This is a genomic window from Qaidamihabitans albus (assembly GCF_016464705.1).
GTDB lineage: Bacteria > Actinomycetota > Actinomycetes > Mycobacteriales > Pseudonocardiaceae > Qaidamihabitans > Qaidamihabitans albus.
On record NZ_JAEHOB010000015.1, the window covers coordinates 1 to 56,981 of the forward strand.

Annotated in this window: 52 protein-coding genes and 1 pseudogene (1 of these 53 running past the window's edge); 27 read left to right on the plus strand and 26 right to left on the minus strand. The window is 70.4% G+C overall.

Translation table 11 applies throughout. The features are described from left to right. Positions 1-100 precede the first annotated feature (100 nt). The 4 genes from JAP66_RS24405 to JAP66_RS24420 form a co-directional block, all read right to left on the minus strand. Positions 101-448 carry a transposase gene (locus JAP66_RS24405; RefSeq protein WP_199434184.1) on the minus strand — a complete coding sequence of 116 codons (348 nt, stop codon included), beginning with the start codon at positions 446-448 and terminating at the stop codon, positions 101-103. Between the two features lie 244 nt (positions 449-692). Continuing rightward, positions 693-1,040 carry a hypothetical protein gene (locus JAP66_RS24410; protein WP_199434185.1) on the minus strand — a complete coding sequence of 116 codons (348 nt, stop codon included), beginning with the start codon at positions 1,038-1,040 and terminating at the stop codon, positions 693-695. 19 nt (positions 1,041-1,059) lie between these two features. Next, on the minus strand, positions 1,060-1,386 hold the full coding sequence (locus JAP66_RS24415; protein ID WP_199434186.1) for an SAV_915 family protein: 327 nt from the start codon (positions 1,384-1,386) through the stop codon (positions 1,060-1,062). 46 nt (positions 1,387-1,432) lie between these two features. Continuing rightward, positions 1,433-2,863, minus strand: coding sequence for a WXG100-like domain-containing protein (locus JAP66_RS24420; protein ID WP_199434187.1), 1,431 nt, complete (start codon positions 2,861-2,863; stop codon positions 1,433-1,435). A gap of 134 nt (positions 2,864-2,997) precedes the next feature. Here JAP66_RS24420 and JAP66_RS24425 point away from each other — a divergent pair, with 134 nt between their 5' ends. Beyond that, the gene (locus JAP66_RS24425; RefSeq protein WP_199434188.1) at positions 2,998-3,300 is read left to right on the plus strand and encodes a hypothetical protein; all 303 of its coding nucleotides are present in this window, start codon (positions 2,998-3,000) and stop codon (positions 3,298-3,300) included. On the opposite strand, the gene JAP66_RS24430 is transcribed toward JAP66_RS24425, so the two are convergent. Further along, a complete protein-coding gene (locus JAP66_RS24430; RefSeq protein WP_199434189.1) occupies positions 3,284-3,712 on the minus strand; it encodes a hypothetical protein in 429 nt (142 codons plus the stop codon). The two genes, JAP66_RS24425 and JAP66_RS24430, sit on opposite strands and share 17 nt — an antisense overlap. Before the next feature lie 106 nt (positions 3,713-3,818). Here JAP66_RS24430 and JAP66_RS24435 point away from each other — a divergent pair, with 106 nt between their 5' ends. Next, the gene (locus JAP66_RS24435) at positions 3,819-4,499 is read left to right on the plus strand and encodes a winged helix-turn-helix domain-containing protein (RefSeq protein WP_199434190.1); all 681 of its coding nucleotides are present in this window, start codon (positions 3,819-3,821) and stop codon (positions 4,497-4,499) included. Here the strand turns inward: JAP66_RS24435 and JAP66_RS24440 are convergent. The 4 genes from JAP66_RS24440 to JAP66_RS24455 are packed head-to-tail and all read right to left on the minus strand — an operon-like array spanning position 4,487 to position 9,918. Then, on the minus strand, positions 4,487-6,169 hold the full coding sequence (locus JAP66_RS24440; protein WP_199434191.1) for a right-handed parallel beta-helix repeat-containing protein: 1,683 nt from the start codon (positions 6,167-6,169) through the stop codon (positions 4,487-4,489). The two genes, JAP66_RS24435 and JAP66_RS24440, sit on opposite strands and share 13 nt — an antisense overlap. Further along, on the minus strand, positions 6,162-6,893 hold the full coding sequence (locus JAP66_RS24445; RefSeq protein WP_210770598.1) for a helix-turn-helix transcriptional regulator: 732 nt from the start codon (positions 6,891-6,893) through the stop codon (positions 6,162-6,164). Before JAP66_RS24445 ends, JAP66_RS24440 begins: the two co-directional genes overlap by 8 nt. After that, positions 6,893-8,188 carry a hypothetical protein gene (locus JAP66_RS24450; RefSeq protein WP_210770599.1) on the minus strand — a complete coding sequence of 432 codons (1,296 nt, stop codon included), beginning with the start codon at positions 8,186-8,188 and terminating at the stop codon, positions 6,893-6,895. Before JAP66_RS24450 ends, JAP66_RS24445 begins: the two co-directional genes overlap by 1 nt. Positions 8,189-8,199: 11 nt before the next feature. After that, positions 8,200-9,918 carry an AfsR/SARP family transcriptional regulator gene (locus tag JAP66_RS24455; protein ID WP_199434193.1) on the minus strand — a complete coding sequence of 573 codons (1,719 nt, stop codon included), beginning with the start codon at positions 9,916-9,918 and terminating at the stop codon, positions 8,200-8,202. 35 nt (positions 9,919-9,953) lie between these two features. On the opposite strand from JAP66_RS24455, the gene JAP66_RS24460 reads away from it, so the two are divergent. The 6 genes from JAP66_RS24460 to JAP66_RS24485 all read left to right on the plus strand — a co-directional run bounded on the left by JAP66_RS24460 (position 9,954) and on the right by JAP66_RS24485 (position 18,116). Further along, on the plus strand, positions 9,954-10,640 hold the full coding sequence (locus JAP66_RS24460) for a response regulator transcription factor (RefSeq protein ID WP_199434194.1): 687 nt from the start codon (positions 9,954-9,956) through the stop codon (positions 10,638-10,640). Next, a complete protein-coding gene (locus JAP66_RS24465) occupies positions 10,637-11,890 on the plus strand; it encodes a sensor histidine kinase (RefSeq protein WP_199434195.1) in 1,254 nt (417 codons plus the stop codon). Before JAP66_RS24460 ends, JAP66_RS24465 begins: the two co-directional genes overlap by 4 nt. A 92-nt stretch (positions 11,891-11,982) precedes the next feature. Then, on the plus strand, positions 11,983-13,884 hold the full coding sequence (locus tag JAP66_RS24470) for a fibronectin type III domain-containing protein (RefSeq protein ID WP_307849705.1): 1,902 nt from the start codon (positions 11,983-11,985) through the stop codon (positions 13,882-13,884). Next, positions 13,881-14,837, plus strand: coding sequence for an AAA family ATPase (locus JAP66_RS24475; RefSeq protein ID WP_199434197.1), 957 nt, complete (start codon positions 13,881-13,883; stop codon positions 14,835-14,837). Before JAP66_RS24470 ends, JAP66_RS24475 begins: the two co-directional genes overlap by 4 nt. Positions 14,838-14,841: 4 nt before the next feature. Further along, positions 14,842-15,984 (plus strand): DUF58 domain-containing protein, encoded by a 1,143-nt coding sequence (locus JAP66_RS24480; RefSeq protein WP_199434198.1) that lies wholly within the window; start codon positions 14,842-14,844, stop codon positions 15,982-15,984. Next, entirely contained in the window at positions 15,981-18,116 is a 2,136-nt protein-coding gene (locus JAP66_RS24485; RefSeq protein ID WP_199434199.1) for a transglutaminase-like domain-containing protein, read from the plus strand. The genes JAP66_RS24480 and JAP66_RS24485 overlap by 4 nt, the downstream gene beginning before the upstream one ends. 4 nt (positions 18,117-18,120) lie before the next feature. On the opposite strand, the gene JAP66_RS24490 is transcribed toward JAP66_RS24485, so the two are convergent. Further along, the gene (locus JAP66_RS24490; RefSeq protein WP_235999406.1) at positions 18,121-19,512 is read right to left on the minus strand and encodes a serine/threonine protein kinase; all 1,392 of its coding nucleotides are present in this window, start codon (positions 19,510-19,512) and stop codon (positions 18,121-18,123) included. A gap of 144 nt (positions 19,513-19,656) precedes the next feature. On the opposite strand from JAP66_RS24490, the gene eccD reads away from it, so the two are divergent. Beyond that, positions 19,657-21,051: a type VII secretion integral membrane protein EccD gene (gene eccD / locus JAP66_RS24495; RefSeq protein ID WP_199434200.1), complete on the plus strand. Its 1,395-nt coding sequence runs from the start codon at positions 19,657-19,659 to the stop codon at positions 21,049-21,051. 3 nt (positions 21,052-21,054) lie between these two features. Beyond that, positions 21,055-22,464, plus strand: a complete 1,410-nt coding sequence (eccB, locus tag JAP66_RS24500; RefSeq protein WP_199434201.1) for a type VII secretion protein EccB — start codon at positions 21,055-21,057, stop codon at positions 22,462-22,464. Positions 22,465-22,489: 25 nt separating this feature from the next. On the opposite strand, the gene mycP is transcribed toward eccB, so the two are convergent. The 4 genes from mycP to JAP66_RS24520 form a co-directional block, all read right to left on the minus strand. Then, positions 22,490-23,788, minus strand: coding sequence for a type VII secretion-associated serine protease mycosin (mycP, locus tag JAP66_RS24505; RefSeq protein WP_199434202.1), 1,299 nt, complete (start codon positions 23,786-23,788; stop codon positions 22,490-22,492). A 4-nt stretch (positions 23,789-23,792) separates the two neighbouring features. Further along, positions 23,793-24,203, minus strand: a complete 411-nt coding sequence (locus JAP66_RS24510; RefSeq protein WP_235999407.1) for a YbaB/EbfC family nucleoid-associated protein — start codon at positions 24,201-24,203, stop codon at positions 23,793-23,795. Positions 24,204-24,314: 111 nt separating this feature from the next. Continuing rightward, positions 24,315-24,611: a hypothetical protein gene (locus tag JAP66_RS24515; protein ID WP_199434203.1), complete on the minus strand. Its 297-nt coding sequence runs from the start codon at positions 24,609-24,611 to the stop codon at positions 24,315-24,317. A 35-nt stretch (positions 24,612-24,646) separates the two neighbouring features. Beyond that, complete coding sequence (locus JAP66_RS24520; RefSeq protein WP_199434204.1) at positions 24,647-25,195, minus strand: WXG100 family type VII secretion target; 549 nt, start codon at positions 25,193-25,195, stop codon at positions 24,647-24,649. A gap of 209 nt (positions 25,196-25,404) precedes the next feature. On the opposite strand from JAP66_RS24520, the gene eccCa reads away from it, so the two are divergent. Genes eccCa through JAP66_RS24535 form a run of 3 tightly spaced genes read left to right on the plus strand, consistent with a single transcriptional unit; the run spans position 25,405 to position 31,038 of the window. Beyond that, entirely contained in the window at positions 25,405-29,379 is a 3,975-nt protein-coding gene (eccCa, locus tag JAP66_RS24525; RefSeq protein ID WP_199434205.1) for a type VII secretion protein EccCa, read from the plus strand. Then, positions 29,376-29,720, plus strand: coding sequence for a hypothetical protein (locus JAP66_RS24530; protein ID WP_235999408.1), 345 nt, complete (start codon positions 29,376-29,378; stop codon positions 29,718-29,720). The genes eccCa and JAP66_RS24530 overlap by 4 nt, the downstream gene beginning before the upstream one ends. Position 29,721: 1 nt before the next feature. Beyond that, a complete protein-coding gene (locus JAP66_RS24535; protein WP_199434206.1) occupies positions 29,722-31,038 on the plus strand; it encodes a WXG100 family type VII secretion target in 1,317 nt (438 codons plus the stop codon). A 598-nt stretch (positions 31,039-31,636) separates the two neighbouring features. On the opposite strand, the gene JAP66_RS24540 is transcribed toward JAP66_RS24535, so the two are convergent. The 4 genes from JAP66_RS24540 to JAP66_RS24555 form a co-directional block, all read right to left on the minus strand. Further along, the gene (locus tag JAP66_RS24540) at positions 31,637-32,896 is read right to left on the minus strand and encodes a hypothetical protein (RefSeq protein ID WP_199434207.1); all 1,260 of its coding nucleotides are present in this window, start codon (positions 32,894-32,896) and stop codon (positions 31,637-31,639) included. A 394-nt stretch (positions 32,897-33,290) separates the two neighbouring features. After that, positions 33,291-33,560 (minus strand): hypothetical protein, encoded by a 270-nt coding sequence (locus JAP66_RS24545; protein WP_199434208.1) that lies wholly within the window; start codon positions 33,558-33,560, stop codon positions 33,291-33,293. Between the two features lie 34 nt (positions 33,561-33,594). Further along, positions 33,595-34,086, minus strand: coding sequence for a biotin carboxylase N-terminal domain-containing protein (locus JAP66_RS24550; protein WP_199434209.1), 492 nt, complete (start codon positions 34,084-34,086; stop codon positions 33,595-33,597). A 45-nt stretch (positions 34,087-34,131) separates the two neighbouring features. Beyond that, positions 34,132-35,355 carry an acyl-CoA dehydrogenase family protein gene (locus JAP66_RS24555; RefSeq protein WP_199434210.1) on the minus strand — a complete coding sequence of 408 codons (1,224 nt, stop codon included), beginning with the start codon at positions 35,353-35,355 and terminating at the stop codon, positions 34,132-34,134. Between the two features lie 180 nt (positions 35,356-35,535). Here JAP66_RS24555 and JAP66_RS24560 point away from each other — a divergent pair, with 180 nt between their 5' ends. After that, on the plus strand, positions 35,536-36,375 hold the full coding sequence (locus tag JAP66_RS24560; protein ID WP_199434211.1) for an enoyl-CoA hydratase-related protein: 840 nt from the start codon (positions 35,536-35,538) through the stop codon (positions 36,373-36,375). 69 nt (positions 36,376-36,444) lie between these two features. Further along, positions 36,445-37,239 (plus strand): TetR/AcrR family transcriptional regulator, encoded by a 795-nt coding sequence (locus JAP66_RS24565; RefSeq protein WP_199434212.1) that lies wholly within the window; start codon positions 36,445-36,447, stop codon positions 37,237-37,239. Positions 37,240-37,282: 43 nt separating this feature from the next. Here JAP66_RS24565 and JAP66_RS24570 read toward each other — a convergent pair whose 3' ends face one another. Both JAP66_RS24570 and JAP66_RS24575 read right to left on the minus strand, forming a co-directional pair. Beyond that, positions 37,283-37,765 (minus strand): MaoC family dehydratase, encoded by a 483-nt coding sequence (locus tag JAP66_RS24570; protein WP_199434213.1) that lies wholly within the window; start codon positions 37,763-37,765, stop codon positions 37,283-37,285. A gap of 110 nt (positions 37,766-37,875) precedes the next feature. After that, the gene (locus JAP66_RS24575; RefSeq protein ID WP_199434214.1) at positions 37,876-39,162 is read right to left on the minus strand and encodes an MFS transporter; all 1,287 of its coding nucleotides are present in this window, start codon (positions 39,160-39,162) and stop codon (positions 37,876-37,878) included. Between the two features lie 249 nt (positions 39,163-39,411). On the opposite strand from JAP66_RS24575, the gene JAP66_RS24580 reads away from it, so the two are divergent. Beyond that, complete coding sequence (locus JAP66_RS24580) at positions 39,412-40,434, plus strand: NADP-dependent oxidoreductase (protein ID WP_199434215.1); 1,023 nt, start codon at positions 39,412-39,414, stop codon at positions 40,432-40,434. Positions 40,435-40,557: 123 nt separating this feature from the next. Here the strand turns inward: JAP66_RS24580 and JAP66_RS24585 are convergent. The 4 genes and pseudogenes from JAP66_RS24585 to JAP66_RS24600 form a co-directional block, all read right to left on the minus strand. Continuing rightward, positions 40,558-41,064 (minus strand): annotated as a pseudogene (locus tag JAP66_RS24585) (SDR family NAD(P)-dependent oxidoreductase); the annotation flags it as partial. Positions 41,065-41,116: 52 nt separating this feature from the next. Then, positions 41,117-42,148: a phosphotransferase family protein gene (locus JAP66_RS24590; protein WP_199434216.1), complete on the minus strand. Its 1,032-nt coding sequence runs from the start codon at positions 42,146-42,148 to the stop codon at positions 41,117-41,119. Next, the gene (locus tag JAP66_RS24595; protein WP_199434217.1) at positions 42,141-42,920 is read right to left on the minus strand and encodes an SDR family oxidoreductase; all 780 of its coding nucleotides are present in this window, start codon (positions 42,918-42,920) and stop codon (positions 42,141-42,143) included. The genes JAP66_RS24590 and JAP66_RS24595 overlap by 8 nt, the downstream gene beginning before the upstream one ends. 51 nt (positions 42,921-42,971) lie before the next feature. Beyond that, positions 42,972-44,459, minus strand: a complete 1,488-nt coding sequence (locus tag JAP66_RS24600) for an AMP-binding protein (RefSeq protein WP_199434218.1) — start codon at positions 44,457-44,459, stop codon at positions 42,972-42,974. 123 nt (positions 44,460-44,582) lie between these two features. Here JAP66_RS24600 and JAP66_RS24605 point away from each other — a divergent pair, with 123 nt between their 5' ends. Together JAP66_RS24605 and JAP66_RS24610 are read left to right on the plus strand one after the other, a co-directional pair. Beyond that, a complete protein-coding gene (locus tag JAP66_RS24605) occupies positions 44,583-45,608 on the plus strand; it encodes a phosphotriesterase family protein (protein WP_199434219.1) in 1,026 nt (341 codons plus the stop codon). Continuing rightward, on the plus strand, positions 45,605-46,051 hold the full coding sequence (locus JAP66_RS24610; RefSeq protein WP_199434220.1) for a PaaI family thioesterase: 447 nt from the start codon (positions 45,605-45,607) through the stop codon (positions 46,049-46,051). Before JAP66_RS24605 ends, JAP66_RS24610 begins: the two co-directional genes overlap by 4 nt. A 524-nt stretch (positions 46,052-46,575) precedes the next feature. Here the strand turns inward: JAP66_RS24610 and JAP66_RS24615 are convergent. Further along, positions 46,576-46,968 (minus strand): transposase, encoded by a 393-nt coding sequence (locus JAP66_RS24615; RefSeq protein ID WP_307849706.1) that lies wholly within the window; start codon positions 46,966-46,968, stop codon positions 46,576-46,578. A gap of 169 nt (positions 46,969-47,137) precedes the next feature. Here JAP66_RS24615 and JAP66_RS24620 point away from each other — a divergent pair, with 169 nt between their 5' ends. After that, positions 47,138-47,524: a RidA family protein gene (locus tag JAP66_RS24620; protein ID WP_199434222.1), complete on the plus strand. Its 387-nt coding sequence runs from the start codon at positions 47,138-47,140 to the stop codon at positions 47,522-47,524. Between the two features lie 780 nt (positions 47,525-48,304). Here JAP66_RS24620 and JAP66_RS24625 read toward each other — a convergent pair. Then, positions 48,305-49,228 (minus strand): LysR family transcriptional regulator, encoded by a 924-nt coding sequence (locus JAP66_RS24625; protein WP_199434223.1) that lies wholly within the window; start codon positions 49,226-49,228, stop codon positions 48,305-48,307. Positions 49,229-49,324: 96 nt separating this feature from the next. On the opposite strand from JAP66_RS24625, the gene JAP66_RS24630 reads away from it, so the two are divergent. From JAP66_RS24630 to JAP66_RS24665, 8 genes are all read left to right on the plus strand, one after another. After that, a complete protein-coding gene (locus JAP66_RS24630) occupies positions 49,325-50,476 on the plus strand; it encodes an LLM class flavin-dependent oxidoreductase (protein WP_199434224.1) in 1,152 nt (383 codons plus the stop codon). Then, positions 50,473-51,342, plus strand: a complete 870-nt coding sequence (locus tag JAP66_RS24635) for a fumarylacetoacetate hydrolase family protein (protein WP_199434225.1) — start codon at positions 50,473-50,475, stop codon at positions 51,340-51,342. The genes JAP66_RS24630 and JAP66_RS24635 overlap by 4 nt, the downstream gene beginning before the upstream one ends. Next, positions 51,339-52,271, plus strand: a complete 933-nt coding sequence (locus tag JAP66_RS24640) for an ornithine cyclodeaminase family protein (protein WP_199434226.1) — start codon at positions 51,339-51,341, stop codon at positions 52,269-52,271. Before JAP66_RS24635 ends, JAP66_RS24640 begins: the two co-directional genes overlap by 4 nt. Then, positions 52,268-53,242, plus strand: a complete 975-nt coding sequence (gene dapA / locus JAP66_RS24645; protein ID WP_199434227.1) for a 4-hydroxy-tetrahydrodipicolinate synthase — start codon at positions 52,268-52,270, stop codon at positions 53,240-53,242. Before JAP66_RS24640 ends, dapA begins: the two co-directional genes overlap by 4 nt. A gap of 123 nt (positions 53,243-53,365) precedes the next feature. Next, entirely contained in the window at positions 53,366-54,577 is a 1,212-nt protein-coding gene (locus JAP66_RS24650; protein WP_199434228.1) for a cytochrome P450, read from the plus strand. Positions 54,578-54,584: 7 nt separating this feature from the next. Next, a complete protein-coding gene (locus JAP66_RS24655) occupies positions 54,585-54,788 on the plus strand; it encodes a ferredoxin (RefSeq protein WP_199434229.1) in 204 nt (67 codons plus the stop codon). Continuing rightward, positions 54,785-55,984 carry an NAD(P)/FAD-dependent oxidoreductase gene (locus tag JAP66_RS24660; protein WP_199434230.1) on the plus strand — a complete coding sequence of 400 codons (1,200 nt, stop codon included), beginning with the start codon at positions 54,785-54,787 and terminating at the stop codon, positions 55,982-55,984. The genes JAP66_RS24655 and JAP66_RS24660 overlap by 4 nt, the downstream gene beginning before the upstream one ends. Positions 55,985-56,450: 466 nt before the next feature. Next, positions 56,451-56,981 carry the 5' portion of a flavin reductase family protein gene (locus JAP66_RS24665; protein ID WP_199434231.1) on the plus strand. Its footprint extends 45 nt past the window's final position, so only the first 531 of its 576 coding nucleotides appear in the window; it begins with the start codon at positions 56,451-56,453; its stop codon lies off the right edge, out of view.

Genomic DNA, 56,981 nt, shown 5'->3' on the forward strand with positions numbered 1-56,981 from the left:
TGGCGTCACGCTGGCACACAGCACCACATTCGACACGAACCGACACACACAGCTACCATCGGATTTGGTCAGAGCCCGATCAACTGTGTAAGGCCGTGGTCTACTTGTTGATGTTGATGCGGTCGCTGAATTGGATGGCGAACGCGTTGAGGGTAGCTTTCCAGCCGTTGGAGCGGGTGATGCCGATGACGCCGTCTGGGCGTGTCATGGCGCGGACGTTGAGGTAGAGCGTTTTCAACGCTGCTTGTTCGGACGGGAAAGCTCCGCGGTTGCGGGTGGCTTTGCGTAGCCGGGCGTTGAGCGATTCGATCACGTTCGTCGTGTAGAGCGCCCGCCGGATCTCCACCGGATACGCCAAAAATGTTGTGAACTCCTCCCACGCGGTCCGCCACATGCGAGGGATCGCCGGATAGCGCTGGCCGATCTCACCAGCCTCCAGCTGATCCAACGCTGGTATTGGAAGATTTCGTTAGCAGGCTCGACTCGAGTTCTCCATTTCTTACGGTCCAACAGGCCGGCACAGGCGACGACAGCGCCCAGGGGCACGGCCACGAAGGCGATCCTCCTCCGGTGCAGGTTGTCGGTCTCGTACCGCCCGAGCACCGCGCCCAGGCCATGCTCCGTTGCGTCGTTGCCCTTCCATGCGTCGGCCACTGTACGAATGCGGACGGCAGGCCCGGTCTCCGGCGGGCCTACTGACCGCGTTGCGTGGGATCTGCCGGGTCCGCGCCCGTCAGGCCGCGGACGGTGCTCGTGCCGCGCGTGTTGGCGGCCAGGTAGTCGTCGACGCAACATTGCGCGTCGTCACACGTGTTGCGGTACGAGACGGGAATGGCGTCCGCGCGCGCCATCAGGCGTTCGGCAATCGGCAGGTACCTCGCCCGGAACGCCTGCGAGATGGCGTCGTTGCCCACTCCGGACAGGCCGGCGATGAGTGCCTCCCGGCGGCGACGCCACGCCGAGTCGAACGCCTCACCCGCCGCCCGAAGCCGGCTGGTTCCCCGGGTCACCCCGTCCGGATCCATGTCGTATCGCGTCATCGGTCGCCTCCTATGGGTCTCACGCGGTCGTGTGCCGCGGTCGCGGGTTCCCGGCAAGGCCGCGGTGTTCGTCCGGGATGACCGCGTCGAGCAGCACCAGGTCGAAGGGCACGGCCTGCATCAGCGGCGCGAGCATGGTGGTCGGGCAGACCACCCAGGGCTGGTCGTCGCCGCAGCAGGACTGAAGCCGGTCGAGCGCCGAGTAGACCAGCAGTGCCACGCGGTGGTCCTTCGTGCGCCGGTACTCGACGACAGCGTCCTGGGGGTTCCTGACGTGCTCGACGCACGGGAGGTAGACGACCGGCGGGAGTGTTCGGGCGGGGTCGCTTCTCGCTGTGTCCAACATGGCTTCTCCTGATTCTGTCGTGGACAGGGCGGTCCGCGATGGGCGCTCAGAAAAGGGCATTCCAGGCCTCGCGGATCTTGCTGTTGATCGCGGCATCGGCGGAGTCGGCGGCGTCCACGAGCGAGGAGGCCGTGTCGCCCAGCGAGTTGACTCCGTCGAGGAGCGCTCCTCCTGGGTCGGAGAAGCCGTTCTCGAACAGCGAGTCGACTGCGCCGGAGGCGATGACTCCCGCACCAAGCCCGATCAGGGCACCGGGGATCGCGCCGATGCCCGCGCCGCCCACAGCACCGGCCACGGCTCCCGCCGCGGCGGGAGCCGCGATACTCGCCAGCAATCCGGCGCCGTTCGACGCCGCGGCCTGCACGAGCGACTCCCTTTCATCGGGCGGTCCCGCGTGGGCGTCGTGGGCCGCACTGGCGATCGCCAGGGGCAGACCGAGCGCGCCGCCCGCCACCTTCCCGGCCTTCAGCACCTTCGGAGCGACATCGTCGAGTCCCTGGGCCGCGACGGTGGACGCGTGCCGCTCGGCGAGGAGGTTGGCTCCGGCATCGAGCGCGCCGCTGCCCGCGGCGTACAGCGCCGGCGTGGGGTCGCCGGCACCAGGCAGCGGGGCTTCGACGCGGTCCCAGCCGGGATCGTTCATGATGTTGGCCGCCGCCTGGTTGGCGATGTCGCGATTGCCGTCGACAGTGATGTCGACGATGCGCCGGGCCGCGACGTCGCGTTCGCCGGGCGGGAGTGTCGAAGTGGCGAGATAGTAGCCGGGTGCCTGCCGAGCGGTGTTCTGCTCGATCGCGTCCGTGGCCGCCCGGGCCTGCTCTCCCGCACGGCGTACCTGTTCGTCCATCGCCCTGGCGCTGTCGCCGACGCCGCGCGTTTCCTCGAGCGAGGAATCCGTCCGCCGCCGCAGTTCCTCCTGAGCCGGGTCCTGCCACGACTCGCTGACGGCCGCCACGCCACCCGAGCCGTCCGCGTGCGCGGCGTCGGCATCGCCACCGGTGCCGTTCCACTGCTGGCCGAGATCGTCGAGTATCCCCGCCGGCGTTTGGAGGTTCGGACCTTCGTTTCGGACGGTCGTCGCGAACTCGTCGTCCAGCGGCAGGATCCCGTCGGCTTCCCGTTCCTCGCCGGCACCCTCGCCCGGCGCGTCGTCGGTCTCCCGCATCTGGCCGCCGGGGATGGTTCCCGGTACGTCCTCCCCGGCGTCCGCGGCCGGTGCTTCCTGTCCGGGCTGCTCCGTGCCCCCGGACTCGGGTGCCTGGGTTCCATCATCGGCCGGTGCGGCGTCGGCGGGCTCGCTCGCCGTCGTGGCGTCCGCGGGTGCGTCCTGCTCCGGGGCGGGTTCCTCTTCCGCGGGCGCCGGGGCCTCCGGGGAGGCTTCCGGCGGTGCCTCCGCCTCCGCAGCGGGTGGCGGGGCGCCGGCGCTGTCGGTGCCGCCCCCGCCGGCGCCGGAACCGTCGTCGGAAGGTGCCGTCATCTCGTACCTCTCGGAACTGGAGAAGGAGCTTGTCGTCTCGCGTCAGTGTCGCCCGGCCCGGGTGCCGGCGGCGTGGTCTGTCCGCTTGCTGCCAGTAGCGCCGGCCGCCGGCCCGGCGCGGCCATGCTGGGCACATGCCGACTTCCGAGAACAGCACCGAGCGACAGCAACATGAACGCGGACGCGGGTGGCTGCTGTCACTGGCCTCGATCCTGCTGTGGGAGGCCGTGCTCACGCTCGTCGTCCTTGTCGCCGCCGGGCCCCCCGACCCGGACGGCCTCTACTATTCGTACGGCCCCGCGCTCGTCACCGTGGCCCTGTTCGGCACGCCGCTGACCTACCTCGTCGGCTGGCGCCGTCCCCGGCCGTTCCACCAGCTGGCGCTGTTCGCTCTGCCGGTCTTCCTGATCTGCCTGGGACTCACCCAGTACGCGTGACGGATTCCGCCGGCGCGGGGCGCAGCCAGGCGCTGACGTCGGCGCGGAACAGATGCGCGATCACGAGGACCGCCAGCACGATCCCGACCACGCCCTGGACGGCGCCCTGGACGACGGCGAGGAGACCGCTGATCACCGTGAGCACCTCGAGCACCGCCACCACGATCCTCGCCCCCGGAACCCGGCGGCCCAGTAGCACGGCGCACCCGATCAGCACGACCGCGACGGCCACCGATACGTAGGCGAGCACGTACTGCAACCCCGGCACCGAGCGGCCGTGCTCGGCATCCTCCGCGGCGAAGTACAGCAGCAGGACTCCCATGGCACCGTTGGACAGCACCTGAAACGCCAGGATGCCCAGCGAGACCTTCAGAGAGAACGGCATCCGCGGCCGCTGCGTGGTCTGTTCCATGTCACTGCCTTTCACGTTCGGGTATCCGGTTGGATGCCACGGTGCTGCACGGCGAATGAGGATTTGATGACAGGCACCGGCCGCACACTGCGCTAACCTCGCGCACGTGCGCGTACTGGTGGCCGAGGACGACGAGAACCTGCGGGTGGCGGTGGAGGCGGCTCTGCGGGGTTCAGGGCTCGCCGTCGACACGGCAGCCGACCTCCGGGAGGCCGACGAGGCGCTCGCCGTCAACGCCTACGACTGCGTGGTCTTCGACCGGATGCTGCCCGCGGGCGACGCGCTGCCCTACGTCGAGCGCCGCCGGCAGGCGGGATGGACGGTCCCGGTGCTGTTCCTCACCGCGCGCGACACGGTGCGCGACCGCATCGCGGGGCTCGCGTGGGCCGACGATTACCTGGTCAAGCCGTTCGCGGTGCCGGAGCTCGTGGTCAGGGTGCGCAGCCTGTGCCGCCGCAGCGGCCTGCCCACGCCGTCGGTGCTGCGGTGGCGGGACCTCGAACTGGATGTCGGCGCGCACGAGGCCAGGCGCGGCGGCACCGGACTGCGCCTCACGCGCAAGGAGTTCGCCGTCCTCGAACGGCTTGTCGCCGCGGCGGGCGACACGGTGGGCAGGACGGAGCTGATCGCCGCGGTGTGGGACGAGCTCGTGCCGCCCGCGTCCAACGTCCTGGACGTGCTGATCACGCAGCTGCGGCGCAAGCTCGGCCCTCCGCCGGTGCTGCACACCGTGCGCGGCGTCGGGTACCTGCTCGGCGACCCGGCCCCGCCCGCTCAGAACGGCTGAGCGCCCTCGATGGCGCCGAGTACGTCAGCGACCGTGAGGCCGCGTAGCTCAGCGGCGTCCGGTATCCGGCCGAGCCGGCGCAGCCGACCGGACTGGACCTTCCTGATCGCCTCGAACAACCGCCGTGCGTCGCGGGCGTTGCCGAAGCCCGGCTCGGTGGAGATCCGGCCGAAGTATGCGGCGAGCGCCGGCTCGGACCGAGAGTCCAGCTCGTAGTCCCCCGCGGTCACCATCCGGCCGATGATGCCGACCAGCTCGTCCGGGGTGTAGTCCTCGAACTCGACAGTCTTCGCGAACCGCGAGGCGAGGCCGGGATTGGCGGCGAGGAACTGGCGCATCTCGGCCGTGTAGCCCGCGACGATCACCGCGATCCGCTCGCGATGGTCCTCCATCAGCTTCACCAGCGTGTCGATGGCCTCCTGCCCGAAGTCGCCACCGGAGGCGGGCTGCCGGGCCAGCGTGTACGCCTCGTCGATGAACAGCACGCCGCCGAGCGCCTCCTCGAAGACCCCCGCGGTCTTCTCGGCCGTGTGGCCGATGTACTGACCGACCAGATCCCGGCGCGACACCTCCCGGAACTCCCCGGCGGGCAGCACGCCGAGCTCGCGCAGGAGTTTGCCGTAGGTGCGCGCGACGGTCGTCTTACCCGTGCCGGGCGCCCCGGCGAAGACCAGGTGGTGACTGAGCGCGCCGGTGGCCAGCCCCGCGCGCGAGCGCCACGCGTTCACCTGAATCTCGTCGACCAGCGAACGCACCTCGGCCTTCACACCGGGCAACCCCACCATGGCGTCCAGGTCCGCGAGCAGCCCGTCGAGCGGTCCGGAACCGTCCGCGGAGGCGGTGGGCTCGGCGACGATCGTCGCCGTCGCCGTGCCGGCGAGCCGGATGGCCGGCTCGGCGGTACCGGTCACGTCACACCCCTCGATCGTGCCTCCACAGTGCGGTCCCACGTCGATGCCGACGCCGAGGGCTTCGCTGACGGACAGGTGACGGAGCACGGGCTCGCCACGGTGCGCCACCGCGATCCCGGCCTGGCTCGTCCTGCAGACCCGGCAGTTCTCCACGACCGGACGTGCGTGCTGGTAGATGTAGAACCCGCGCTGGCCGCAGCCGCCGATCGTGCACGACCGGATCACGGGGTCGGCCCCGAGCCCGACGATCACACCGTCCGCGGCGATGTCGCTGATCGTGACGTTCTCGACAACCCCGGAGGTGCCCTCCAGCACCAGCCCGTGCTCCGCTCCCGTGATGGTGACGTCCGTGATGGACAGCGGGCCCGGGCCACGGACCGCCACACCCGGCCCTCGCTCGGCGCTCACCGTGCAGCCGTCGACGGTCAGCTCCGCGTTCTCCACCTGGACGCCCGCGGCGGCGCCCGCGCGCACCGTGAGCCCGCGCACGACGAGCACGCCGCCGCGAGCCCACAGCACGGGGACGTCGGCGCCGCTGCCGTCGAGCACCACCTCCGCGCCCTCGGCCGCACGCAGGGTCAGACTGCGGTCGAGCAGCTCGAGTGTCTCGGCATAGGTCCCCGCCGAGATGGACACGCACGCGCCGTCGGGCGCACCCAGCACCGCCTCGCCGAGGGTGGGGTAGGCACCGTGCCTGCCGGGGTCGACCAGGACGGTGCGCGGCGTGACCGGGGCCTTCACCGGCGCGGCCTCAGTCATCGGCAGCCCCCTCCAGCCAGCCGCGGTCGGCGGCCTTGGCTCCTGCCTGGAACCGGCTGCGAGCGCCGAGCCGGTCCATCAGGCTCGACACCATGCGCCGCACGGTCCGCACCGAGACGCCGAGTGCGGCCGCCGCCGACTCGTCCGTACAGCCCGCCGACAACAGCGACAGCAGGTCCCGGTCCCGCCTGTCCAGCCCGGCAGGCCTGGGCCGCGGGTTCCCGGTCAGCGGCACCGCCGACGGCCAAAGGCATTCGACCAGCTCGGTGATCGTTCCGACGACGCTCGGCAGCCGGAACACGGCCACGTCGGCGACATCGGCGGCACCATCGTGCCCGCCCTGCCGCTCGGCGGGCACGATGGCGAACGCCCTGTCGACGACGAGCGCCTCGACGGGCACGGTGGGCATCGTGCGGATCTCCGCGCCGTCCTGGGCGAGCTGCGCGAGACGCTGCGACGCTCCGGCCGCGATCCGCGCGTGGTCGGGGAACAGCATCCGGTACCGGACGCCGCGCCGCAGGTTGGCGTGGTCGATCCGGCGGAAGGCCGTCACCGGGTCGCCGGGCGCGCCGCACAGCGAGCTGACGACGAGCACCTCCCGTTGTGCGGCGGCCAGCTTCGCCGTCACGCGCGCGTGCCGCGACACCGGCTGGCACGAGGCGTGTCCCTGGAGGACCGCGAGCCGCGGCGGCGCCTCGCGCAGGTCGGGCAGCGGCTGGGTCATCACGGGGTTCCTCCGATCGGCAGCGACGCGGCGACCGCCGCGGCGTGTTGGTTGTCCATGCGCTCGAGGTGGATGCCGGGTGGCGGCGTCCTCAGCAGCCACCCGGTCGCCGCATCGACGGCGGCGTCGGTGGTCGCGGCCACCCGGACCACCGCGGCGTGGCCCGGCACGGTGACGGAAAAGGTGCAGGCGGTGCCGGGGACGGCGGCGAGCACGTGGTGCAGCAGGCGCACGCGGGCCACCGGTGATCGCGTTCCCAGGCCCGAAAGGCGCAGGCCAGCCTGCGCGATCGACCCGGCACGCCAGTACCGGCGGTCCTCCCGGATCGCTGCTCTGCCCGGCCCGGTGTGGGTCAGCGCGGCGAGCGTCGCGAGGACCTCGTCCTCCGTCAGCGCGGTCAGGGGCCCGCCCGCAAGGCCCGTCCTCTTCAGCCTGCGGTGCAGCTTGCGCACGGCGTTGCTCACGGCCACGAGCAGCGGGGCGTCGTCCGCGAAACCCGGGTCGCGCACGGCCCTGACGACCAGCCACGCGCGGGTCTGGTCCGCCTGCCGGGGGCCTCGGTGCACGACGAGCTGGAACCGGACCGCCGGCTGTCCCGGCTCGGCGGCGTCGCCGAGCGACGCGCCCGAGAGCGCGAACTCGACGAGCGCGGCGGCGCCGGCGTCGGCGGGCCGCAGCACGGCGACGAGCTCCTCGGCGCGGCTGACGACACCCGAGGGCGTCCCGGCCAGCGTCGCGGTGCGCACGCTCGCTCCCGGCGCCAGGGTCCCGAGCAGCAGCCGGGCCCCGTCGGCGCCGGGCAGGTCCCGCTCGCGACGGCGCAGCAGCAGCAGGACCCGCTGCGCCAGCTCGTCGGACAGCCACCTGCCGCGCACCCGCACCGCGGTGCAGCCCAGCAGTGCCACCGCCGTCGGCACCAGGACGATGACCACCGGCCACGGTCCGGCCGCCGCGAGGAACACGAGCACGAGAGCGAGCTGCCAGCAGACGATGCGCAGCACCGGCAGGCCGAGCGGTTCCCGGTGAGCGGGCCGCTCGCGCGGCCGCGAGGGCACTGCCTGTCCGGCCTGCTCGGCGTGCTGCACCGGGATCGGTGCCGTGGTGGTCTCCGGACGGTCCCGGACCGCTGTCTCGGCGGCGGCAGGCCGTGCGACCGGTTGTCGCGCCGCGGCGGCTCGCGCCGCGGCGGCGACGGTGGCGACCGGCAGGGTGGCACCTCGCGGTGCGGCCTTCCCGGCCTGCTCCGGTCTCGCCCCGCTCGCGGCGGCAAGCTCCTGCTGTTCCCCCACAGTCATCACCGGTTCCCTCACGCCACCCGCACCGCCGGTTCGGGGGAACCCACCGGCGCACACGTGCGGCACGCCGCGACGTGGGTCACGAGCCGGTGGCGGCGGTACCGCCCGGCCCCGCGCGTGTCGAGCAAGCTCACGTCCACGAGTGCCTCGAGCGCGGGCAGCGTGTCCTCCGCCGCGCGGCCGAGGATCCGCGCGGCCGCGGCGAAATCGAACTCGGCAGGCAGGGCGGCGAGCCTGGACAGCACCGACCGCTGCTCGCCGGGCAGCCGCCGCACAGTCGCCGCCAGGGCTCGCCGGTGGCCGCTCGCGCACGCGAGCACGCGGCACGGGTCGCCGCCGAGCTGGTCGGCCAGCGACCGCACCGACCACAACGGATGCGTGGCGAGCCGGTCGGCCACCTCCCGGATCACCGCGGGAATCCCGCCGAAGCACCCCACGAGCGGGTCGGCCGAGCCGCCTGTCCCCTCTCCCACGGCCGGGCCGAACATCGCCATCGCACCGGCCCACGGGAGCGGGCCGAGCGCGATCCGTGCGGCGCCGTCGACGTGCCAGTCGCGGCGCCGCGTGGTGATGAGCGTCAAGGTGCCGGAGCCCGCGGGCAACAGCGGCGCGACCTGGCCGAGCCCGTCGGCGTCATCGAGCACCAGTAGCACGCGCCGGTGCGCGAGCTCCGACCGCCACAGCGCTGCCCTCTCGTCCAGCGCGCCGGGGACGAACGACGGCGCGACGCCGACCCGGCGCAGCAGGCGGGCGAGTACCTCCGCGGGGCCGAGGCGGTGCAGGTCGACGAAGAACTGGCCGTCGGGGAACGTGTCGGCCAGCCCGTGTGCCGCGTGCACCACGAGCGCCGTCTTGCCCACCCCCGGCATTCCGTCCACGAGCACCACTCCCCTTCGGACTCCGGTGAGGACGGCAAGCTCCGCGGTGCGGCCCGCGAACAGCGCAGCGGCACGCGGCAGCTCACCCCGCGGCCTGCTGACCGCGATGGCCCCGGCGGCCTCGCCGAGCGCCTCCTCGTAAGCCGCCTGGAGTTCCCTGCCGGGACCGACGCCGAGCTCCACCGCCAGCACGTGCCTGGCACGGCGGTAGGAGCCCAGCGCTTCGGCACGCCTGCCCTGGGCGTGCAGCGCGCGCACCAGGCAGGCCCACGCCCCCTCGCGCAGGGGGTCGTCGCCGGTGAGGGCGGTCAGGGTGCGTGCCGCCTCGGCGACGCGGCCGAGCGCGAGCTGCGCGGCACCGAGCTCCTCCCGCAACCGGCCGTGCAGCTCGACGAGCCTGCCGGCCTCCTCCCCCGCGCTCGGCACGCCGTCGTAGGGGCGGCCACGCCAGAGCGCCAGCGCCGCGCCCAGCTCGTCGACCGCGGCGGCGAAGTCTCCCTCGTCCACCGCCGCATGTGCCCGGGCGGCGTGCTCGGCGACGCGGCCGGTGTCGAGCTCACCAGGCAGCACCCGCAGCCGGTAGCGGCCGGGCGCGCTCTCGATCCGCGACCGGCCGGCGTCCGCGGGCAGCAGGCGCCGCAGCTGCCACACGTAGGTCTTCAGATTGGCCTTCGCCGACGGCGGTGCGGCAGCTTCGTGCCATGTTGCGGCTGTCAGCGTGGCGGCGGTGACCCACGCGTTAGGGTGCTGCAACAACGTCGCCAGCACGGTCGCGGCCTTGCCGCGGCCGAGCCGGTGGATGTCCCCGCCACGGCCGTGCACCTCCAGCGGCCCCAGAACATGGAAAAGCATGCGACCAACGATCGCGGCACGAACATGAGGATCCGATGACAGCGACGGCACGGATGCTGGTGGTCGAGGACAACGAGGACATGCGCGTCGCCGTCGCGGCCGAACTGCGGGCGCAGGGCTTTCACGTCGAGGAGGCCGCGGACCTGGCGGAGGCGGACGCCGCGCTCGCTCGGGCGGACCACGACTGCGCGGTGTTCGACCGCATGCTCCCGGACGGCGACGCGGTCACCTACGTGGGGCGGCGCCGGCAGGACGGCTGGGCGGTGCCCGTGCTCTTCCTCACGGCGCGGGACGCCGTCGCCGACCGTGTCGCCGGCTTCGAGCACGGGGGCGACGACTACCTCGTGAAGCCGTTCGCCGTCCCCGAGATGACGGCCAGAGTGGTCGCGCTGTGCCGCCGCGTCGGTGAGCGACGCTCCCCCGTGCTGCGCCATGACGACCTCGAACTGGACTGCGCGCGACGGCAGGTCCGACGTGGCGGTGCCCTGCTCACCGTGAGCGACAAGGAGTTCGCGATCCTCGAGTACCTGATGGCCCGCCCCGAGCAGGCGGTGACCCGCAGCGAGCTCATCGACCACTGCTGGGACACCAGCACCGATCCCATGTCCAACGTGGTCGACGTGGTCGTCCGCCGGCTGCGCGCGAAGCTGCGCACGCCCGAGCTGATCCACACGGTCCGTGGTGTCGGCTACCGCTTCGGTGCTGCGCGGAGCGGCTCGTGACGACGTCCGCCGCCGCCCGGCTGCGGCGACTGCGCTGGCTGCTGACCGTCCTGTTCACGATCCTCAACGCGGCGGGCCTCGTGGTACTCGCGTGGTTGTTCATCGAGCAGGATCGCGAGGCGGGTGAGCTGCGGATGGACACGGAACTCAAACAGGTCACCGCGGCGGTGCTGCGGCTCGTCCAGCGCACGGGCGACACCGGGATCACCACGGGATACATCGGCAGCGACCAGATCGACACGAGCTGCCCCGAGTTCGCCGTGCTGCCCGCGGGCGCGGGCGAGTTCGACCCGCACTTCAGCACGCGCGAGTGTGTATCGGAGGACCGCAGGTACCTGTACGGCCTCGCGCGGGACGCGGCCGAAAGCGGCAGGTTCATCGAGGGCTACGTCCCCGGCCAGGGCGGTGACCTCGTGCGGGTCGTCGCCCAGCCGTTCCTCAACGCTGCCGGTCAGTACGCGGGCGCGGTCGTCGCCACCAGCGACCCCAGCGCGGCGCTGGCCCGCCACCGCAACGTCGTGCTGTGGGTGATCGGTGGCTGCGCCCTCCTGGTGAGTGCGGTCGCGGTGACGGGGCATCTGCTCTCCGGCCGGGCCATCAGGCCCGCGGCCGCCGCGCTGGAGCAGCAGGAGGCGCTGCTGGCCGAGACCGCCCACGACCTCCGCACGCCGGTCGCGGCGCTGCGGGCACTGGCCGAGACGGCGTGGCGCAACCCCGCGGAACGACCGGACCTCCTGCCTCGGACGGTGCGGCTCGCGGCCAGGATGGGCTCGATCATCGACGACCTGCTCGTGCGGGCGCGCCTCGCGGCAGGCGTCGAGGTGCTCGCGACGCAGCCGGTCTGGCTCGACCAGCTCGTCACGGCCGTGGTGGAGGAGACGCCCGCCGAGGGTGCGCAGGTCACCGTCACCACGACGCCGACGAAGGTCAACGCCGATCCCGGTCTGGTCCAGCGCGCTGTCGGCAACCTGCTGGGCAACGCCATCCGGTACGGCCGTCAGCCCGGCGCGCCCGCGATCGTGCACATCACCGTGGCCGGCGGGCGGGTGACGGTGGCCGACCACGGACCGGGCATCGATCCGTCGGTCGCGGAGGAGAGCTTCGACAGGTTCGCCAGCGGCAGCGGTTCGAGTGGTCTCGGCCTGTCGATCGTGCGCTGGACCGCCCAGGCACACGGCGGCTACCTGCGGGTGTACAACGCCCAGGACGGGGGCGCGATCTTCGAGCTGGCCTTCCCGCCGGCCCCCTAGCGCTGTGGCCGGCCACTGGAACCTAGGCCGTTCCGGCGGCGCTGTAGACGATCTGGACCCGCGATGTACCGGCGTATCCTATGCTTGCCCCCGTGACGGGGAGCAAACTGCGGCGTCGCCTTCCGGTGGCGCTGCTCGTGGCCGCCACCGCGGCCACGGTGGCGATCGCGGTGCCGGGCGCAGCCGAGCCCCCACGGGGACTCGATTTCGCGCAAGCGGGACATTGGGTCGCGAGCCCCGATCTCGACGTCGTCTTCCACGTCAACGGTGGCGCCAAGACCGTGGACGCCCAAGCGCGAATGATGATCGACCCGGGTGAACTGGTCTATCAGGGCGACACCAGCGCGTACGTCGTGGGCGACTCCCGAATCAGGGAGTTCGGCAAGTCCACTCTGGAGGTCGAGCGCACCATCACCCCGCCGACCGGCGAGCGGCCGGTCGGCATCGAGGCGGCGGGCGGCCCGTACCTCGTGTACCGGGAGGCCGGGACCGTGGTGCGGCTCGGCGAGCAGCCGACGACGATTCGCACGGGCCAGGGGCTCGGCAATCCGGTCGCCACGCCCGACGGCACGCTCTGGTTGCACCGGCGTGCCTCGGGGGTGCTGTGCAAGCTGGCGAAGGGTTCGGACCAGGTGTCCTGCCCCGCCGTCACCCCGCGAGGGCACAGCGGTGAGCTGACCGTCGTCGACGAACAGCCCGTGTTCGTCGACACCACGACGGACACCGTGCACGCCGTGCTCGACGAGGACCTCGGTGAGCCCGTCAACATCGGCCTCGACGTGCCCGGCACGGCGGAGATCGGCACCGCCGACGCGGGCGGGCGCATCCCGATCCTCGACCCCGGCAAGCAGGAACTGCACCTCGTCGACGCCCGCGGTGTGGCGACGGCCGCTCCGTCGGCGGCACCGCTGACGGTCGACCTGCCCGACGGCGACTACGCAAGGCCGGAGCCGAGCGGCGACTCGGTCGTCCTGCTCGATCTCGAGAGCAACTCCGTGCGCACGTACACCAACGACGGCAAGCAGCAGGGCGTCACCCCTGTCCCGGCGGAGACCGGCGAGCCGAGGCTCACGCGCGGCGAGGACGCGCGCGTATACGTCGACGGCGACAAGGGACGGCACGTGATGGTGATCGACGAGGGCGGCGGCACGAGCCAGATCCCCCTTGTCGGCGAGGAGAGGGCCGACAGCGAGAGCAGGCCGCAGCCGCCACCGCCCGAGCGGCCCGGGAACAAGCAGCGGGACAGGCAGCAGGAGAACACGCCCTCGCCGCCTCCCACCCAGCCCGACCAGCAGGTCGTGGCGGAGCAGCCGCCCACGCGACCAGAGCCACCGCCACCACCACCGCCCGAGCCACCGCCCCCCACTCGGCCGGATGCGCGCCCCTCTCCGACGCCGGAACCGCAGCCGAAGCCACTGCCCGCGAGCCCGCCCGGGGCCGCCACCAACGTCGCGGCCACCCACGAGACGGGCGGCGACACGGCGCGGATCACGTGGGGTGCCGCGAGTCCCAACGGTGCGCCCGTGACCGCGTACCACGTGTCGTGGCGGCCGGTCACGGGTGCGGGAAGCCAGACGATGCCCGGCAACGCCAGCACGGCTGTCCTTTCCGGACTGAGCAAGGGCGTCACGTACACCGTCACCGTGGTGGCGGAGAACCGTGCCGGACGGGGTCCGGCGGCCAACACGACGGTGGTCATCCCGAACCAGGCGCTCACGATCTCGCGCGGCGACCCCAGCGAGTACGACGGCTGCGGCCCGCCATGCCACAAGATCCACGTGGAAGCCACCGGGCTGGAACCCAACACCATGTACGAATTCGACGTCGACTCCAACCACCCGACCTGGGAGAACCCAGGTTCGGGCTGGGAAACCGACGAGAACGGCAACGCTGTGTTCGAAAACATCGACTTCGGTGAACCCGGCTACGAGGTCTGGGTCTACATTTCCGAGCTCAACCTCGTGTCCAACCGCTACGTGTGGCCGCGCGGATGAGCGCACGGGCGAGCGAGGTCGGCAGGCTCATCTCGGAGAACGTCCAGCAGGTCATCCGCGGCAAGCCGGAACTGGTCCGCCTCGCGGTGGCCGCGTTGCTGGCCGAGGGGCACCTGCTGATCGAGGACGTACCCGGGCTCGGCAAGACGACGCTGGCGCGGTGCCTGGCACGCAGCATCGGGGGCGAGTGGAGCCGCATCCAGTTCACTCCCGACCTGTTGCCGGGTGACATCACCGGGGTCACCGTCTACCACCAGAAGGACGAGGAGTTCACGTTCCACCGCGGGAGCGTCTTCGCAAACATCGTGGTCGCCGACGAGGTCAACCGCGGCACTCCCAAGACACAGTCGGCGCTGCTCGAGGTGATGTCCGAACGGCGGGTCACGGCCGACGGGGTCACGCACGACGTGCCGCGCCCGTTTCTCGTCGTCGCCACGCAGAACCCGATCGAGATGGAGGGCACCTACCGGCTGCCCGAAGCACAGCTCGACCGGTTCCTGATGAGACTGTCCGTGGGCTATCCGGACATCGCGTCGGAGGTTCTGGTGATCATGAGCGACTGTGCCGGGGTCACCGCCGACGACCTGCCGACCGTTGTGGACATCGAGACGCTACGTGGGGCCATCGAGGACGTGCGCCGCTCGCACATCGACCGGGCCGTCGTCGAATACGCCGCCAGGCTCACCGCGGCAACCCGCGACCACGTCGCCGTGCGGTTCGGCGCCAGTCCCCGCGGCAGCATCGCGCTGGTACGCACCGGTCAGGCGCTCGCCGCGATGGCCGGGCGCGGTTTCGTCACGCCGGATGACGTCAAGGACGTCGCCAAGCCGGTGCTCGCCCACCGGTTGATTCTGACGGCGGAGGCGGAGCTGAGTCAGCGCACCGCCGAGGAGATCGTCGACGAGGTGCTCGCCGCGACGCCCGCGCCCGCGGTCAACGCGGCCACCAGGTAGCACCATGCGTCCCACCAGGCGAGGCATGGCGGTGCTCGGGCTCTGCGTGCTTCTGGTCGGGTTCGGACAGTGGGCCGGGTATCCGCTGTTGCGGGCGCTGGGTGGTATCAGCCTGGCGGCGGTGCTGGCGGCCGTCGCACTGACCGCCCGTCCGGTGCGCGTGACCGTGACGCGTGCGGTGTATCCCGACCGGGTCGAACGCGGCAAGCCGGCACTGGCGCGGCTGCGCGTGCGCAATCCGACAGCCCACCGGCAACCGGCGTTCCTCGCCACCGACACGGCGGGCGAGGCGGAACAGACCGTGCGAGTCCGCCCTTCGGCACTGCGTGCCGAGTCCACCTACCACTACGAGCTCGCGACCCCGGTCCGCGGCGAGCTGACCGTCGGACCGTTGTTGCTGCACCGGGTCGACCCGTTCGGGCTGACGACCAACCGGCTGCCCACCGGCGACACCGCGATCCTCAAGGTGTACCCGCGCCAGTTCCCCGCACGGGCGCTCGTGGGTGCGCATCCCCGGCACCACCACGAGGGTGCCGCCACCGACGAGGCGCTCCGCGGTTCGATCGATCTCCGGGACGTGCGGGAGTACCAGCCCGGGGACGAGGTGCGGCACCTGCACTGGAAGGCGACCGCGCGCACGGGCCGGCTGATGGTGCGGGATCTGGCCGACCCTCAGCAGCCGCGGTTCACCGTGCTGCTCGACACCCGGCGTGGATCGCTGGCCTCGGACACGTTCGAGGAAGCCGTCGACGTCGCGGCCTCCCTGCTGGGCTCCTCGGCCAGGGCGGGACAGCACACGAGGCTCGTCACCTCCTCCGGGCTCGACGTGCCGACCCCGGGCGGGAGCCAGGCGTCCCGCAGCCTGCTCGACGAGCTGTGCGTGCTCCAGCAGAGTGGCGACGCGCGCGACGCCGTGGTGCCCCCTGCGCTCGCCGCGAGCCGCGGCTTCGGCGGCTGCCTCGCGGTCATCACCTCACCAGGCCCCGAACTGACGTCGATGGCGTGGCTGCGGCAGCGCTACTCGTCGATCTTCATGTTCGTGCTCGGTGGCAGCGGTCGCGAGGCGCACGCGGTGGCGGGAGCCCGGATGGTCGGCGCCGACAACGCCGCGCACGCCGTCCGCCGGTGGAACGAGGTGCTCGGGTGACTCGCCTCGCCCCGTTGCCCGCCACGCTGGTGACACTGGCGGCCGTCGTCGGCGGACTGTTGTTCGCCCCCGTGTTCGGTGTCTGGCCGCTGGTGCTCCCGCTGCTCGTCCCGGCCGCGGTCTCGCTCGCGATCGCGCTACTGGTGTCCCGGTACGAGACGCTGCTGCCATGGCGGCCGGTGCTCACACTGCTCGGAGGCCTGCTCGGCATCGTCGAGACGATGTTGCTGTCCACCACGGTCGCGGGCCTGCCGACCGGCAGCACCGCACGCGCGCTCGTGTCCGGGATCACCGGCTCGTGGCAGCTCGCGCTGCAGTCGACGTGGCCGGCACGCCCTGAGCCCGCGCTGATGCTGTTCGTGCCGCTGCTCGTGCTACTCGCGGGCGTGCTCGGCGTGGAGCTGCTGCACCGCTGGGGAGCGTTGCCCGCGCTGGCGCCGAGTTTCGCGGTGCTCGTACTCAGTCAGTTCTACAGCGCCACCTCGGGCATGGGGGCGGTGCTGGCCGCGCTCGCCTACGCGGCCGCCGCCGGGGCATTGCTCGTGACCACGAGACCTGAGCGTGTGTCCACGGGACGGCGACTGTCGTCGGGGGTGCTGCTCGCCGCGCCGGCCGCGCTGCTCGCGGTGATCGGCGCCCTGCTCGGTGCGCTGGTCCTGCCCGGTGACGACGCGAGGTACACGCTGCGGGACGAGCAGTTCGCCCCACTGTCGGCGAGCAGGCTGACCAATCCGCTGGACCTGTTGTCCCACCGGCTGACCCATCCCGGCGTCCCGGTGTTCACAGTGGACGGAGCCACCACGGCCGACCGGTGGCCGGTCGTCGTGCTGACGGGCTTCGACGGGGTGAACTGGACGCCGGGATCGGCCTATCGCAGGCTCGGCTCGGCGTTGGCTCCCAGCCCTGACGTCACGGTCGACGTCGAGCGGCGAACGGCCCGGATCAGCGGCGCCCGCCTCGACGGCCCCTGGCTGCCGAGCCAGCCGTCGCCCGCGGCGGTCGGCGGGATCCGGCCGCTCGTGGAGGAACGGCAGGGCTCGCTGCTCGCTCCCGATATGCCGCGGCCCGCTTCCTACACGTTGAGCTGGTGGGAACCTCAGGTGGACAGCGACGACCTCGTGAACGCCGCCGTCGACACCGACGTCGCCGGAGTGCTGGGTGGCGTCGGGCAGGTCCCGGAGGGCATCGCCGAGCTGGCCGACCGGGCCGTGCCCGCCAGGCCGACCTTCCGGACCGCCGTCGCACTGGCGGACTTCCTGCGCACGGAGTACCGCGTGGCAACGGGGCAGAAGCTGCCCACCGGCCATTCGTGGGCGCAGCTGCGGGAGTTCCTGCTCGACAGCAAGCGCGGCACCAGCGAGCAGTTCGCCGCCGCCTATGTCGCGCTCGCCAGGATGAAGGGCATTCCGGCGCGGCTGGTCGTGGGGTTCCGCGCGCCCGCGGACCGCGACGGCGAGCGGTACACCGTCCGCAACGGCGACGCGCTGGCCTGGCCCGAGGTCGCCGTCGACGGCGTCGGCTGGGTACCCCTCGACCCGACCGGCGGGGCGGGCGCGGCGGGGACGCCGCCTGCGCGCGGCCTCGCGGCGGCCACCGAGGAGGTACGCAGGTCGTTGCCCGAGCGCGACGAGCTCCGCGATGCCCCCGTCGCGCCTGAGGCCGCGTCAGTGAGCTCCCGCTCCGCTGGTGGCTGGCCGATCCCGTGGTGGGTGCTGCTCGCGGTCCCGGCGGCCGCGCTGCTGGCCTGGCTGATGGGGGTGCCGCTCGCCAAGGCGTTGCGCGCACGCGGGCGCAGGCGAAGGCCGGGCCGCGGAAGGGTGATCGGCGCCTGGGAGGAAGCCCGGGACGCGTTGCGCGCCTACGGGATCACCGTGTCACCGGGCATGACCGTGCGGGACCTGACGACGGTGGTCGCGGCGGCTCAGCCGGTTGGCAACGAAGCCACGGAGGGACTGCGGTCGTTGGGCGCCGCCGTGGACGTCGCGCTGTGGTCCGGTACCGGGCCGCGACCGGAGAACGGGACGCAGGCGTGGGCCGCGGTCCGCGCGGTGCGCAAGGGGCTCGCCCGGCGAGGCCTGCGAGCGCGGATCCGCGCGGCGGTGAACCCCGCTCCCCTGCGGCCACCGCGCTGAGCGGCTACTCGGTGCAGGTCGCGTTGTGGATCGGCTTCGACTGGCTCGTGTAGACACCGGCACTGTTCGCGCCCTGGACCTGGAAGCAGTAGCCCTTCACGGGATCGACCTCGATCCGGTACTCGGTCACCCGCTGCACGAAGATGGTACGCCGCCGCTGGCCCTCGGCCGCGACGACGATCGCGTAGTCGAGCGACTCGCTGCTGCTCCAGGACAGCTCGACGTAGTTGCCCTTGTCGACGGGGTGGGCGAGCTCGATGTGCACGGGCGGGACGCTGGGCTCGGACGGTGCCCGTTCCTCTCCGGCTTCGGGTGCGCCGCGCACATCTAGCTGGGCGGGCCGGTTCAGCAGCAGCACGACCACGGCGACGGCCAGCACCGCCAGTGCCCCGGTCGCGGCGAGCACGAGGCCCGTCCTTGACTTGCCGCGCGGCCGGTCCTCCGGCCCGTACTCGACGAGCAGATGACCACGCGGAGGGCCGGGTGGCATGGCCTGAGCGCGAGGCACCGCGGCAGGAACGGGAATGGGGTGCGTCGGCGCCGACCCCGCGGCCACGCCACCGAAGTCGTCGAACGCGGGCTCGGCACGCGCCGGCCCGGTCATGGCGCCGACTCTGGCTGCCACGGTCGCGGCGTCGAGAGGCCGGGCATCGGGGTTCTTCGCCAGCAGCGCCGCGACCAGCTGCCCGAGCCCGGCAGGCAGATCGGGTCGTTGCAGCGGGGCCACGTCGCCGCTGAGCGTCCGGAGCAACTTGTCGTCCGCCTGCTCCCCCGGCCGCCCTTGATGCGGTGAGGCACCGGAGAGCGCGAAGTACAGCACCGCGCCAAGCCCGTAGAGGTCGGTCCGTTCGTCGCGGGTGCCGTCACGCACCGTCTCCGGCGCGAGAAAGTCGACCGCGCCGGTGATGTCGCCGGCGAACGCGTGGCGCAGGGCGAGCCCGAAGTCGGCGAGCACCGGCTCTCCCGAAGGACGGAACAGGACGTTGCCCGGGGTGACGCCTCCATGCACGGTGCCGGCTTCGTGTGCGGCCGCGAGCGCGCTCGCCAGCCCGCTGCCCAACGCCAGTGTGTCGTCGATCGTGAGCGGCCCGAACGAGGCGACCAGCTCCGGCAGCGACTGCGCACACAGCTCCATCCGCAGCGCGCAGCGGCCGTCGGGCAGTTCCTCGACACGGTCGGCGACCAGGACATGGGCCTGGGTGCGCACGTCGGCGAGGCCGCGCAGCTCGGCGTCGAGCTCGCCACGCGTGCGCCGGTCGATGCCCCCGGGAAAGACCTTCAGGGCGAAGGCCGTACCGCTGTGCGCGTCGACGCCCGCGAACACCGTGGCGACCGGGCCGTCGCCAAGGGGAACCAGTTCGTCATTTCCGGAAAGCATCGTCATCGCGCTGGTCATTGTGGCGTCATCCCGTCGTGTCCGCTAGCTGCCGTCCCGGTTCCGCCGCCGTCCTCGCGCCGTCATCGTAAGCAGTGCTCAGTGCATGGCGGGCCCGGCGGCCGTTTGCTGCCACCGGCCCGCGGCTTCGAAGGGACACAACGGATGACCACGGCCCTCGTCAGGGTGATCATCGACGCGCCTGCCCGGCGGCTCGACCTCGCCTTGCCGGAGCGGTCGACCGTGGCCGAGCTGCTGCCGGGCCTGCTGCGGCACGCGGGCGAGAACCTGCCCGACGACGGGGTGACCGACGGCGGCTGGCTGCTGCGCCGCACCGACGGCACCGCGCTCGACCTCGGCAGGACGCTGGGCGCCTGCGGGCTCCGCGACGGCGAGGTGCTGCACCTCGTACCGCGGCGCCTGCATTGGCCGGAGCTCGAGTACGACGACCTCGCCGACACGATCGCCCAGGGCAGCGGCCGGACGGGCCACCTGTGGGGTCCGGCGCACACGCGCGCCGCGGGGCTCACGGCGGGCGGATTCGCCGCCCTGCTTGCGTTGCTGGCGGTCGTGCGGGCGGGTCCGCCATGGGGCACGGCGGCGTGGGGCACGGCGGCGTGGGTCGCGCTCGGCTTCGGGGCGTTGCTCCTGCTGGCGGGCACCGTGCTGGCGAGGGCGCTCGGCGACGCCGGCGCCGGTGCCGTCGTCGCGGCGATGGCGCTGCCGTTCTCGTTCGCCGGTGGCGCACTGCTGCTCGGCGCCGGCCCGCAGCCCGCCGGGTTCGGAGCCCCGCACCTGCTTGCGGGCTGTTCGGCGCTGCTGGTCGCCTCCGTGCTGGGCTATCTGGGCGTCGTCGACCGGGCCGAACTGTTCCTCGCCGGCATCACCGCGGGCGGTGTCGGAGCGCTCGGATCGTGGCTGGCGACTCTCGACGCACTGGACGGCGTGGACGGCGCCGCCGTGGCCGCCACCGTGGTGCTGCTGTTCTCCCCCCTGCTCGGTCCCCTGTCGATCCGGCTGGGCCGGGTTCCGATGCCGGTGCTCCCGCGTACAACTGCCGACCTCGTCCGCGACGACCCGCAGCCACCGCGCCACGCGGTCTATGCCGCGGTGCTGCGCGCCGAGCAGCTGCTGACCGGCATGATCGCCGGGTCCACCACGGTGGCCGTACTGTGCCTGTTCGTCGTCGCACGCGAGACGAGCACGTCGGTGATCGTGCTGCTGTCCGTGCTGTCGGCGGGCTTCTGCCTGCGCGCCCGCCTCTACCCCGCGCTGCGGCACAGGGCGCCCCTGCTGTGCACCGGGGTGCTCTGCGCGGGCGCACTCGCGGCGGGGCCCGTGATGACCGTCCCCGGAAACCTGCTCCCCGTCACCGCGCCCGCGTTGCTGCTCGTGAGCGGGCTCGCCGTCGCGGCAGGGCTCAGCCACAGCGGGAGACCGCCGAGTCCCTTCTTCGGGCGGTACGCGGAGCTGCTGGAGGTGGCGATCGTGCTGGTGTGCGTGCCGGTGCTGTGCGCGGTGCTCGGCCTGTACGGAATCATGCGCGGACTCGGAGGGTGACCCGTGTCGTCGAAACGCGACCTGCTGCAGGCGCACCAGTTTCTCGCCCAGCGCACCATCTCGGCGCTCGTCACCCGCGACCCCGATCCGGAACAGCCGCCGTTTCGCCGGCCCGGTGGCGCGGCGCTGGGCAGCATCCTGCTCGCGGTGCTCGCGCTGGCCGGGTTCGCGGTGTTCGGACTGGTCAACCCGGGTGGCAACGCGGCGTGGCGCGACCGGCCCTCGGTGATCGTCGCGAAGGAGACCGGGGCACGATACGTCTACCTTGGCGGAACGCTGCATCCTGTGACGAACTACGTCTCGGCGCTGCTGGCGCTGGGCGAGCATGCCGAGACAGTGTCGGTGTCGAGTGACTCGCTGCTGGGCGTGCCGCGCGGGGCCAGAATCGGGATTCCGGACGCGCCCGACGCACTGCCCGCGAGGGACAAGCTGCTCACCGGTGGCTGGAGTCTGTGCTCCCGGCCCGTGCCCGACGAGACCGGGCAGAACACGGAGGCGTCCGTCCTGCTGGTCGGCGAGGGCGCGCGCGGCGGCAGGCCGGTGGGCGGGGCCGCCGTGCACGTGGAGGTGCCGGACAGCGGCGAGCAGTACCTGCTCTCCGGCGGCTACCGGCACCGCATCGAACATCCGGGCCCGGTGAACGTCGGGCTGTCGCTGCAGTCCGAGCCCACGGTGCGGGCCAGCATGCCGCTCGTGGACCTGCTTCCGGCCGGCGAGCCGATCTCTCCGATCCGGCTCGCCGGCACGGGCACACGGTCGACCGCGGTGCCGGGCCGGAACGACCTCCGCGTGGGGCAGCTGCTCGTCGTCGAGACCTCGGGCGGCACGGAGCACTACCTCGCGGACACCGACCGGCTGCGGCCGATCTCCCCGTTGCAGTACGACTTGCAGCGCGCCGACCCGCAGACCACGAAGGCCTACCGGGACGGTGCCCCTTCCGGGGTCCCGCTGGATCCCGCCGCGCTCGCCGGCGCTCGCGTGGCACCTGCCGGTGACGCCGATCCCGCGGCGGCACCTCGCGTACGGCCGGGGTTCGCCGGTGGCGACACGCTCTGCGCGACGTACGAGCCGGGTTCCGCGACACCGGTGCTCCACGTCGATCCCCGGCTGCCGGAGACCACGGCGCGGGCGACGGCGGGCCGCACGCCCGGCGGGATGCCGCTGGCGGACGCGATCCAGGTCGAGCCCGGCCGGGCCGCGGTGGTCGAGGCGATGCCGAGTGCGGACGCCCACGCCGGCACGTTCGTGCTGGTCACCGATCAGGGCGAAGCGTTCCCGCTCGCCGGCAGGGACGTCCTGGGCACGCTCGGCTACGGCGACGTCAATCCCGTCCGGCTGCCTGCGGGCATCGTGGCCAGGGTGCCGATGGGCAGCGGGCTCGACCCGGCGGCGGTGCTGGTCGCAGGCCGGTAGCGACGAGCGATGCCGGGTCCCCGCGTCACAACCGGTCGGCGGGTGGCCCAGGAACGACGAACAGCTCGTCGGGCAGCTCGTCGCGCACGGGTTCCCCGGGAGGGAGCACGGCGCGGCGGGGCTGCCATCGTGATCGGCGCCCGCGCAGCAGGACGAGGGCCGCGGCCGCTGCCAGCACCACCGCCGTCGCGGTCACGATGGCGGCCACCCGGGACGCCGATATGCTGCCGTCCCACCACGCGGCCGCACGCAGCTGCGCCGGGTCGGCGGCGGGACGTTCGACCGACGGCACCGAGGCCGGCGGCGCGTCGACGAGGCCATCGGTCACCGCGCGATACGGGTTGACCAGGCCCGCGCCGTAGGCCTCGCTGTCCCGGCCGCCGGGAGCCGGAGTCGCCGTGGCGAGAATCCGCTCGACCACCTGCTCCGCCGACAGCTCTGGTCGCGCGGACCGCACCAGCGCGGCCGTCGCCGCGACGAACGGCGCCGCGAAGCTCGTGCCGTCCTGATACTGGTGCCCGCCCGCGCGCGCGGCCGCGAGCACTCCCCCGCCTGGTGCCACGATGTCCACCTGGGGTCCGATCTGAGAGCTCGGCAGGCGGGTTCCGGTCATGTCGACCGCGCCCACGCCGAGCACACCGTCGTAGCCCGCGGGATAGGTGGGCGGGCCAGGTGCCGGGCCTTCCTGTGCGTTGCCCACGGCGGCCACCACGACCACGTCCTTGTTCTGCGCGTGCCGGACGGCGTCGCGTACGAAGTGGTTGTCGAGGCTGCCCGCGACGGACAGGTTGATAACGTCGGCGCCGTGGTCGGCCGCGTACCAGATGCCGCGGGCGAGCACCTGGGGGTCGATGGCCTGGGCCGTACCCTCACCGGTGGCGTCGGTCTCGCTGACACGCACCGGCAGAATCGTGGCATCGGGGGCCAGGCCGGCGAAGCCGATGCGCTCGGCGGGCCGCGCGGCGATGATGCTGGCCACGGCCGTGCCGTGGGAGACGCAGTCGAAGCTGCCCGGCAGGTCGCCGACGAGGAAGAAGTCCTGTCCGCGCAGGACCTTTCCGGATTTGCGCAGCTGCGGGTGGTCACTGTCCACACCAGAGTCCACGACCGCGACGACCACACCGCTGCCCGTGGCCTGCCGCTGCACGGCCTGCGCGTCGAGTGTGCGCTGGGCCCACGACAGTTCGCTGACGACGGGACTCGCCGGGCCGGGGTTGTCGCACGCGCCGGGCGGCGGTGTCGCGACGGCGGCTCCTGGGCTGACGACCGAACCGGCGACGGCTGCCGCGATCGCGGCGGCCGTCGCGGTGCTGAACCTGCGCATGGCACTACGCGTCCGGGTCCCTGCCGTCACCGGCCATCACGGTGCCCTCGATCTTCTTGCCGAGCTGGTGCAGGAACGCGTCGGTGTGCACGTCGGTGCTGTCGCGCTTCGCCGTGGGCGGCAGGTAGTGGCGGGTGATCTCGAACAGCTCGTCGTGTGACTGTGCGACGGCGTCGCTGATTGTGTCCACAATGGCCTTCGCGAGCGCCTTGGAGTCCTTCGTGCGGTAGATCCGGGGGTCCAGGTAGAGGTCGCTGAGCTCGCCCCGGCCCACCACCGTGGCGCTGATCAGGCCATCCGGTGAGTCCGCGGTCACTTCGATGTCGGCGATCCTGGCCCTGATCTCGAGCAGATCGTCGCGCAGTTCCTCGTAGCCCGCCCTCGGTGTGGCGGCGTCGATCATCAGCCCTGCCATCATGTCTCCCTTCGCTCTCCGGCGGTTGCCGCCCAGTGCCACGGCCCCGAGCCGAGGCGGACGAATGTCCCGGTGCACTCGCGCGCACCGGGACATCCTCGGCGTGCGGCGTCACATACCCGAGCCGAGCCGCCCACACGAACGCTGCACCGCTGCCATGTTCTCGTGGTTGCAGCTCTGCACGCCCTGGTTCATCGCCTGCATCAGCTCCTGCCCCGCGGCCATCACCTGCTGGCAGGCCTTGCTGATCTCGGCGAACTGCCCACCCGCCTGGTCGAGCCAGTCGGCCTGCGTCATCCCCGAGGCCTGGCCCCAGGAGTCGATCGACTGCTGAACACCGTTGACGCAGCCGTTCATGTTGGCCGACAGGGCGTCCAGCGCGCCGAACATCGCGAGCTTACGCGTCATGGGTCACTCCCTTCCGTTTATCGTTGTGGTCCTGGTCAGAGGGCACGCAGCAGGCCGGCGAACGCGTAGGTCTCGGCCGAGGAGTCGCCCCCGCCGCCGCTCCCGCCACCATCGCCGCCGTCGTCGTCATCGTCCCCGTCGTCGCCTCCATCGGAGTCGCCGTCGCCAGAGCCGAGGTCGGACAGGTCCCCGCCACCGAAGCCGAAGCCCGAGTCACCGCCGCTGAGGCCGAGATCCGACCCGAACCCGCCGCCGAAGCCGAACCCGCCGAGTCCGCCACCGCCGAACGCGCCGTCGCCGACGCTGTTGAAGCCCGCGGCACCCTGCTGGTCCACATCGATGTAGTCGTTCATCGCGAACCTGGTGTCCTGCCCGAGTTTCTCGAGCTTCTGACACAGGTTGCGAATCGCCATGTCCCACTTCTTGTGCGCCACCAGCAGCGCCTGGGACTGCTCCATGTTCCACTGCCCGGGAATCACGGAGTTCACCTCGCCCTCCAGCCGGCCGCGGTGCCCTTCGATCTCCTGAACGACCACCGCTGCCATCTGGACCACACGGGCCAGTGTGTCTGTGTTGGCGTCCATCAGACCGCCGCCACCAACGAACACAGCCTTCTCCTTTCCGTTCGCACGGCTTGCGCCGTTCCGTGCCCGCGACACCGGCGGACATGCGCTGAGCTAACCGCGTCCGCGCCGCGAACAGGCTCGTGCGGCACGTTCCTGCCACGACGCAGCGGGCCGCGGCGACGGCGCCGAGAATCACTGGGGTCGAAACTCGCGCGAAGGGCATGGTGATGGGCGCCGTTGTTGTACGCAGACCGGTTCGCAGGCCGGCTCCGGAAACCCCCGGGGGCGAGCTCATCCTGGACTCCCCGCCCGAGATCCCGCGTCCGGGAGGCAGGCAATGGACGCAGCTGCTCATGGTGATCCCGATGATCGCCATGATGGCCGCGATGATGCTGCTGTTCTCGGGGAGCTTCGGCGGCAGCTCCAGCGTGCTGCGGCTGGTGGTCATGGGGCTCTTCGGCCTCGGAATGCTCGGCATGCTCGGGATCGCCCTGCTCAACTCGTCCGGGCCGGGCAAACGGGAGATGGGACAGCACCGAAGGGACTACCTCCGGCATCTGGGACAACACCGCATCCGGCTCACCCGCGCCATCCACCGGCAGCGGGACGCCCTGGTCTACCTGCATCCGGAACCGGCGTCGTTGCTCTCGCTCGTGGCGAGCTACCGGCTGTGGGAACGCAGGCCCTCCGACGCCGACTTCGGGGTCGCCCGGATCGGCGTCGGGCCACAACGGCCGGCGATCACGCTCGTTCCACCCGAGGCCAAGCCCCTGGAGCAGCTCGAGCCGCTGTCCGCGCTGGCGCTGCGCCGCTTCCTCACGACGTACACGGCCGTTCCCGGGCTGCCGCTGGCCATGGCCGTCAACGGGTTCAGCCGGGTCTACGTCCGGGGAGACCACGCCCGCGCGGCGGCGCTGGTCCGCGCAGTGCTGTCGCAGCTCGCGTCGTTGCAGACCCCTGACGATCTCCGCGTCGCGGCCTGCCCTGGTGCGGCCGCGCAGGCGCGGTGGGACTGGCTCAAGTGGCTGCCACACGCGCTGCACCCGGAACGGACGGACGCCGTCGGGCCGCTGCGGCTCGTCGCACCGTCGATCGTCTCGATCGAGGCGATGATCGACGATCTGCTCGGCAACCGCGGGCGGTTCGATCCCGCCGCCGACCACCGCGACACGCTGCCCCACATCGTGGTGGTCGTGGACGGTGGGTCCACCGCGGGCTCCGACAGCCTGCTGGCCGAGGGCGGGCGCGAGGGGGTCACGGTGATCGACGTCGGCGCGACGCCGCCGCGCGCGCTCGATCCCGCCACGATCGTGCTGCGCGTGGCTGAGGACGGCGCGCTGACTAGCGAGACCATCGAGGGCGCGGCCGAGCTCGGCTGGGCCGACGCTCTCGACATACCCGCGGCGGAAGGCATCGCCCGTCAGCTGGCACCGCTGCGTGCAAGCGCGGACAGGCGCGGTGACGCGCCGATGAGCACCGACCTCGACCTCGCCGAGCTGCTCGATATCGGCGACCCGCGTGCGTTCGACCCGGCAGGCACGTGGATCCAGCGGCCGACCAAGGACCGGCTGCGGGTCCGGTTCGGCGTCCGCACCGACGGGACACCCGTGGAGCTTGACCTCAAAGAGTCCGCCTTGGATGGTATGGGCCCGCACGGCCTGCTCGTCGGGGCGACCGGTTCCGGCAAGAGCGAACTGCTGAGGACCATCGTGCTGGCGCTCGCCGTGTCGCACCCGCCGAGCTCGCTGAACTTCGCACTGGTCGACTTCAAGGGCGGCGCCACCTTCGCCACGCTGGACAAGCTGCCGCACACCAGCGCCGTCATCACCAACCTCGCCGACGAGCTCCACCTTGTGGATCGCATGACCGACGCGATCAACGGCGAACTGCTGCGCAGACAGGAACTGCTGCGCGCGGCGGGCAACTTCTCCTCGCTGCGCGACTACGAGCGGGCCAGGGCGACCGGCGCTCCGCTGCCGGAGGTACCCACCCTCCTCGTGATCTGTGACGAGTTCAGCGAGCTGCTGTCCGCCAAACCCGACTTCATCGACATGTTCGTCCAGATCGGCCGGGTGGGCCGGTCACTCGGCGTGCACCTCCTGCTGGCCAGCCAGCGCCTCGACGAAGGCCGCCTGCGAGGTCTGGAGACGCATCTGTCGTATCGCATCGGCCTGCGCACCTTCTCGGAGCTGGAGAGCAGGGCCGTGCTCGGTGTCGGCGACGCCTTCAGGCTGCCCCGCGCACCCGGTCATGGGTTCCTCAAATGCGACAACGACTCGCTGATCCGGTTCCGCTCCGCCTACGTCTCGGGCGCGCTGCGCGCTCCCGACGCGGGACTCGCGGGCACCGGTGACGACGCTGCTCTCGACCTGCTCGCCTACTCGACGCGGTACCTCCCGCCCGCGCTCGAGACCGAGGACACCGACGACGAGCCGCACGACGAGGAGGCGGCCGTCGGCGAGAGCCTGCTCGACGTCCTCGTCGAGCGCATGCGCGGGCGCGGCACACCGGCCCGTCAGGTCTGGCTGCCGCCGCTGGACGCGTCGCCGACACTCGACCACCTGCTGCCGAACCTCGTCCAGAGCGACGACCGTGGCTTCTCCTCGGCGCACGAGCGGCTGGCCGGCCGCCTGCGCGCGATCGTCGGTGTCGTCGACCGTCCGCTGGAGCAGCGCCGCGACCCGCTCGTGCTGGACCTGTCCGGATCAGCCGGTCACGTGCTGGTGATCGGAGGGCCGCAGTCGGGAAAGAGCACCGCGTTGCGGACGATCATCACCAGCCTCGCGCTGACCCACACACCCCGCGAGGTGCAGTTCTACTGCCTCGACTTCGGCGGCGGGACGCTCAACTCCGTTCGCGACCTCCCCCACGTCGGCGGGGTCGCGGGAAGGCAGAACGCCCCGGCGGTGCGCAGGACGATCGCCGAGGTTCGGGGCCTGATCGCGCGGCGGGAGCGCGCGTTCGCCGAGCACGATGTCGACGGGATGGCGGCCTACCGGCGGCTGCGGCGGAAACGCGACGGCGGTGACGCCTGGGGTGACGTGTTCCTCGTCATCGATGGGTGGGCCACCTTGCGAACCGAGTTCGAGGAGCTGGAGGCCGCGGTCGCCGACATCGCCGCCCGCGGCCTCTCCTACGGCGTCCACGTGGTGGTGTCGGCGGCACGGGCGTTCGACCTGCGCATGAACATCAGGGATCTGTTCGGCAGCAAGCTCGAACTGCACATCGGCGATCCGGTGGACAGCATCGTCGATCGGGCGTCGGCCATCAAGGTTCCCGAGGACGCCCCGGGGCGCGGGGTGACGATGACCAAGCACCAGCTGCTGGTCGCGCTGCCGCGCATCGACGGCGTGAGCGCTCCGGACGACCTCGCGAGTGGGCTGCGCGCGCTGGTGGGCATGGTGTCGTCGGCCTGGCACGGCCCACCGGCTCCGGCGGTGCGCCTTTTGCCCACCACCTTGCCGTACGCCGAGCTCGCCGGCGCACACGACGCGGCGGCACACCGTCTTGCCGTCGGGATCGCCGAGCACGACCTCGCGCCCGTGCGGCTGGAGTTCGCGTCGGACCCGCACCTCGTGCTCCTCGGCGACACCGAGTCGGGCAAGACGGCCTTCCTTCGTTCGCTGGCCCGCGCCATCACCGAAAGCTACGAAACCCGGCGCGCGAGGCTGATCGTGATCGACCACCGGCGTGGCCTGCTCGGCGACGTCGAGTCGGAGCACCTCATCGGCTACGGCACCGATCGGGACTCGACGTCGGTGTTGATGCGGCAGGTCGCCGAGGAGATGACGGTCCGCCTTCCCGGTAAGAAGGTCACCCGGGAACAGTTGCGTGACCGCAGCTGGTGGAAGGGACCCGAGCTGTTCGTCCTGATCGACGACTACGACCTCGTCGCAGGTCAGCTGGACAACCCGTTCCTGCCCATTGCCGATCTCCTGCCGCAGGGACGTGACATCGGTCTGCATGTGGTGCTGGCCCGCCGCACGGGTGGCGCGAGCCGGGCGTTGTTCGAGCCGTTCATCTCGCGGCTGCGCGACATCGGCTCACCGGGTCTGCTGTTGTCCGGCGACAAGGACGAGGGTCCGCTGTGGGGCGGGCTCAAGCCCGAGGTGCTCCCGCCCGGCAGGGCGTGGCTGGTGGGCAGGCGGCACGCGCCGCAGCTCGTGCAGCTGGGCTGGGTGCCCAAGAACGAACACCGATGATCGGAGAATCCATGTGCGAGACACGGCACGCGATGCACGGAGACCCGGAGGCCATGCGGCAGTTCGCCGAGCAGCTCGCCGGGCTGAGTGCGCCCGAAGCGATCGCCCCGCCACCGCCGGCGCAGGTGTGTGAGGGCGGCTCCCAGGCGTGCGCGGCGTTAGCGGCCGCCGACCTGCTCGCGACGCTGCGGCTCACGGACTTTCTCGCCGAAACCGGTGAGGCGATCGAGACGCTCCGGACGGCCGCAGCGGTGGCGGCCGAGGACTATCTCACCACCGACCAGGCAGGCGTGCGCGCAGTGACGGGCGCGGTGGCCGGCGTTGTCCTCGTGGAGGACTGACGTGGACGATGGGGACTATTACGCGCGTCTTCCCGCCATGGTCCAGTACGCCGTCGGCGACGTGGAGGCGCACACTCACCTGGCCCGTGCCGAGCGAGCCAGCCGGATGTGGCGGGCCGTCGCGGAGGAGCTGAGCACGCTCGCGCACTCGTTGCGCCGCGAGCTCGACTGCCTGCGGGCGAGCTGGAGGGACGCGACCGGCGCCGAGTTTGTCCGCCGGGCCACGGAGCGCCACGCCGCGGTCGAGGACGTGCTCGCGAGGATCCTGGAACACCGGCCGTGGCTGGCCCTCGACGACCTCGCCAGGCAGCTGTTGCTGACCCGTGCCCGGCTCGCCGGTACCGCGGAGCACGCCACGGCGGATGCCCGCGACGACGCGGCCGAGCACCTGCGGGAGCTCGACCGCTACTTCCTGGCCGCCGCGGACGCGGTGTCCGGTGCGGCGGGCGGACACGGACACTCCGCCGGGAACCACACTCTCCGAACCGGCATCGGTGAGGACGCGTGCTGCGCGGAGCCCGCCGACGCCCTGCCGACGCTCGCCGGATCCGCCAGACCGGACCTGCTGCCCTCCGTACCGCTGGGGCCGGGCGCCGCTGCGCCGTTGCCGCCGGGCACCCTCGCGATGCCGGGCCTCGTCGCGGTCCCGCCCGGCTCCCTCGCCCACGGCGCTCGGCCCCGCCACGGCCGCTCCCCCGCGACCTCGGAGTCGCGGCCCGCGCACGCGGGTGGGGGCTTCGATCCGAGCGCCCTCGTCGGCGGCGAGCTCGGTGCGGGCGCACCCGGCCCGGGCACCGCGCCGGGAGGTTCGCTGCCCGGTGCGACGGCCCCGGACGTCCCGCCACGGATCGACCAGGCCGCGAGGCCGGTGCCGCTGTCGGGACCGCCGTCCGCGCCGGAAGCGCCGCAGCCGCCGGCCAGTGCCGGCGCGAGCGGCGCGGGATCGTCGGCGGCCACCGGCTTCGGCCGGATGATCCCGCCCATGATGATGCTGCCGATGGCACCGGGCGCGGGCCGGACGGCCGCGGGCCGCTCCGGATCCGCGCGGTCGCTGGAGGACACCGAGCGCACTGCGAAGAAGCCGGCGGCGGCGCCGGGCGTGCCGGCGCGACTGCGCGGCAGATCGGCGGTGGGCGACCCGGCGGCGAGCGGCGTACGCCCCATCGCCACGTCCGGCGCACGGCCCAGCACGCCGCAGCCTGCCGAGCAGTACCCGCTCGATCGCGAGGTCTGGCAGGTCACTAACACCGGCGGCATGTCCCCCTTGCAGCCACAGGCCGTGGAAGAGCCGCCCCGGCTCCGTCGCCGACGGCAGTGACCCGCTCTCCCCCGACCCGAACACGAGGTACTCATGAGCAAGAGGACGATCGCGCCGCTGACCGCCGTGCTGGCACTCGTGCTGGCAGGCTGCTCGCAGCAGAGCGACGACCAGGGCACGCGCCACGACAGCTCGCCGCCGGCGAGCCCGTCCCCGGCTGCTACCACGACGACGTCGGTGAGCACCGACAACACGCGCTTCGTCTGCCAGACCGCGGACGCCGCGGCGTTCGATCAGCTCCTTGCCACGAGCCTCGCCGTCGCCGGCGACACGAAGGGCCCGGCGTTGCGGGCCGGTGTCGCGACGAGTTACCGGGATTTCGCGGACCGACTGTCCCAGGCCAGGACTCGTCGTCGACTTCGGCCCCGCGGAAGCACGGTGGAACGCCGCACGCGACGCCGCCGAGAAGATCTGCGGGCACCCCCTCCCCCGGCTCGACGATTGACCGGGCGGTGCGCTCGCCGCCGACGAGGGCCAAGCCCGCGCGGGCCTCACCCCTCGAATTCGACGACCTGACGCACCTCGACGTAGCCGTATCCGGCGGTCGGGATACGAGAGGCCACCCAGCCTTTCGGCGTACACCGAAAGGCTGGGTGGCTCACGTCGTCGACAGGTCCAGGACCGCCGCAGTGCCGGTCGTCACCTTGACCGAGAAGACGACGGTCTCCTCGCCCGTCCCGAAGCGCGCGGTACCGGGGCCGCTGAGCCGGATCAGGCCGCTGCCGTTGACGATCCACACGGTCCCGTCACTCACCGCGGTCGTGAACCGGCTTCCTCGGACGGTGACGTCGACCGGCGCGGACACCGCGATCTGGCAGGTACCGTCCTGGCAGGCCGCGATCTTCCGGCCGTCCCGCGCGGACGGCAGGGTCGTGGCCGGGGGTGCCGACAACGGCGCGTCGATCGACTCGCACCGTGGCGCGAGGTCGTAGGCGTCGGCCAGGGCAGGGTGCCTGCGGGCGAGGCCGGGCAGATTCGGCCCGGCAGGCACGACCGCGGCAACGGTGCGGGCCGCCTGCCGCGCCTGCGCCCGGAGCTGTTCGAGGGGAACGTCGAACGAGGACAGCATGGGCGCGTCCCGCGGTAGCCGCGCCCTGGCCCTTCGCAGACCGGACAGCAGGTTCGAACGGTAGGCGTCGGCCTCGGCGATCCGGGTCCGGGGCAGGTCCGCGAGCGGCTCGGTCAGTGACTCCACTTCGGAGGGAACGGAGGAGAGGTAGTTCGAGAGCTCCATGCTCTCGAACTGCGCGAAGCGCGGATCCTTGAGCAGGTCGTCGCCCGGTTCCGGCAGCGTCGCGATCGACTCCGTCGTCGCGCACAGGGTGTCCGCCCAGCGGACCAGGTCGCGGGTCGCGCTCGTGGAGAGCGCGGGCGGCCGCTTCAGCGGACGACAACCGGGAGCGAGGTGGTAGGACGTCCTCAACGCCCGGGAGCGCGCAACCAGCCGGGCAAGCTTCGGCTGCTGCCGGCCAACCCGCTCGACAAGGGCCGTGACTCGAGCCGCAGGGAGCTGTTCGGGAGCCTCACTGTCCGGTAGCTGGTCCTTGAGCTTGCCGAGGGCTCGCGCCAGGTCGCTCACGTAGGCGTCGGCCTGCTTGACGCCGGAAGGCTCGAGCGCGTCGAACGCGGCCAGCACACTGTTCACCTGCGTCGCGACCTGCGTGGCGTAGTACGAGGATCCGGCGTGGGAGCGAAGCTCGTCCACGACGTTCACGTTGGCGCAGACGGCGTCCGACCACGCGACGAACGCCCTGCTCGGCGGCCGGTCCTGCGGGTCGCGGCGCGGTTGCTCGGTCGCCGAGCAGCCCGCGAGGAGGACGAGGCCGGCGATGAGCGCGGCGGCCGGGCGCGTTCGCATCAGGAGTATCCTTTCCGGTCTTCCATTCGTGCCGACGCTAGCGGCGTCACCGCGCGCGATGGCGGGCCGTGACACGAACCTGCCACGCCACGCCCGGCCGTTCGGGGTACTGGCGAGTCGCCGGCGTCCCTACCGGGAACTCCGCCACCTGATACCCGTCGAGGTGGGAGGGCAGTCAATGTGGAACTCGTTGTTCACCCAGCGCCCGGCAGCGCCGGCGCGAGGCCGGCGAGATGGCTGAACTCACCGTCCAGCAGCGCGGGCCGATCCACCCGCTCGCCGACCACCATGGGGCCATCCTGCGCCCGACCCTGGCCCCCGCATCCCGTGACCAGCACACCGCGCGGGGACGACCGCCGAGCATCCGACTGCGGCACCGGCGTGCCGTCCAGCTCTACCCGGACGTGCTGCCCTCGTCGCGGCGCGCCGACGCTGCCCGCCGCGCATCTGCGAGAGCAAGACGCCGCCGGAATCCATCGCTCGCCTCGACCTGCTCGACACGAGTGAACAACCACAACCGCATCCGTGGCGCGTTACGGCCGCCGGGGTTCGGCGCCGTGTCATCGGGCGTCCCCAGCAACGCCTTGATCATGGTCTCGGTCCATCCGCGGTCCTTGAGTTCGGGCGCGGCGATGTAGGGACGGCAGCGATCTCTCCAGCTCATGACCTCCAGTGCAGCCCACATGCGGGGTCGGTGTTTACGGGCGCACCGTGATGCATACCGCGCCCGCCCCCGCCTTGAGCATCACGGGCCCGTGCTCCGCGGCGAACGACCGCGTCTCGGCGACCGTGGCCGGACCTGCGGTCCCTGGAAGCACCGGGACACCGGCCTGCTCGGCGAAGTCACGCGCCGCCGACTTCTCACCGAACAGCTCGAGCACCTCGGCACTCGGACCGATGAACGTGAGCCCCGCATCGCGGCAGCCACGGGCGAACCCGGCGTTCTCGCTCAGAAAGCCGTAGCCCCGATGGACCGCGCTGCAACCGGCGTCGCGTGCGGCGCCGATCAGCGCATCGATGTCGAGATGCGCGGCGGTGCCCACGCCGGGCAGCGCCATCGTCTCATCGGCGGCGTCGACGTGCCCTGAGGCGGCGTCATCCGCCGGGTAGACCGCCACGGCGCGCATGTCGAGCTCGCGCACGGCACGCGCGATCCGCACCGCGATCTCCCCGAGGTTGGAGATCAGCACTGATTACATGAGTTGACACTAACGTCAGCGTCGATCGCCGGCCGCTTACGCCGAGGGGCGCCACTCGGGGTCTCGACGGCGCAGCTCGGTGATAGCGATGGTCCGCTTGTGAACCTCGTCGGGCCCGTCGGCGAGCCGCAGGGTGCGCAGGTGTGCATACAGCCAGGCCAGCGGGAAGTCGTCGCTGACCCCGCCACCACCGTGGACCTGGATGGCGCGGTCGACGACCCGCAGTGCCATCTCCGGCGCGGCGATCTTGATCCCGGCGATCTCGATCCGCGCATCCTTGTTGCCGACGGTGTCCATCAGGTGAGCTGTCTTGAGCGTGAGCAGACGGGCCATCTCGATGTCGATGCGCGACTCGGCGATCCAGTCCTGGACGTTGGCGCGGTTGGCTACGGCACTCCCGAATGTGACCCGCTGTTGCGCGCGGTCGATCATCAGGTCCAGCGCCCGCTCGGCCATGCCGACCACCCGCATGCAGTGGTGGATGCGGCCCGGCCCGAGACGAGCCTGACTGATCATGAAACCGTCACCCTCACCGGCGAGCAGCGCGGTGGTCGGCACCCGCACGTCCTCGAAGAGGATCTCCGCGTGCCCCTCGCGGTCGGCGTAGCCGAAGACGGGGAGGTTGCGCACCACGGTGATGCCCGGGGTGTCGAGCGGGACGACCATCATGCTCTGCTGGCGGTGCTCCGGCGCGTCCGGATCGGTCTTGCCCATGACGATCAGGACCTTGCAGTTCTTGTGCAGGGCGTTGGAAGCCCACCACTTCCGTCCGTTGAGGACGTACGTGTCGCCGTCGCGCTCCATGCGGAGCTCGATGTTGGTGGCATCCGAGCTGGCGACGGCGGGCTCGGTCATCGCGAACGCTGACGCGATCTCGCCCGCCAGCAGCGGCTTGAGCCATTCCTCCTTGTGCTCCTCGGTGCCGAAGAGGGTCAGCACCTCCATGTTGCCAGTGTCGGGAGCGTTGCAGTTGGTCGCCTCGGGTGCCAGCTCCGGACTCCGGCCCATGATCTCGGCCAGATGTGCGTAGTCGAGATTGGACAGCCCGGGGCCCCACTCGGGGTGCGGGTGGAAGAGGTTCCACATACCCCGCTTGCGGGCCTCGGTCTTGAGTTCCTCGAGGATCGGCGGGTGAAAGTGCGGGGCGCCGGACTCCACCATCTGGGCCCGGTAGAGCGACTCGGCCGGGTAGATGTGCTCGTCCATGAACGCGAGCAGCTTCTCCCGGCAGTCCCGGCCGCGCGGGCTGGGCTCGAACATGACGCCTTCCTCTCTGCTGTGCTGCGCTGAGTCTTAGGTGTTCAGGACGCCCGCCGCGGCTGGGAATCCTCACCATAGTTGGCGCCGACGTCAGTTTCAAGTACGTCATTGAACATGAGTTCGGCCTCAAGTACGGTGGGCGACGCACCGAACTGAGTTGCCCGACACGGAGGTCACGCGATGACGCAGAATCCGACCCAGGAGACCGACGCGAGCGCGGCGCCCGTCCTGGCAGAGCGCCGCGGTGGCGTCCTCTTCCTCACCCTGAACCGGCCAGACCGCCTCAATGCCTGGACCGACGAACTCGAGGACCGCTACTTCGCCCTGCTCGACGAGGCCGAAGCCGACCCCGAGGTGCGGGCGATCGTCGTCACCGGAGCGGGACGCGGGTTCTGCGCGGGCGCCGACATGGACAACCTGGCCCTCATCGCCAACACCGACGAGGGCCCGAACGTGGCTCGGCCCCGTCCGCGGGCGCACCCGCTGACCATTCGCAAGCCGCTGATCGCGGCCATCAACGGCGCCGCCGCCGGGCTCGGCCTGGTCGAGGCGCTCTACTGCGACATCCGATTCGCCACGCCCGAAGCCAAGCTCACCACGTCGTTCGCCCGACGGGGCCTGATCGCGGAGTACGGCATCGCCTGGATTCTCCCCCGCCTCGTCGGACCGAGCCGGGCCCTGGACCTGCTGCTGTCCGGGCGCGTCGTCCAGGGCGAGGAAGCACGAGCCATGGGCCTGGTCGACCGCATCGTGGACGCGGACGGCCTACTCGACGCGGCGGTCGAGTACGCCACCGAGCTGGCCACGCTCTGCTCGCCGACGTCGATGAGCATCATCAAGCGCCAGGTGCAGCGCGCGCTCGACGCCGACTTCGCACAGGCGGTCGCCGAGGCCGACCGGCTGCTGGTGGAGTCACTCGGCCGCCCGGACGCCGCCGAAGGCCTGGCCAGCTATATGGAACGCCGCGCACCCGCCTTCGCGCCCGCCGATCTCGAGTCGGTCCCGCGTGGCGCCGAATAGCGCTGGCACGATACGGGCCCACAGCACCGGAATCAGACATGGCATCAACATCGAGTTAGACTGACCGTCATGTCTCGATCCACCGCGCGTTCCGCTTCGGCACGTCGAAGTGTCGCCGATCAGATCTCGAACCAGCCGAAACGCGAACCACCACGCACACAGCGGGGTGCGCGGACGCGCGCCAAGCTGGTCACGGCGGCACGGACGGTGTTCGAACGGGACGGCTATCTGGATGCTCGGCTGACCGACATCGCGGCCGAAGCCGGAACCGCGTCAGGCTCCTTCTACACCTACTTCACGGGCAAGGAGGAGGTGTTCGCCGCGGTTATCGAAGAGGTCCAGGATGAAATGCTGCATCCGCACGTTCGTCAGGTGGCCGAAAGCGACGACCCGGTGGCCGTGATCGAGGCGAGCAACCGTGCGTACCTGAAGTCGTATCGCCGGAACGCGCGACTGATGCACCTTCTCGACCAGGTCGCCAGCATCGACGAGAACTTCCGCGAGGTACGCCGCCAACGCGGGGCCGCGTTCGTGCAGCGCAACGCGCAGAGCATTCGCGACCTACAGGAACGAGAACTCGCCGACCCGGGGGTCGACGCCGAACTGGCCGCCGGCGCACTGTCGAGCATGGTCGCCCGAGTCGCATACGGCACCTATGTCCTCGGCGACGACTGGAAGTTCGAGGAACTCGTCACGACACTGACCCGACTCTGGGTGAACGCGCTGCGTATCCCCACCGCCGATCCACGGTATTCCATCGAGAACTCAGGTACGAAGAACTCGGCGTCGAAAAAGCGTCAGGCGACCACCAAGAAGGCGCCAGCGCCCAAGAGAAACCGGGCCACGAGCCGCAAGGCCGGTTAGGTCGGCCCGCCTCGCCGGCTGAGCCGGGCCGCGAGGGCGGGAATCAGGCGCCTTTCTCCACGACGCGCGCGAGGGATTCCGCGATCACGACCGGCTTGTCGCCGCCCTCGCATTCGAAAGCCTGGGAACTGCGCACCTGGATACCACCGCTGACCTGCTCGACGGCGACCACGGTGAGCCGCATACGCACCCGGGAACCCACCGGAACGGGCGCGGGAAACCGCACCTTGTCGTATCCGTAGTTGAGGCTGTGCGCGAACCCATCGAACGACAGTAGGCGATACGAGAACGCGGGCCCGAGCGACAGGCTGTACAGCCCGTGCGCGATGGTCGTGCCGAGCGGGCTCGCCGCCGCCCGCTCGGGGTCCACGTGGATCCACTGGTCGTCGCCGGTGACCTCGGCGAACGCGTCGACGCCCTGCTGTATCACGTCGTGCCACTCGGTCGGGCCGAGCTCTGTGCCGACGAGTTCCTGAAGGTCGGAATAAGACGTGGGGCGCACCGGCAAAGCAACGGTATCGGTCATGACAGGGTCATCCTTCCTGGGGACGCCGTCCTCGATGCGTCGACGCTCTGGACCAAAAACACCGCACACACATGCCACAGAACTCCGCAAACACATCGCATGAGAGATCCCTAACCGGAAACGGCATCGAGCTCGGGTTCGGCGCCGCCGGCCTCCCTGCGCCGAAGCACACCGGCCAGGGCCGCGACCAGCGGGACACTGAGCACCATCGCGGTAGCCAGCACGTAGAAGCCGCTCAACGAACTTCCCGTCAGGCTCTCCGCGATACCGAAGGTGTAAGGCCCGACGAATCCGCCGGTCAGCCCGATCGTGTTGACGAAAGCCAGTGCCGCGGCGGCGACCACGCCGGACACGCGCGCCATCACCACCGACCAGATGACCGGCTGGATGCCGACGACGAAGAACATCGTCGCGCTCAAGGCCAACACCTGGACCAAGACGCTCCCGGCGAACAGGAACGCGACACACGACGCAAGACTCCCGAGCACCGCGGCCACGATGAAATGAGGCTCGCGGCCCAAGCCGAACCGCTTGTGCAGCTGCGGGATGACGATGATGCCGATCAGCGGACCCAGCGAAATGAGGCCGGCGAGGAGACCGATCATCACCAGACCGTCGGCGCCCAGCGCGCTGGCGACCGCCGGGATGTAGTAGGTCGCACCGTATGTCGCGATCTGGTTGAAGAACCAGATCAAGGCGACCACCACGATCACCAGACTCCCGAACGCCAACCGCAGATCGTCACGCAGCCTCCGCTCGCCTGTGGATTGAGCGCTGCCCGCGCTGTCGGTGATCGCACGTGCTTCATCCGAAGTGAGCCATCGAGCGCTGTGCGGACCGTCCGGAAGCTTGAGCCAGACGAGAAGGCCGACGACCACCGTCACCGCGCCTTCCACGAGGAACAGCCACTGCCAGCCGTGCAGCTGTGCGACACCGTCCATTTGCATCAGCAGTCCACCCGCGACGTTGCCGAGCGCGAACGCACTGGTGGATGCGATGAGCATCAGGCCGACGATGGTCGAGCGGTCCCGCTGCGCGAACCAGACGGTGATCATGTACATCAGGCCCGGATACAGGCCGGCTTCGGCCGCTCCGAGCAGGAACCGCAGCAGATAGAAGGACCATTCGTTGCTGATGAACATCATCGCAGCCGTCAGCAGGCCCCACGTGATGCCGATGCGGGCGATCCATCTACGGGGGCCAACCCGGTGCAGGATGAGGTTGCTCGGCACCTCGAGCAGGGCGTAGCTCACGAAGAAGACACCGGCGCCGAATCCGTACGCCGCCGCGCCGATGCCGACGTCGGTCTCCAGCTGTTCCTTGGCCAGGGACACATTCGCGCGGTCCAGGAAGGCCATGAAGTAGATGCCCATCATCAGCGGCACCAGCCGCTTCAACGCCTTCGCCTTGCCGCTGCTGTAGAGAGCTGTAGTGCTCATCGCCTGGCCCTTCAGGGGACTCGAACCCCGCAACCGGAGACCCATAGTTGACGTCGAGTTCATATTCAGGCAACAGTGTGCCGCCGCTCACACCGCCCGTCAAGGCAAAGTTGAATCCGTTATCGAGTTCATCTATCGTCGATGTTCGCCGAACGGCACAAGAGGACCTCGTTCGGCCACAGCCGCATCGCCGAGGCAGGAGCGCGCATGACATCCGAGACCCGCCAAGTCCGCCTCGCGAACCGGCCGATGGGCATGCCGGACGAGGCGACCTGGTCGCTGGCCACCGAGGAACTTCCGTCGATCACCGAAGGGCAGCTCCTCGTCAAGGTGGACTACATCTCGATCGACCCCGCGATGCGCGGTTGGCTCAACGACGTTCGTTCCTATCTGCCGCCGGTGCAGATCGGCGAGGTGATGCGCTCGCTCGACATCGCGACCGTCGTCGGGTCCGCCCATCCCGATTTCGCCGTGGGCGATGTCGTCAGCGGCATGTTCGGCGTCACCCAGTACGCGGTGTGCGACGGTGCGGACGCGCAGAAGGTCGACGTCGCTACCGCCCCGGCACCGACGTGGCTCGGCACGCTCGGGATTCCGGGGATGACGGCGTACTTCGGCCTGCTCGACGTCGGCAAGCTGAAGGCGGGCGAAACGGTGGTCGTCTCCGCCGCTGCCGGCGCCGTGGGCAGTGCGGTCGGACAGATCGCCAAGGCACGCGGCGCGACGGTGGTCGGGATCGCGGGCGGGCCCGACAAGTGCCGCATGCTCACTGACGAACTCGGCTTCGATGCCGCGGTCGACTACCGGAACGAGAACGTACTGCGCAGGCTGCGCGAGGTCGTTCCGGACGGGATGGACGTCTACTTCGACAACGTCGGCGGCGACACCCTTGATGCCGCTCTCGCGAATCTGCGACACGGAGCGCGCGTCGTGATCTGCGGTGGAATATCCGCGTACAACGAGGAGAAACTACCGCCGGGACCGTCGCGCTACATGTCACTGCTGGTCTTTCGGGCCAGCATGACCGGGTTCGTCGTGTTCGACTACGCCGAGCGGTACGCCGAGGCGACCGAGCAGATCTCGGCGTGGCTCGCCGACGGCCTGATGCAGGCCAGGGAGCAGATCGTCGAAGGCGGGGTCGAGAAGTTCGGCGAGTGCCTGAACATGCTCTTCACCGGTGCCGGCACCGGCACCGGCACCGGCACCGGAAAACTCATCCTCGCGGTATAGGTTGTCAGCCACCATGGGCGCCCCAAGGCACTTTAGTAGCGCCCACCCGCCAGCCCTCACGGACACGCCGGCGCGTGGCTGCGTTCAAGGCAACTGAAGTGCCCGGGGCATGCGGCTCGGTCCCTCGGGCTTGCCGGAACGGTTGACCGGGATCTGCGCCACCATCGCCCGCACGAGCTCGTCGAAGTCCATGCCCACCCGCTCGGCGGTGGCCGCGGTCATCCCGGTTTCGATGACAGGTTCACGATCCGGCCGAACTCGGCCTCGACCATGTACCCCTGCACGGCGCGTGCCACGAGGAACGAGCCCCGCAGATGCACGTCGAGCACCGTGTCCCAGTCGTCGGCGGTCATCTTGAACAGCGGGTTCTCCCGGAGCACGCCCGCGTTGTTGACCAGCGCGGTCGGCGGTTCGTCACGCACCCGCTCGACGGCCCCGGTGACGGCCGTCGGAGACATCCGGGACGACGGCGATCGCCTTCCCGCCGTCGGCGGTGAGCGCGTCCACCGCGACACGGCACGCCGACTCGTCCAGGTCCAGGACGGCGAACGCCATGCCGTCGGCGGCCGGCCTCGCCGCGGCTGCCCGGCCGATGCCCCGCGCGGCGCCGGTCACGATCGCGCTGCGCATTCCGCCGCTCGCTCGTTCTCCTTCTGAGTAATGCCTGCGTATGCCGTGCCGCTCAGATCCCCGCGGCGGCGGCCATCTTGTCGGCGCGCTCGATCAGTTCGTCGACGTAGTCGACGGTCGCGCCCGCGGCGGCTGCCTTGTTCCGGGGTTCGTCGATCGACCTGCGCAGGACGCCTTCGGCGATGATCGCGATCTTCCAGAGGCCGAGGGCGTGCCAGAAACCCAGCGCTGCCGTGTCGCGCCCGCTGGCTTCGACGTACTCGGCCACCAGCTCGTCACGACCGGGGAAACCGTCCACGGCGGACAGTGCGTGCTCACCGGGTTCCGACTCCGCTCGTTCGGGCCAGTAGGCCAGCAAGGTCCCCAGATCGGCGAGCGGGTCGCCGAGTGTGCACAGCTCCCAGTCCAGTACCGCCGCGACGTCGGCATCGGGCGAGGTGATCACGTTGCGGAGGTGGAAGTCGCCGTGTACCAGGCTCAGCTCGTGCTGGTCCGGGACGGCGGCGGTGAGCCTTCCGGTCAGCTCGTCCAGCTTCGGCTGATCGCGTGTTCGCGACCTTTCCCACTGCCCGGACCACCGCTTCAGCTGGCGCCCCGCGTACGGCTTGTGGCTAGCCAGGTCGACCAGGCCGGTGGCGTCCAGGTCGACCCGATGAACGTCGGCGAGCGTGCGGGCGAGGGAAAGACCGATCGAGCGGCGCTGGGCCGGCTGCCACGTTTCCGCGGCCGGCAGCGTGTCGACGACAAGCCCGTCCACGAACTCCATGAGCACCAGCGGCGCATTGGAGACGGCCGGGTCATGGCAGACGCCGTACACCTCGGGCACCGGGACGTCCGTGCCCTCCAGCGCGGCGAGAATGCGAGCCTCCCGTTGCACGTCGTGCGCCGAGGCGAGCAGCTCGCCCAGTGGTGGGCGGCGCAGCACCCAGGTGCGTGCGGTGTCGTCGCGGACGAGGAACGTGAGGTTCGACTGGCCCAGGCCGATCCGTTCGAAACGCAAGTCTCCGGTGACGTCGAAGCCCAGCGAGGTGATCCACTGCGCTGCCGCACCTTCGTCGATCCCGACGGCGCCCACGTCAGACACCAGCCGCCACCCGCTTCCGATCCGAGGCATCCCCGAGCAGTGCGCCGCCGTCGATCGTCAGGGTCTCGCCGGTGATCCACGAGGCCGCGTCGCAGGCCAGGAACGCCACGGCGGAACCGATGTCGGCGGGCTCGCCGATCCTGCCGAGCGGGAACGAGTTGCTGAGCGCGTCTTCGTGGTCGCGCCACAACGCCTCGGCCAGGCGGGTACGCACCACGCCCGGCGCGATGGCGTTGGCGCGCACATCGGGCGATAGCTCGAAGGCGAGCTGCTTGGTCAGGTGGACCAGCGCCGCCTTGGACGCGTTGTAGATGCCGAGGTCGGGCTCGACGACGAAGCCTCCGAGCGAGGCCGTGTTGATGACCGAGCCTCCCCCGTCGCCCAGCCCCGCGCCCACGGCGAGCGAGGTCCACAGCACGGGAGCCCACAGGTTCACGTCGAAGGTCTTGGCGAACCGCGCGTGGTCCTGATCGATCACCGGCCCGTAAGCGGGATTCGTGCCGGCGTTGTTGACTAGGATGTCGATGCCGCCGAACTTCTCGGTGGTGAACGCCATGCACTGTCGCGCCGCGTCCTCGTCCACGGCGTGGGCGCCGAAGCCGACGGCGTCGCCGGTGAACTGTTGCGCCGCGGCGTCCGCGGATTCCTGTTCGCGCGCCGTCAGCACGACGCTCGCGCCCGCACCGGCGAGCGATCGGGCGATCGCCAGGCCGATGCTCCGTGACGCCCCTGTCACTATCGCCGTCTTTCCGCTCAGGTCGAGCCCGCCCATGTCGGCACACCTCACATACATCGTGCTCAATGTTGCTTCAGGAAATCCGCTTCATCCGGCCGATGGCGTCGTGAATCCGGTTAGGTCGATCGACCGCTTCTGGATCTTTCCGGTCGTCCCCCTTGGCAGGGCATCGACGAGCCGGAAGGCGCGCGGGACCTTGTACGGAGACAGCCGTTTCTTCGTCCACAGCCTCAGCTCGGCCAGGTCCATCTCCGCTCCGGGACGCGGGGCGATCACCGCCCCCACCTCCTGGCCGTAGTGGTCGTCCGGCACGCCGACCACGGCGACCTCCACGATGTCGGGATGCTCGTAGAGCACCTCCTCGACCTCGCGGGGGTACACGTTGTGGCCTCCGCGGATGATCATGTCCTTCACGCGGTCGACGATCCGGATGTCCCCATCGGCGTCCCGGGTCGCAAGGTCTCCTGTGCGCAGCCAGCCGTCGGTCAACGTGGCGTCGTCGGGGCGGTTCCAGTAGCCCTTCATGACGACCGGGCCCTGGACGAGCACCTCGCCCACCTCGCCAACGCCCACGTCGACGCCGCCCGGGTCGACGATGCGCACCTGCACGCCCGGCAGCGGGATGCCGACCGCACCCGGCTTGCGGACCCGGTCCAGCCCGTTGAACGTGGCCGCGCCCGTCGTCTCCGTCAGGCCGTAGCCCTCCAGGATGATGCATCCGAACCGGTCGGCGAACGCGCGCATCACCTCAGCGGGCAGCGACGCACCGCCCGAGCCCGCCAACCGCAGCCTGCTGAAGTCGTGTGAGCCGGTTTCCCCCTGCAGCAGCGCGTTGTACATCGTGGGCACCCCGAAAAGGACGGTGACCCCGTCCCGCCCGATCAACTCGAGCAGATCTCCGGCATCGAACCGGGGCAGTAGCGACACGCTGATCCCGGCGCGCAGCGCGGTGCCGATCACCACAGCCTGGCCGAAGATGTGGTACAGCGGCAGCGCGGTGCCGAACACGTCCCGGTCCTCGACCCGGAGCACGTCGGCGAAGATCTCCGCGCATGCCACCAGATTGGCGTGGGTGAGCTCGGCGCCCTTGGGACGCCCCGTGGTGCCCGAGGTGTAGAGGATCACCGCCGTGTCCTCCGGCTCGGCCGGATACGGGGTGACCGGTTCGGTGGTCACGTCGGTCAGGCCCGGCCGCAAGGTCCGGAACGGCACACCTGCCGCGACGGCTGCCTGCTCGGCGGCGGGGCCTGCGTCGTGCCAGGCCAGCACCGACGCGCACGCGGCGTCGTCCATCAGATGGTCGAGCTCGTGCCGGGTCGACGACGGGCTGGCCGCGACCACGATCGCGCCCGCCGCGTGCGCACCGAGGTAGGCGGCGACGAACTCCGGAACGGTGGGTACGACGAGCAGCACTCGATCTCCGGGCAGGACTCCGCTCTCGGCAAGGCAACCCCCGAGCGCCGCCGCACGGTCACGGAGGAACCGGTAGCTCCATGCACCGTCAGGCCCGCGTAGCGCGACGCGGTCGGGCTCGGCGTCCACGCACCGCCATACCGACTCCGCAGTGGTAGCCATCGTCAGTCTCGCTTCCTCGCGACGTTGGGACAATCTCTACCCGATATTGAAGCCAGATTCAAGTTCAGATACCGTCGCCGGTGTCCGCGCACCACCTTTCAACAGGTGAGGAGAGCAGCGTTTATGCCCAGCATCCCGACATACACCGACGACGTCGATGTCGATGCCCTCGGAACCACCCTCATGCACGAGCACATCTTCGTTCGGATTCCCGATCTTCAGGAGTTCTTTCCCGGCTTCCAGGGCTGGGACGAGGCGACGGAGATCGCGAACGCCCGGGCGCATCTCGGCGCGCTCAACGACCTGGGCATCGGCACGATCGTCGACCTGACGGCCCCCGCCCTCGGTCGCGACGTCCACCGGGTCGCCCGCGCAGTGGACGGCAGCGGGATGCAGGTCGTCTTCTGCACCGGGTACTACACGTGCACCACGTTTCCGTTTCAGTACCGCGGCCCCGGCAAGCTCGTCATAGACGATCCGCACGGCGACTTCCTGGTGTCACTGCTCGCGCGGGACATCGAGGAGGGCATCGAGGACGCCGGAATCCGTGCCGGAATCCTGGAATGCGCCACCGATGAACCCGGCGAGACGTCCGACGGGAAGCGCGTGTTGCGGGCGGTCACCCGGACGCGCCTGCGTACCGGAGTACCGATCTCCACCCATACGCACGCCCTGTCCCGGCGCGGGCTGGAGCAACAGCGGATCTTCCGGCAGGAGGGCGTCGACCTCGGTTGCGTCGTCATCGGCCACTGCAACGAGACGACCGACCTGGGCTATCTCGAGCAGTTGGTCGACAATGCGTCCTATCCTGGCTGGGACGAGTGCGGGCTGGGCATCGTCCTCGGGTTGGACGAGCAGGTGGACACACTCGCCGAACTCTGCAGGCGCGGGTACGCCGACCGGATCGTGCTTTCCCACGACCGTCACTGCACGTCGGACTGGTTCCCCGAGGACCGAGTCGGTGAGACCGCTCCACAGCGGACGTACGACTACGTCTACAGCGGCGTCCTGCCCGGACTGCTGGAACACGGCATCACCGAGGACCAGGTCGAGCAGATGCTGCTGCGGCACAACCCGCGGGACATCTTCTCGGGCGGGGCCGCCGACCGCACCCCCGCCGCCGACCCGATGCAGGAGCCCACGCGATGACGGCCGAACCGGCTGCGGCCGATCCCGACTTCGCACAAACCGTGAAGGGTGCGGTGCTGTCGATGCCGGCGGCCAAGCACCTGGGTTTCGAGTTCGCGTGGTTGGAGCCGGGCGCGGTCGAGATCGTTCAGCCGCACCGCGACGAGCTCACCCAGCACGACGGCTTCATTCAGGGCGGCGTACTGGGCTCGCTGGCGGACTTCGCCGGGGGCTCCGCGGCGGGCACGCTCCTGCCGCCAGGATGGGTGAACATGACGATCGACTACACGGTGAAGCTGCTGGCGCCCGCAAAGGGCGAGTGGATCGTCGCGCGTGGCCGGGTCATCAAACCGGGGTCCCTGGTGACGGTCGCGGCCGCCGACGTCTTGGCGGTGAACGGCACCGGCGAGACACTCTGTGCCACGGCACTGGTGACCATGCGCAACGTCCAGCCTGCCGGCTGAGCCCAGCGACCCGTCGTCCCCGGCAAGCGTCACTGCCCCCGGCTGCCACATCCGCGCGCGCCCGCTGCCAGCAGTCCAACCTGAGGCCGATCCCGCCGCCGACCAGGCGCGCCGTCGTCAACGCGATCGCACGGACCTGCTCGACCTGGTCCAGCTCAACATCGACACCGTCCACCGTCATGCGCAGGCAGATCTGGTGCTGCATCGGCATGAACGCCACGCCGGGGCATCAGGTGTAACCGAGACCAGGATCGGGCGTGCGCGGCGCCGCAGCGGTTGGTATCGGTCGTCGTGGTGTGCGCGGGTGTCGGGCCGGTCGCTGGGTCGGCGAACACGAACGGGCCTCCGTGCCGGGTGCTGCGCCTCGGGTGCCGGGTCGCCGGGGTAGTGCGGGGAAGGCCAGCACCCGACTGAGTGCAGTCGCACCAGCTGCCGGATCGGGAGATCGGCCAGCAGGAACGTCAGATGGGGACCGTCGAAGCCACTGTCACCGATGATCCAGATCTCCGAGGCAACCTCGGGGATCATCTGGGGTTGGCGCCGGCCGCGTGCGTAGGTGTGGCAGGACCGTCGATCGGGGCTGGGGTTCGCGTCCGATCGTAGCCAGTGGCTGACGTCGATGGCCAGCATGGTCCGGCCGCCGCCGAGCAAGGAATCGACTGGCGGACAAGAACATTGCCGAACATGCTGATGTCGATCTCGCCCTGGTTCAGACTGTCGTAAAGACTGCCATGGCCGCGCCGGTGTTCAGCCTCCAATGTCAGGTCGACCAGCGAAGTGACCGGCCCGTCGGCGCGCAGTGCCGCATCGGTCAGCTCGAACAACGCGTCCGCCCGCGCGGTCAGGCACTGGTGAAACTTACGTGGCGGAACCGGGACAACTCCCCAGCGCAACAGCGGCGCTGAGGTGGTGCACACTTATCACCGAAGCCTTGGTGCGATCTTCCGCCCGTCGGAAGAAGTAATGATCAACCAACGGTTTCCATCCATGATTAACTGGGTCTATCTCGGCGACCCGGACCTTTAACGCTCAAGCCTAGCGCTACTTCCTCCCGATTTGCTCGCCGTCGGTGCGCTATAGTTGGGGATGGTTTCATTCACGTGTTTTAACCCGTCCGATGTCCCAGAGCCTGTCGGTGGCTACTCCCAATCGGTGTCGGTGGCCGGTGCCTCCAGGTTGCTGTTCATCAGTGGGCAGATTCCAGAAACCGACACTGGCGCTATCCCGGAAGAGTTCGCCGAGCAATGCCGACTCGCCTGGACCAATGTCCTGGCGAACCTACGCGCGGCCGGGTTCAATGTCGACGATCTGGTCAAGGTAACGACGTATCTCACCGACCGTGCCTACGCCGAGCAGAACCGTGCCGTTCGGAGGGCGGTTCTCGGCGACGCCCAGCCATCATCGACGGTTGTCGTTGTCGGAACACTTGATCCGCGGTGGCTACTGGAGATAGAGGCCATCGCCGTGCGTTAGTGGCACCTAAATAGCTTTCGGTAATGGAGTGAGTCGCCGACGGTGATTTGCGTTGTGGGGTAGGACAGTCGTGGTGTGCCGGATCCATCACGATGCCCTGCTGGGCGTGAACCTGATCGGGATGCCAAACATGTCAACTGCTCGCCGCAACTTCAAGGCGTTGCGGGGAGGCCGCCTGTAAGCGCGCCGTCAGCATGGTAAGCGTGCTACGCTTGTACCAGGCGCAGTACTTGCGCACCTAGTGACCGACACCGGACTCGTTTAGGTGAGCTGAAAGGTTTCCTCCACGTCTCAGCGTTATCCAACGACTCGGACCAGTCCAGCGATCGGGCCGGGATGGGTGCTGTGGCAGACGTAGTAGGCCAGGTCGGTGGCGTTGCTGATCGAGCGGTGCACCAGCAGCGGGTGCCGGCCTGACAGCCAGGCGATCGACTGGATTGTCAACGGCCAGTTGATTCTCCCCGTAGGCTGCCAGCATTTCCCCGCAGGTGGCCAGCGGTTTCTCCCCAGCGGTCGTCAGATATTCCCCGCCGTGGGTTGTGGGTCTGCGGGATGAACGTATTCGCTGGCTCCCGGTCTGCTTCGATGCGGATCTGTCGACGCCGGGTGGCGGCGTAGTCGCGCACCATCCCGTACGACACCACCCCGCCGGTGTCGTGCTCGGAGACCTGCCAAAGCCAGCCACGTACTACAAAACCACGAACCAGCTGAAGGATGAAAAGGGCTCCCTACTCCCCTCATTTCGAGCCCGCTCTATCACCAACGATCATGGGTACCAGGTCAATCGGGGTTAGATACCGTTCTCGTCGCCGCGATGTTTCGAAGTTTCTCGATGGCGGCTTCCTGAAGTGGGGAGAAGTGCTTGCTCGGTCGGTGAAACAGGCCAATTCCTTCGGCCAGCTTCGCGTCGCCGATCGAGACGCTCCTCAGTCGACCCGCGTTGACGTCGTCGGCGATGACGTAGGACGGGGCCAAGCAGACCCAGTTGTTGGCCGCGACCGCCCTCTTCATCGCCTCGGCGTGGCCGAGGCGCATGACGTAGCTCAGCTCGCCGACGTCGTAGGTGCGGAGCTGGTCGCTCAGCATGCGGTCGAACGCGACGCCTGCGGGCACGCCCACGAGCGGTAGCGCGATGAGCTCGGCGAGCCCGACCGTGTCCCCGTCCGGTGGACCGTTCGGTGCGGCGGCGAGAACGAGCTGCTCCTCCCAGAGCTTCTCCGCTTGTAGCGGAGCAGGTTCGAGCTCGTCGAACCATGTGGCGACGGCGAAGTCCGCTTCACCGAGCGTGACAGTGCGCAGTGCTGCGGCGGGCTCGCTTATGTGGACGGTGATGTCGGCTCCGGTGCGCTCACGGCGCAGTTCGCTGAGCAACGGAGGAACGAGGTACGTGCCGATGGCCATGCTGGTGGCGGCCACGAGTGATCCGGCGGCGCCCGCTCTCAGGTTTTCGATGTCACGGCGGACTTGCGTGCTGCCGGCGAGCACGTCTGAGGCCCACGAATAGAACCGATGGCCGGCTTCGGTCAGCACAAGATGCCGACCTTCCCGCACGAACAGGGTCGCATCGAGGGCCTTCTCCAGCGTCCGCAGCTGCGCTGACACCCACGGTTGCGCCACCCGGAGACGTTCGGCGGCGCGCGTTACGCCGCCCTCCTCGACCACGGTGCAGAAGAGATGAAGGCGACGTAGCTGCAACTGAAGCATACGAGGAATCGTATCGAACTATCCCAACATTCGTAATGGTGTTATGTGATGCGGCTCTCTAGCGTGGTCGACACACCACGGACAAGGAGGTCTGCGATGAACCCGCTGTTCGGCGACAACGCCCTCAAACTCGGGCTGTTCTGCACTAACGGCACTGGTGCGTCTCAAACGCTGGTGCCGGAGGCGCACGAGACGGCATGGAGCATGTCGTTGCGGACTGCTCAGGCAGCCGATCGCGCGGGGTTCGAGGCCGTTGTACCGTTCGCCCGCTGGAAGGGGTACCCGGAGAACCGGCCCGAGCATCGCTCCGGCCGCGTGTTGGACCCGTTCACGTGGGCCGCAGGTATCGCCGCGGTCACCGAGAGGATCGGCGTGTTCGCCACCTCGCATGCGCCGACCTTGCACCCGATTGTCGCCGCGAAGCAGGCCGCGACCGTGGATCACATCTCCGGTGGGCGGTTCGCGTTGAACGTGGTGGGTGGTTGGAATCGGCCGGAACTGGAGATGTTCGGGGCTCCGCTGCGGGAGCATGACGAGCGTTACGACCACCTCGCCGAGTGGCTGCAGGTGATCCGCAAGCTGTGGACCGAAACCGACGAGTTCGACTTCCACGGTCGCTTCTTCGACGTCGTGGGCGGCGTGTCCCAGCCGAAACCGGTCCAGTCCGCGGTCCCGATCATGAATGCCGGTGGTTCCTCGCGGGGCATGCGGTTCGCCGCAGAGCACGCCGATTTGTGTTTCGTGATTGTGCATTCCGACGACGAGAACGAGATCCGCGATCAGATCCAGGGTTACAAGCAGATGGCCCGGGAGGAGTTCGGCCGCGAGGTTCGTGTGTGGACCCACACCGTGGTCGTCCAGCGAGAGACGCAGGCTGAAGCAGACGCCTACTTCCGGCGGTTCTCCGTCGAGTACGAGGACGCCGAGAGCGTCGACGCCTGGATGCGACTGCAAGGCGCCAACACCGAGCTGATGTCCCCCGAGGTCATGCAAGCCATGCGCCAGCGCTTCGCGGCGGGCGCCGGCGGGTTCCCGTTGGTCGGCACCGCGGACACGATCGCCGATCGGCTCGAGACGCTCAGCCGGGCAGGCATCGAGGGGGCTCTTCTGACCTGGGTGGACTACGACACCGGGATTGCCGATTTCACCCGGGACGTGCTGCCGCTGCTCGAGAAGTCCGGGCTCCGCGCACCGCCTGGACCGGTCGCGCAGGCCGGCGCCGTCCCGGAGCGGGCGGTGACCGGATGAGAATCGCCCGTTTTCGCACCTCCTCCGGGGAAACCGGCTTCGGCGTCGTCGAGGACCACCGCGTCGTTCGGCTGGACCACCGAATCGCCTCGTTCGAGTCGGTGCTCGCCGAACCGCCGTCGATCCGCGACGACGACCCCTCGGTCTCGGTCGACGACCTGCTGTGGGAGCCCCCGTTCGGGGACAACGCGAAGATCGTGTGCGTCGGGTTCAACTACGCGACCCACGCATCGGAGTCGGAACGCTCACCGGTCGAGGCCCCGGACCGCCCCACCCTGTTCACCCGCTTCGTCGACTCGTTCGTCGGCGCCGGGACGCCCGTCGTGCGGCCGGCTCTCGACGACTCGCTCGACTGGGAAGGCGAGGCAGCGCTGGTGATCGGCGCGCCGGGCCGCCGGATCGCTCCGGAGGACGCCTGGGACCACATCGCCGGTGTCACCTGTGTCGCCGAGAACAGCGTCCGGTCCTGGCAGTTGCACTCCACCCAGGCCACCGCGGGCAAGAACTGGCATCACAGCGGGGCCGTCGGCCCGTGGATCACGACCGCCGACGAGATCGGCACCGGACCGTTGCGGGTCACCACCCGGCTCAACGGGCGGACGGTGCAGGACGACACGACCGACAGGCTCACCTTCGGATTCGCCGAGCTGGTCGCCTACATCAGCGCCCTCACGCCGTTGCGGGCGGGCGATCTGATCGCCACCGGCACGCCGAAGGGCATCGGTTACCGGATGGACCCGCCGCGGTTCCTGCGGCCGGGCGACGAGGTCGAGGTGGAGGTCTCCGGAGTCGGGACCCTGCGGCACGGCGTGGTCGACGAGAAACCGGCCCCCCACGCACGCGAGACGGTGGAGGCGACCCGATGAACCTGTGGACAGAGGACGACGTGCGTTCGCGGCTGACCCTTTCCGAGGTGATCGGCTCGCTGGAGGCGGTGTTGTCCCACGAGGCCGCCGGCTCCGCCTGGAACCTGGACAAGACGATGACGACCTGGCCGCACGGCGAGGGCCGCGGCAGCGCGCACGCTCTCGGTGCGCTCGACCGCGAGGCCGACCTGGCGATCTTCAAGACCTGGGTCAACACCCCCGCCGGCGCAAGCGCGCTGATGACCATGTTCACCGCCGGCGACGGCGCCACTCTCGGCGTCGCCGAGGCAGGCGCGGCCGGCGCGTTTCGAACCGCGGCGATCGCCGGGGTGGCGACGCGCTGGCTGGCGGCCCCGGACGCCGACGAGCTCGCCGTGCTGGGGGCGGGGCGCCAGGCGTTGCGTCAGGTCGAGGCGATCGCCGCGGTACGCCCGCTGCGTCGTGTCCGGCTGTGGAACCGCACCGCGGACCGGGCACACGCGCTGGCCGAGCAGGTCCAGGACCGACTGGGCATCGCCACGGCCGTCACCGACACGGTCGAGGAAGTGACTCGCGACGTCCGCATCGTCACCCTGATCACTCGCGCCCAGGAGCCCTTCCTCCGGCTGGAGCACCTCGCGTCCGGTGCCCATTTGAATGCGGTGGGAGCGATTCTGCCTTCGCACGCCGAGTTCGACCCCGGCTTACTCGAAGAGTCCGCGCTGACCGTCGTGGACAGCGAGGCCAATGCGAGGCGCGGATCGCGCGAACTGCGCGAACACTTCGGGACCGTCGACTCCGACGGCTGGGGGACGCTACGCAGCCTCTGCGACGTCGTCGCCGGGAAAGCGGAACGGCCTTCCAGCCCCCGCTGCACGGTGTTCAAGGGAATGGGGATGGGCTTGTCCGACCTGGCGGTCGCCCGCCTGCTCGTTGGAGGCCGGTCGTGAGGTTCCGCAATGACCCGGCCCGGATCCGGGGCTCGATCGCCCCGGTCATCACTCCGTTCACCGACGACGGGGCCCTCGACCTCGCCTCACTGCGTGGGCTGGTGCGCTGGCAGCTCACCTCGGGCTCGCACGGCGTGTCCATCGGCGGCTCCACTGGTGAGCCGTCCGCCCAGACGGTCGCGGAGCGGATCGAGGCGATCCGCGCCGTCGCCGACGAGATCGGCGACGCCGTTCCGTTCCTGCCCGGCACCGGCTCGGCGAAGCTCGACGAGACCCTCGAGATCACCGCCGCTGCGCGCGACGCCGGGGCCGACGCCGCACTGGTGATCACGCCCTACTACGCCCGCCCGACCCAGGAGGCGCTCTACCAGTGGTATCGCACGGTCGCTGAGGAGTTCCCCGACCTGCCGATCGTGGTCTACAACGTGCCGTCCCGAACGGCCGTGGACCTTGCCCCGGAGACCATGGCCCGGCTGTTCGCCGACTACGACAACGTGGTCGGGATCAAAGAGACCACCAAGGATTTCGAGCACTTCTCGCGCGTACTGCACCTGTGCGGGCGCGAACTGATGGTCTGGTCGGGAATAGAGCTGCTCGGCCTACCGCTGCTGGCCCTCGGCGGCGCCGGCTTCGTCTCCGCGGTGTCGAACCTGGCTCCCTGGGCGGTCGCGCGCATGTACGAGACCTGGGACGCGGGCGACCACGAGGCCGCCCGCGAGCTCCACTACGCCCTGCACCCGTTGGTGGACCTGCTGTTCGTCGAGACCAACCCGGCCCCGGCGAAATGGGTCCTGCATCAACAGGAACGCCTGACGTCGGCGCACGTGCGCGCCCCTCTCCTGCCACTCGGCGACCACAGTAAACCGCGGGTTCGCGCACTGCTCGACCAGGGCGCAGCGGTCCTCAGCGGCACCCCTGGCGCTACGCCCTCCACCAAGCAACCCACCGTGCTGCGGGAGCCCGCGCCATGACCGCCGACACCGACGGACCCGGTACGCCGGCATGGGCGAGTCCGCACCGCACGACTGACCCGCCGACCAGCACCCACACCTCACCCCTCCACCATCCCCGACCTCGTCGTGACGGGAGATCCGATGCCACCGATCAGCAACGACGCTGCCACCGTCGACCTCGACCCCTACTCCCCGGACCTGACCGAGCCCGGAGTTTGGGACGTTTACGAAACCGCCCGCGCCGCAGGCCCGGCCGCGTGGTCCGAGCGGCGCGGCGGGTTTTGGGTCGTGACCAACTTCGACGACGTCCGCGCGGCGTTGCGGGACCCGCAGACGTTCTCCTCGGCCTCCGGGCACCGGATCCCGACCGACGGCAACCAGCGGGCGATACCGATCGACTTCGACCCGCCGCTGCACACCGCCTACCGGCGGCTGATGACCGAGGCGCTGTCCCCGGCACGGGTGCGCGAGATGAAGCCCTTCCTCGAACGCACCATCGCCGACCTCGTCGATCGGTTCGTCGAGGCCGGCGGCGGGGACTTCGTCCGCGACGTCGCACTGCCACTGCCGCTGGTCGTACTCACCGAACTCGTCGGTTTCGACACGGAGACAGTCCAGAAATTTCGTGAGGTCACCGAGCAGATGTGGGCGGGACTGGCCGCCGATGAGGAAGAGGTCGACTTCACCGGCGCCCGAGCCCGCATCTACGACCTGATGCGGGCGGAGATCGCCGAACACCGCGCCAGCGGCCGGGAGGATTTCGTCACCGATCTGCTCGACGCCGAGGTCGACGGACGCCCGCTCAGCGAGGACGAGATGATCAGCATCCTCGCCACCTTCGCCGTCGCCGGGCACGAGACCACGATGAACTCGGCGAGCACCCTTGTGCACCTGCTCGTCGCCGAGCCCGACCACCAGGACCGCTTGCGCGCGAACCCCGACCTGGCGCCGCGCTACGTCGAAGAGATGCTGCGTCACCGCAGCCCTGCCCAGAACTTCGCGCGCCGGACGACCTGTCCGGTCACCGTGGGAGGACAGGACATCGCCGAGGGCGACGCGGTCCTGCTGTCCCTCGCCGCAGCCAACCGCGACCCCGGCCGTTTCCCCGATCCGGACCGTTTCGACCCGGACCGGGACGCCCGCGGCCATCTCGGGTTCGGGTGGGGCATACACCAATGCCTGGGTGCCGCCTTGGCGCGCTCGGAACTGGCCATCCTGCTCTGGCGCCTCTGCGCGCACCCGCCGCTCGCAGCGGCCGGCGAAGTGCGCTGGAGCGGCCTGCAGGGCGGCAACCACCTCGGCCCCACAACGCTGCCGGTCCGGTTCGGTCCGGCCTGTTCGGAGAAAGGATAGCCCGACGATGAGCTACCGCGTGGACATCGACAGAACTTTGTGCAATGGCTACGGCAACTGCGTCGTCGCCGCCCCTGAGGTATTCGACCTCGACACCGAGACCAACATCGCCTTCGTCCAGCCCGGCCATCGGGCGGACGACGATGGCCCGGCACTGCGCGAAGCCGAGGCGGACTGCCCAGTCGGGGCCATCGCGCTCACAAGAACATGAACTCCGCGAACACCCCCGTGGTCGTGGTCGGAGCCTCGGTCGCCGGCATGCGTGTCGCACAGGCACTGCGTTCGCGCGGGTACGACCGGCCTGTCGTACTGATCGATCGGGAGAACGGCACACCTTACGACAAGCCAGCGCTGTCGAAGGCCGTGCTCACCTCGCCGGAGACCAACCCACCTGCCCTGTTAGACGAGGTTGGTCTACGTGCTTTGGACGTCGACCTCCGCGCGGGGACGACCGTCACCGGACTCGACCCGACCGCCCGGCACCTGGTGACCTCGGATGGAGAGCGCATCGCTTTCGGCCCGCTGGTCATCGCCACCGGGTCGGCACCCCGTCGGGCGCGTCCCCTCGACCGGTTCGGTGGCGTGCACTACCTGCGCACATGGGCAGAGGCGGAGGCGATCCGATCGGCCTTCGCGTCACGGCCCCGGGTGGTCGTCGTCGGTGGCGGGTTCATCGGCGGGGAGGTCGCCTCCAGTGCGCGCCAACTGGGTCTGGACGTGACCATCGTCGAAGCGGGGCCCCGGCTCCTCGGACGTCTCATGCCGTCCGAGGTCGCCAAACAAGTAGCTCAGATGCACGGCGAGCACTCAGTGCGGGTGGTGTGCGGACGTTCCGTCGTCGGGGGATACGGAACAACCGAGATCGAAGCGTTGGAACTGGACGACGGCACCCGGTTACCCGCCGATCTCGTGATCGTCGGCATCGGCACGACACCCGTCACGACCTGGCTCGAAGACGCCGGGCTGTCGACAACCGAGGGAGTCCGCTGCGACTCGGAACTTGCCGTTCACGGTCTCCGGAGTGCATGGGCCGTCGGCGACGTCGCCGCCTGGACAGACGCGGCCACCGGTCGCGTACGACGCACCGAGCACTGGACGACAGCTCGCGAGCAGGCTTCCTACGCTGCGAACGCCATTGTTGATCCGGCACCGCAAAGACCGTTCCGGACAACCGGCTACGTCTGGTCCGACCAACACGGCGTTCGTATTCAACACGTCGGAGAAGCCGACGCAACAACCACGACGCGGAGCCAGCCGGCCGGCGGGGACGAACGCGGGTGGCTGTTCGTGCACCACCGCGGAGACGACGTAGTCGGAGCAACAGCGTTCAACGCCCCGCGCGAGCTCTTGGAGATCCGCCGTCGTCTCGCCGACACACGAAATGAAGCGCAGGAGGTAGCACAGTGAGCAATCCGCCACTCACGACGGCAGTGATCACAGCCGGTGATCCACCTGCCGCGGACTTCGCCGCCCGATTCACCACGACCCTCACGGCAGCCCGACCGACCCACATGATGCCAGTGGCCGCATGTACCGACCTCGACGCCGTGGCCCGTGAAGTCGATATTCTTGTAGTGGCCACGACAGTGCGCGACGGCAGGTTGCCGTCGACCCTGACCCGGTTGCTGGAGCAGCGACGCGGTACTCGATCGTTGGACACCTTGGCGTTCGCTCTCTGTGTGGCCGAACCGTCCGACCACGTGGTCGTGGAACGGCAGCTGAAACCCGCACTCGTCGCCGCCGGTCTCGTCTGTCCGACCCCGGGGCTGACCCTGCCACCTCGCCAAGACCCCGGCCCAGCCATCGCCTCCGTCTGCCGCTATTGGAGATACGCCGTGTCCAGCATGGTGCAACGGTCTCGGCAGGTCGCATCATGACGGCGGAAATCCTCGACCGCGACGCTCTGCGCACCGTGTTCGGCGCCTGCCCGTCGAGTGTTGTCGCGGTATGCGGAATGTTCTCGGGCGAACGCGTTGGCATGGCAATGAGCACCTTCGTTCCGGTGTCGTTGAGTCCTCCATTGGTGGCCGTCTGTGTCCAACACGATTCCCGGACCTGGCCGGTCCTTCGACAGGTACCGGTTCTGGGACTGAGTGTGTTGGAGGTCAACCACGAAAGCGTCGCGCGCTCCCTCGCCGGCCCAATCGCGGATCGGTTCAGCGAGATCGCGACGTCGGCCACCGGTACGGCGGTGCACATCGATGACAGCGTCGCCCAGATGACCTGCTCGATCGACAACGAGACCGTCGTCGGTGATCACGTGCTCGTCGTGCTTCGAGTGCGCAGCGCGCACTCGTCCGTCGACCCGAATCCGCTGGTGTTCCACCGCAGCGGCTTTACCGGCGTCGCGTCGCCGAGCTGGCGGCACTCGCAGCGCTCACCCGAGCCCCGTGCAACCGGCGAT

Bases quoted from the DNA above. Each gene is read 5' to 3' on its own strand.
- JAP66_RS24425 (WP_199434188.1), top strand. From the start codon at position 2,998: ATGCCGACTTCCGAGAACAGCACCGAGCGACAGCAACATGAACGCGGA.
- JAP66_RS24520 (WP_199434204.1), bottom strand. From the start codon at position 25,195: ATGGACGCCAACACAGACACACTGGCCCGTGTGGTCCAGATGGCAGCG.
- JAP66_RS24610 (WP_199434220.1), top strand. From the start codon at position 45,605: ATGACGGCCGAACCGGCTGCGGCCGATCCCGACTTCGCACAAACCGTG.
- JAP66_RS24655 (WP_199434229.1), top strand. From the start codon at position 54,585: ATGAGCTACCGCGTGGACATCGACAGAACTTTGTGCAATGGCTACGGC.
- JAP66_RS24440 (WP_199434191.1), bottom strand. From the start codon at position 6,169: ATGACTGAGGCCGCGCCGGTGAAGGCCCCGGTCACGCCGCGCACCGTC.
- JAP66_RS24555 (WP_199434210.1), bottom strand. From the start codon at position 35,355: ATGTTCGAGCCCAGCCCGCGCGGCCGGGACTGCCGGGAGAAGCTGCTC.
- JAP66_RS24410 (WP_199434185.1), bottom strand. From the start codon at position 1,040: ATGACGCGATACGACATGGATCCGGACGGGGTGACCCGGGGAACCAGC.
- JAP66_RS24605 (WP_199434219.1), top strand. From the start codon at position 44,583: ATGCCCAGCATCCCGACATACACCGACGACGTCGATGTCGATGCCCTC.
- JAP66_RS24460 (WP_199434194.1), top strand. From the start codon at position 9,954: ATGACAGCGACGGCACGGATGCTGGTGGTCGAGGACAACGAGGACATG.
- JAP66_RS24475 (WP_199434197.1), top strand. From the start codon at position 13,881: ATGAGCGCACGGGCGAGCGAGGTCGGCAGGCTCATCTCGGAGAACGTC.
- JAP66_RS24480 (WP_199434198.1), top strand. From the start codon at position 14,842: ATGCGTCCCACCAGGCGAGGCATGGCGGTGCTCGGGCTCTGCGTGCTT.
- JAP66_RS24560 (WP_199434211.1), top strand. From the start codon at position 35,536: ATGACGCAGAATCCGACCCAGGAGACCGACGCGAGCGCGGCGCCCGTC.
- JAP66_RS24620 (WP_199434222.1), top strand. From the start codon at position 47,138: ATGGTTTCATTCACGTGTTTTAACCCGTCCGATGTCCCAGAGCCTGTC.
- eccCa (WP_199434205.1), top strand. From the start codon at position 25,405: ATGGGCGCCGTTGTTGTACGCAGACCGGTTCGCAGGCCGGCTCCGGAA.
- JAP66_RS24420 (WP_199434187.1), bottom strand. From the start codon at position 2,863: ATGACGGCACCTTCCGACGACGGTTCCGGCGCCGGCGGGGGCGGCACC.
- JAP66_RS24515 (WP_199434203.1), bottom strand. From the start codon at position 24,611: ATGACGCGTAAGCTCGCGATGTTCGGCGCGCTGGACGCCCTGTCGGCC.
- JAP66_RS24635 (WP_199434225.1), top strand. From the start codon at position 50,473: ATGAGAATCGCCCGTTTTCGCACCTCCTCCGGGGAAACCGGCTTCGGC.
- JAP66_RS24455 (WP_199434193.1), bottom strand. From the start codon at position 9,918: ATGCTTTTCCATGTTCTGGGGCCGCTGGAGGTGCACGGCCGTGGCGGG.
- JAP66_RS24580 (WP_199434215.1), top strand. From the start codon at position 39,412: ATGACATCCGAGACCCGCCAAGTCCGCCTCGCGAACCGGCCGATGGGC.
- JAP66_RS24570 (WP_199434213.1), bottom strand. From the start codon at position 37,765: ATGACCGATACCGTTGCTTTGCCGGTGCGCCCCACGTCTTATTCCGAC.
- mycP (WP_199434202.1), bottom strand. From the start codon at position 23,788: ATGCGCAGGTTCAGCACCGCGACGGCCGCCGCGATCGCGGCAGCCGTC.
- JAP66_RS24450 (WP_210770599.1), bottom strand. From the start codon at position 8,188: ATGACTGTGGGGGAACAGCAGGAGCTTGCCGCCGCGAGCGGGGCGAGA.
- JAP66_RS24490 (WP_235999406.1), bottom strand. From the start codon at position 19,512: ATGACCAGCGCGATGACGATGCTTTCCGGAAATGACGAACTGGTTCCC.
- JAP66_RS24625 (WP_199434223.1), bottom strand. From the start codon at position 49,228: ATGCTTCAGTTGCAGCTACGTCGCCTTCATCTCTTCTGCACCGTGGTC.
- eccD (WP_199434200.1), top strand. From the start codon at position 19,657: ATGACCACGGCCCTCGTCAGGGTGATCATCGACGCGCCTGCCCGGCGG.
- JAP66_RS24630 (WP_199434224.1), top strand. From the start codon at position 49,325: ATGAACCCGCTGTTCGGCGACAACGCCCTCAAACTCGGGCTGTTCTGC.
- JAP66_RS24445 (WP_210770598.1), bottom strand. From the start codon at position 6,893: ATGACCCAGCCGCTGCCCGACCTGCGCGAGGCGCCGCCGCGGCTCGCG.
- JAP66_RS24600 (WP_199434218.1), bottom strand. From the start codon at position 44,459: ATGGCTACCACTGCGGAGTCGGTATGGCGGTGCGTGGACGCCGAGCCC.
- JAP66_RS24595 (WP_199434217.1), bottom strand. From the start codon at position 42,920: ATGGGCGGGCTCGACCTGAGCGGAAAGACGGCGATAGTGACAGGGGCG.
- JAP66_RS24545 (WP_199434208.1), bottom strand. From the start codon at position 33,560: ATGAGCTGGAGAGATCGCTGCCGTCCCTACATCGCCGCGCCCGAACTC.
- JAP66_RS24415 (WP_199434186.1), bottom strand. From the start codon at position 1,386: ATGTTGGACACAGCGAGAAGCGACCCCGCCCGAACACTCCCGCCGGTC.
- JAP66_RS24660 (WP_199434230.1), top strand. From the start codon at position 54,785: ATGAACTCCGCGAACACCCCCGTGGTCGTGGTCGGAGCCTCGGTCGCC.
- JAP66_RS24530 (WP_235999408.1), top strand. From the start codon at position 29,376: ATGATCGGAGAATCCATGTGCGAGACACGGCACGCGATGCACGGAGAC.
- JAP66_RS24640 (WP_199434226.1), top strand. From the start codon at position 51,339: ATGAACCTGTGGACAGAGGACGACGTGCGTTCGCGGCTGACCCTTTCC.
- JAP66_RS24430 (WP_199434189.1), bottom strand. From the start codon at position 3,712: ATGGAACAGACCACGCAGCGGCCGCGGATGCCGTTCTCTCTGAAGGTC.
- JAP66_RS24510 (WP_235999407.1), bottom strand. From the start codon at position 24,203: ATGGCAGGGCTGATGATCGACGCCGCCACACCGAGGGCGGGCTACGAG.
- JAP66_RS24650 (WP_199434228.1), top strand. From the start codon at position 53,366: ATGCCACCGATCAGCAACGACGCTGCCACCGTCGACCTCGACCCCTAC.
- JAP66_RS24565 (WP_199434212.1), top strand. From the start codon at position 36,445: ATGTCTCGATCCACCGCGCGTTCCGCTTCGGCACGTCGAAGTGTCGCC.
- JAP66_RS24540 (WP_199434207.1), bottom strand. From the start codon at position 32,896: ATGCGAACGCGCCCGGCCGCCGCGCTCATCGCCGGCCTCGTCCTCCTC.